Consider the following 56,439-nt stretch of genomic DNA (forward strand, 5'->3'; position numbering starts at 1 on the left):
CGATACTCAAAGCCCATTGTGGCATCCCGAGCCCGCGAAAAGAAGCTGCGCCGCGGGGGAGGCGACCCAAATGGCTTTCTCATATCGTCTTGGCCAGGATTGAGCTGATGTGGTTTCGCACGGTGCCTTCGCCCATATAGGCGGTGGCGGCAATCTCCTTGTTATCGAGGCCGCGGGCAATGAGCTCGGCGACCTCGAACTCGCGGTCGGTCAGGCTGACGAAGGCCGCGGGCCGGCGGGTCGTGCCCACCTCGACGCCCGCCCCATCAAAGTTGATATCCTCGATCGCCTTACCCTCGAGCACGCGTTTGCCGTCCATGACCTGGGCCAACGCCGGCGGAATGGCAGCGACATCGGTTTTGATCAGGTAGCCGCGGGCACCCAGTTTGAGCGCCGACACAATGTACTCGTCATCCGAGAATGTCGTCAGAAACACCACGCGCGCCGCAGGGTCGCGCTCAAGGATCTCGCGGGCCGCCGAAAGCCCGTCGCGCCCCGGCATCTGAATGTCGAGCAGCGCGATATCGGGTGCGTGTTCGGCATAAAGAGCCACTGCGTCGTTGCCGTCGGCGCCGGTACCCACCACCTCGATCTGCGGCTGGGCGCCCAGGATTATCTTGAGCGAATCGACCACCAAGCGGTCGTCGTCGACAACGATGAGCCTCATCGACCCTCATCTCCTTGCTGTTTGGGAACGGTGGCAAACACACGCCAGCCGCCGGCGCCGGCGCGCGGGCCGGCGGTGAAGGTGCCGCCAAGCGCCTCGACGCGCTCGCGCATGGAGCCGAGCCCCATGCCTCCTGTGACGTTGCGGCCGCTTGCTTGAGCCCCGCCTGCGCCATCGTCGGTAACGATGAGCTGGTAAAACGACGGATGCTCCATGCATCGTACGGTGACAGCATGGGCGCAAGCATGGCGTATGGCGTTGGAAAGCGCCTCGCGCAGGACCGCCGCAAAGCAGTTGGCGACATTTGCGGGCGCATGCTCGGCCAAAACCTCAAGTTCAATCTGCGGCCCGCCATCTGAGCGCGCGCCCTCCACGATGCGCTCGAGCTGTACGGAGAGATTCGCCGCGTTGTCGTTGAGCGCGTGGACGCTCGAGCGCACGAGCTGAAGCGCTTCGTCCACGGTGCGCTTGACGTCAGCGAAGTCGGCGGCGACGCCGGGCTCGTTGGCGTGGACCACGCGTAGGGCCTCGGTTTGCAGCGAGGCGCGCGTGAGCTGGTGCCCCACGTTATCGTGGATCTCGCGTGCGATGCGGGCGCGCTCGGCGAGCGTTGCGAGCTCGACCTCGTAGTCCTGGCGGTCGGCAAGGTCGCGGTTGCGCGCCTCGAGCGCGAGGGCTCGCTCCTGCAGCTCGTCGCGGGTGCGACGCATGCGCTCCTGCTCGCGCTCCAGCTGAGCGGTGCGCAGAGACAGCAAGGTGGCGGCGACTGAAAGGATGGCGGTCAACAGCAGCGCACGGGTGGGAAGCGCGCCGGCGTGGGCATATGCGACGAGTGCGCAGACAAAGATGGCGCCGGCGCCCAGCGCGACCCAAACGTGTTCACGGCGCACGCGTCGCGCGATGTCATAGAGGGCGAGGGGCGCAAACGGCACAAACGACGGCACAAAGACGGCCACCATAATGTAAGCGTAGCTCGCGGCCTCACCGGCGCGGCGGGCACGTTCGCCTTGTGCAATTTCCGTAAGCGAGGCGACTGCGACGCCAAGACAAAACGCCGCGACCAAGCAAGCGTCCACGGCAAGGCCCATTGCGGCCGCAATGCAGCACGCCAGCACGATCGATTTGTCGAATAGCCTGTTCATACGGGTATTGTACGCGATGGTGCGCGCGACGATTGCTCAGGCGCCGCAACCGTGACATTCCTCCCGCCCGCCCCCGCCGCACTCGTGACAAAGCTCACTGGTGCGCGCCGCCCGCACCTGCGATGATGCAATCGTACCGGGCCGCAATCAACGGAAGGGCCACCTCATGACAGACATCGTCCACGTCGAAAACCTCGTCAAGCGCTACGACGATCTTATCGCGCTCGACCACTTTAACCTGAGCATCGCCCCCGGCGAGATCTTTGGCCTGCTGGGCCCCAACGGCTCGGGCAAGACCACGTCCATCAACTGCATTCTGCAGCTGCTCGCCTACGATAAAGGCACCATCGAGTTGTTCGGCGAGCCCATGACGCCCACGCGTTACGACCTCAAGCGCCGCATCGGCGTGGTGCCGCAGCAGGTGGCGGTGTTCGACGAGCTTACCGTCCGCGAGAACATCGACTATTTCTGCAGCCTCTACGTCAACGACCGCAAGCGCCGTCGCGAGCTGGTCGACGAGGCCATCGACTTTGTCGGGCTGGGCGACTTTGCCAAGTTTCGCCCCGGCAAGCTCTCGGGCGGCCTGGCGCGTCGCCTCAACATCGCTTGCGGCATCGCGCACAAGCCCGAGCTCATCTTCTTCGACGAACCCACGGTGGCCGTCGACCCGCAGAGCCGCAATGCCATTCTGGAGGGCATCTGCCGCCTGCGCGACGAAGGCGCCACGGTGGTGTATACCAGCCATTACATGGAGGAAGTCGAACAGATCTGCAGCCGCATCATGATCATGGACGGCGGGCGCGTACTGGCGCAGGGCACCAACGACGAGCTCAAGCGCATGATTCAGATGGGCGAGCGCGTGACCGTCGAGGTCGGCGCCGTCGAGCTCGCCACGGTCGAGCGACTGCGCGCCCTCGAGCACGTGCTTTCGGTTGAGCTTTCCGGCGGCGAGCTCATCTGCACCTGCGAAGCGAGCCCGCACAACCTGGTTGACATCCTCGACACGCTGCGCACTGCCGATGTGGCGCTCGGCCGCGTGTGGAGCGAGCCGCCGACCCTCAACGACGTGTTCCTCGAGATCACCGGCCGCGAGCTGCGCGACTAGGGGGGCGGCCATGTTCAACACCATTATCATTACGGTCAAGACGCTGCTGCGTCGGCCGAGCACGTGGGTTTGGGGCGCGATCTTTCCCGTCGCGCTTTCCACGATGTTCATGTTTATGTTTGCGAATCTGAGCTCCGACGGCACGGTCGACCCGGTGCCGGTGGCCGTCGTGGCGGATGAGGCCTGGGGCGCCTCGACCTTTAAGGACGTGGCGACGTCGCTTGCCAAGGAAGGCGACGACCAACTGCTCGAGATCCACGAGTGCGACGATGCAGTCGATGCGAACCGTGCTCTTAAGGCCGGCGAGGTCGCGGGCATCTATGCGGTCGACGACGCGGGCACGCCCAAACTCACGTTGCTATCGAGTTACGACAGCTCGCGTGCGACGTCGGTGCTCACCGACCGCAGCATCCTGGAGACGGTGGCAAGCTCGTATACGCAAAATGCCGAGCTCATGCGCCAGATTGCCCAGGACAACCCGGCGGCGCTCGCCGACCCGGAGGCGGTTGCGCGCGCCCTGTCGCTCGAAGGCGGCACTCGCCGTGTGAGCCTGACGCGTGCCACGCCCGATGGCACGGTCATCTACTACTACGCGCTCTTTGGCCTGGTCGCGATGATGTCTGCCGAGTTTGCCGCCTTGAGCGTCGTCGACCTGCAGCCCAATCTGTCTGGCCTTGGTGCGCGTCGCTGCGTGGGTGGCCTTTCCAAGACGGCGTCGCTGGCCGGCATCTTTGTGGGCGCGTGGTTGGTTTCCTTTGTCTCGATGACGATCGCGATCGGCTACGTGCGCCTGGTCGTGGGGGTCGACTTTGGCGGGCGCGAGGGGCTCTGCCTGGTGGGCGGCGCCGTGTCCGCGCTTGCCGCCACGGGTCTGGGCCTTTTTGTGGGCACGCTTCCCGTTAAGGGCGGCAAGGCGTCCAAGTCGGGCATCCTCACAGGCTTTGCCACCACGTGTGCCCTGTTCGCCGGGCTTTATGGCGAGCCGGCGATGGCGCTTGCCGACGACGTCGCCCGCGCCTGCCCGGCCGAGAGTTGGCTCAATCCCGTCAAGCTCATCTGCGACATGTTCAACCGCTTGTATTTCTTTGAGGACCTGGGTCCCTTTGCCGTTCGCGCTGGCGCGCTGGCCCTTATGGCGTTGCTGTTCGTTGCCGCCGCCACGCTGATCTTTGGAAGGAGCCGCTATGAGCACCTTTAAGACCGCGCTTCGCATGGCACTGGCGCACCCGTTCTACCTGCTCATCTATACGGTGTTCATCTCGCTCATGGGCGTATTCATCGCGGCATCGGTGAGCTGGAACTCGTCGCAGCTCACCGAGTACGAGCCCTACGACACCAACGTGATCGTGGTCGACCGCGACGACAGCGACCTTTCGCGTGCGCTTACCAAGCACCTGGGCTCGCGCTTTGATCTGGTCACGGGTATCGGCGAGGACACCTACGACCTTGCGGACGCGCTCTCCAAGAGCAACAGCGCCAAGGGCAGCGCCGATTGCGTGTTCTTTATCCCGGAGGGGTTTGAGGGCGACCTCGTTGCAGCCGCCCGTGCGGGGGAGTCCCTGCCCAAGCTCGATGTGACCTACGGTGCCGGCACCATGGCGGCGGCGCTTTCGTCTGCCGAGGCCTCGCGCTGGATCTCGCTCGCGGGCGCTGCGGCCGCACTTGATCCTACTGCCTCCGACGGTGACGTCGCCAAGGCCGCCGAGCATGCCGCCGTCAAGCGCGCGGAGGTCGAGATTGAGCAGGTCAAGGTCGACTCGACAGCCGCCTCCACGCTTGAGTCGTACTTCAACTTTGGCACGTACGCGATTATCTCGTCGGTCATCGTATCGGTGGGGCTGGTGTTCTCGGGCATGAACGAGCCCGAGCGCGTGCGCCGCTCGGAGGCCAGTCCGGTCTCCGAGCGTCAGCGCTCGCTTGCCGTGTTTGCGGCCGCCGCCGTGCTCGCCGTCTGCATCTGGTTTGTGTCGAGCATGATGGGCGTCGTGGGCTTTGCCGGCGCGGTCGCCGAGGTCGGCGTGGGTCGTGTATGCCTGGCACTGGCGGCAACGTTTGCCCTGGCGTGCACGCCGCTGGCCGTTGGCTTTGCGTTGTCGAGCCTGGGCGCGCGCGAGGAGCTGCTCAACGGTGTGGGCAACCTGCTTGGCATGCTCATGACGTTTTTGGGCGGCGCCTGGATGCCGCTGTCGCTGATGGGCCCGGCCGTTCAGACGGTGGCGCACTTTGTGCCGACGTATTGGGTGAACGACGCAATCGGCAAGGCGCTCTCGTCGGACCTGACGTCCACCGTGCTGGGCGACATCGTCTGCGATCTGGGCGTCACGGTGCTCTTTGCCATGGCCATCGCCGCCGTAGGCCTAGCCCTCACTCACGCCAAATCCCACGCCTAGCCACCTAGTCATTGGGTGCTCATTGGGGACAGACTTAAACGACCAAGGGTGGTCATTGGGGACAGACTTAAACGACTAGTCATCGGGGACAGTCTTTGCCGATTCGCCGGCTCGCCGGCAGGGTTGGCAAGGGCTGTCCCCAGCTGCCGGCAGGAAAGGAACGTCCCTAGCCGCCAGGTGGCGAGGCACTCATTTAAGTCCGTCCCCAATGAGTGGTTTCAGTCATTTAAGTCTGTCCCCAATGAGTAGTCACTCATTTAAGTCTGTCCCCAATGACTAGGCGCCGTACTTGACTTTGACCCCGCTTTAACGGGTACCATCCTCTATGTCTGTAACGCCATATAGACCGAGGGGATATATATGACCGCAACTTCACCCACAGCACCCGCTAAGGTGTACTTCACCAACTTGCGTACGCATGCTCGCGAGAGCCAGCTCGACAAGCTCAAGCGCCTCATCCGCCGCGCCGGTATTGAGCAGATCGACTTTGAGAACAAGTTCGTCGCTATCAAGATTCACTTTGGCGAGCTGGGCAACCTGAGCTTTTTGCGCCCCAACTACGCCCGCGCCGTCGCGGATGTCGTGAAGGAGCTGGGAGGCAAGCCTTTCCTCACCGACTGCAACACGCTCTATGTCGGTAGCCGCAAAAACGCGCTCGAGCACATCGATACCGCTTATCAGAACGGCTTTACCCCGTATGCCACGGGCTGCCAGATCATCATCGCCGACGGCCTTAAGGGTACCGACGAGACGCTCGTCCCGGTCGAGGGCGGAGAGTACGTGCGCGAGGCCAAGATCGGCCAGGCGCTCATGGATGCCGATATCGTGATTAGCCTCACCCACTTTAAGGGCCATGAGCAGTCCGGTTTTGGCGGCGCCATGAAGAACCTGGGCATGGGGGGCGGTAGCCGTGCGGGCAAGATGGAGCAGCATGCCGCCGGCAAGCCGAACGTCGCGACCGAGCACTGCATTGGCTGCCGTGCCTGCGAAAAGATCTGCGCGCACAACGCTATCTCGTTCGACGACACCCGCGAGCGCGAGCTTGCCAGCGGCGCTACTCGCACGGTGCACGTGGCTGCCATCGACCACGATCGCTGCGTGGGCTGCGGACGCTGCATCGGCGTGTGCAACCAGGACGCCATCAAGCCCGTCTATGACGCCGCGGCCGACGTGCTCAACTGCAAGATCGCCGAGTACACCAAGGCCGTCGTCGACGGCCGCCCGAGCTTCCACATCTCGCTTGCCATGGATATCAGCCCCAACTGTGATTGCCATCCCGAAAACGATACGCCTATCGTCAACGATATCGGCATGTTCGCGAGCTTCGACCCGGTCGCCATCGACCAGGCCTGTGCCGATGCCGTCATGGCGTCCGAGCCGCTGCCCAACACCGAGCTCACCGATAGCGCGGCCAAGATGGAGCATAACCACGAGCATCTGGAGGGCGAGCAGGCGCGTGACCCCTTCTGCATCACGCATCCCGACACCGACTGGCGCGCGTGCATCGCGCACGCCGAGAAGATCGGCCTGGGCACGAGCAAGTACGAGCTTATCGAGGTCAAATAGCGCCTAGCTATTGGACAATATAAGCGCCTTTGTGGCGTAATTCGAGCAAAAGCCGCCCGCGAGCACAGCGCTCACGGGCGGCTTTCCGGAAGTATGCGGCAAATTTCGAGACCGCCGAGCACACGACATTTTTTGGCAACAAAACCCCTGATAAATTGTTGGTAAAACTGCGGTCTGGTCGGCAGTTCCAGATTTTGCCGCATACTTCCGAAGGCGGGAGCCAAAACGGTCCTCCAGCGCTGTAATCAACCATGATTGTTCGCCGTTGATGCGTCAACAAGAAAAGAATGGGTAAACAAGGGGTCACGTATGGTGCAAATTTCGCACGTACCCAGACGCTTTGATATAGTGTTGAGAACTCTTTACGTTGGAGGATGTAACCGGCATGTCCGATTCGAGCGACAGTTCTAAGCCGCGACCCAAGACCGCGGCCGTTCCACACTACACGGTGGGTGAGGAGATCATGAACTCCGTCACCCATGGTGTCGGTTGCCTGCTGGGCATCGCGGGCCTGGTGCTCCTGATCGTATTTGCCGCTCTTCGCGGCGGAGGCCCGGCTCACATGGCCGCGGCGATTGTCTATGGCGTCAGCATTATCCTCGAATACCTAGCCTCTACGCTCTACCACGCGATTCAGCCCGCACGCGCCAAGCGCGTGTTTCGCATCATCGACCACAGCTGCATCTACCTGCTCATAGCCGGCAGCTATACGCCGTTTTGCCTCATCACGCTCGCAAACGATGGCGGCCCTATGCTGTTCTTTGCCGTATGGGCCATCGCCATTATCGGCATCGCCCTCGAGTGCTTTATGCGCGAGCGTCAACCGCACTGGGTAAGCGGCCTGGTCTACCTGCTGATGGGCTGGCTCGTCGTCTTTAAGCTGCCCGAGCTCGTGTCGCTGCTCAACCCCGTGGCACTTGCCCTGCTCGCTGTCGGCGGCGTGTGCTACACCGTGGGCGTGCCGTTCTACATCGCTAAAAACGTGCGCTACCTGCACAGTGTGTTTCACTTGTGGGTGCTCGCCGGCAGTATCTTCCAGTTCATGGCGGTGATCCTCTTCGTAATCTAGCGATCACGTCTGTGCCTGCGGACCCATCCAAGCGGCCGCCGGACGCAACTGCCCTATCCGTTATCTACGCTTACTACCTAACGTCCCGAATCTTGGAGGTTCGAGAAACTCCCGATGGACATAACCATCTCCCTTATCACCACCCTCGTTTTGACCCTCATCAACGGCTACTTCTCTATGTCCGAGATGGCGCTCACCACGGCAAAGCGCGCCGTGCTGGAGCACGAGGCCGAGGAAGGCGACAAACGCGCCGAGCGCGCCGTTAAGCTGGCTGCCGACTCCGACCAGCTGCTCGCCACCATCCAGGTCGCCATCACGCTCGTGGGCTTTGCCTCGTCCGCCGTCGCCTCGACGAGCTTGTCCGACCCGCTCGCCACGTGGCTCATGAGCTTTGGCATCGCGCCGCTCTCTGCCATCGCGCGCGGACTGGCGCCGGTCATCATCACCGTTGCGGTCGCCTTCGTGTCCATCGTGATTGGCGAGCTTGTGCCCAAGCGCATTGGTCTGGCCAATGCCGAAGGCGTGTCCAAGCAGGTCGTGGGGCCGCTGTCGTTTTTCCAAAAGATCGCCCGTCCGCTCGTGTGGCTGACTGGTGCTTGCTCCGATGGTCTGGCCCGCATCCTGCGCATCAAGAGCGCCGACGATCGCCAAAACGTCTCGGAGGAAGAGATTAAGTACATGGTCTCGGAGCAGGACGACCTGCTCGACGAGGAAAAGCGTATGATCCACGAGATCTTCGACCTGGGCGATACCGTTGCCCGCGAGGTCATGGTGCCGCGCGTGGACACCACCATGTGCGAGGACGACGAGACGGTCGCCGACGTGCTGTCCACTATGCGCCAGACCGGCTTTAGCCGCATCCCCGTCTATCACGAAGATCCCGACAACGTGGCGGGCATCGCGCACATCAAGGACCTGATTCAGCCCTCGCTCGACGGCGAGGGCGACCAGCCCATCGCCGGTTATTTGCGCGACGCCACCTTTGTGCCCGACACCAAGGACATCCTGCCGCTGCTGTCCGAGATGCAGACTTCGCACGACCAGATCGTGGTGGTCGTGGACGAGTACGGCGGCACGGCTGGCATCATTACCATCGAGGACATCGTCGAGGAGATCGTGGGCGAGATCGAGGACGAATTCGACCCCGACAACAAGTACCTCACGCGTCTTTCGCGCCGTGAGTGGCTCGTCGATGGGCGTTTTTCGTGCGATGATGCGATTGAGCTTGGTTGGCCGCTCGAGGAAAGCGATGATTATGAGACCATCGCCGGCTGGATTTTGGAACTTTGCGACTCGGTGCCCGACATCGGAGAGGTGTTTGAGGTTGCAGGGTACAAGTTCAAGGTGCAGTCGATGCGTGGCCAGCGCATCTCGCTTATTCGCGTGATCGCTCCGGCCGAAACCGATAAGAAGGATTCCGAGTCCTCGGCAGATAATCCGGCGACGCCGGGCGCGGGCTCTGCGGGCCCGCACGACGGCGACGAGTAGGGCAAGGAAGAGTAGGGGAGAGTTATGGCAGGCCTGTTCAACATCCTTAAGGTCACCGTCAGCGAGGACAAGATCTGCGCGCATGTGCTGGTGAACCCCGGCATGCCGCTCATGACCTCGGAGGACATCGAGGCCACGGCGCGCGTGTATTACCTGGTGCCCGCGATTGCCAAGCACCTGTGCCTAGGCGATTCCGGTCGTGAATTCCAGGACTGCATGGGCCAGACCGAGCTTTGCCATCTGCTGGAGCACGTGACAGTGGAGCTCATGAACGAGACCGGTCTCGCCGGCAGCATTTCGTGCGGCCGTACCCGCGTAAGCGAGCACGATGAGCGTGTCTTTGAGGTTGAGCTTTCATGCCCCGATGACGCGCTGGCCATCGGCGCGCTGTCTTCGGCGACCTTTATGATGGACTGGGCTTATCTGCACGCCGACCAGCCTGCCCCTGACGTGGAGGGCACGGTCGCGGGCCTGCGCAACCTGGTGCTGGGTATGCGCGCCGAGGCCGAGGGCAAGGATCCGCACGAGGCCATCGCCGCCGCAAACGCCGAGGATGTGGCCGAAGGCGAGGCTCCTGCCGATTCCGAACCCGGCGTCGAGGCAGCTGCTGAGGAAGCTGTCGAGTCCGAGCCCGCGGAGCCCCAGGGTGTCCCGAGCTTTGACGATGAGCTGCAGGAGGCAATCGATACCGAGGGCGCGACCGCCGAGAGCCACGAGGCCCCCGCTGCCGTCTACGGTGGCGCGGCGACGGTTCCGACAGGCCCCGCACAGGAAGGTGCGCTTCCGCTCGTTGATGGCGCCGGCGAGGACCCGGCCGCCACGGTGGCCATGCCTGCCATACCGCAGGAGTAGGCTCACTCGCTTATCACCATCATGTACCTGCGCTTTTACCGTACGCAGATGAGCGCGACGGCAAGTGTTGCGCTGCGGGTATAATGGACAGCATTCAAACGGTGGGCATCGAGGTGCCCGCAGGAGAGGAATGATCATGGGAAAGACTTTCAGCTTTGTTTCCGGTGCGCTCTTTGGCGCTGCCGCCGGCGCTATCATCGGCGTTGCTCTGGCCCCGCGCTCGGGTGCCGAGACCCGTGCCATGGCCGCCGATATCGCCAACGATGCCTGGGACAACATGCGCGACACCTACGAGCACGGTGCCGAGGAGGCTCGTGCCGCGGTCAACGACTTTGGTCCGATGGTCGACGCCAAGACCGATGACCTGCGCGCCAAGGTCGACCTGGCCCGCGAGCGCATGGACCAGCTTCGCGAGCAGCTCAACGACGCCATCTCGGGCGGCAACGTGACGCCCGCTGCCGACGTCGTGGTCGAGAACGTCACTGAGGCCGACACCGAGGCCACGGAGCCCTCGACCGAGGCATAATGCGCGCAGGGGATTTTGTCGGCGTCAAGGTTTATCGTAAGCCTGCCGAAGACAAGCGCACCAAAAAGGACGGCACGCCGCGCAGCCCCAAAAAGCTCGGCAAGATTCACTTTCCGGTCTTTACCCCGGGCGGTACGCGCGTGGTGGGCTTTATGGTTCGCCAGTCCGATATCGCGGGCATGATCGAGCGCCCCGATCGATTTGTGGCGCTCGATGCCATCGGCGTCTATGAGGGTGCTGTCGCGGTCGACGATGTCAAGGGCACCTACGATGCCGCCGCGGCCAAGCGCCTCGATATCAACCTGGACGATTGCATCATCTGGGTTGGCATGGACGTGCGCACGGAATCGGGCGACGTCGTGGGCTACTGCTCGGACGTTGAGTTCAAGCCGCGTTCGGGTATCGTGCAGACGTTCTACGTGACCGCCGGCACTGCCTCGAGTGTGCTGGTGGGCGACACACAGATGCCGCCGACGATGCTGCTCGGCTACGAGAACGGCGCGATGATTGTCTCGGACGAGGTCAAGTCGCTCGGGTATTCGGGTGGCGCGGCCGCCAAGGCTGCCGAGGCCAGTGTCGTGGTGGGTGATAAGGTCAAGAAGGGCGCCAAGGTGCTCGATGACAAGGGATCGGCCGCCGTGGACAAGGGCAGTCGCGCACTGGGCAAGCAGCTCGGCAAGACGCGCGGTATGTTCAAGGCCTTTAAGGACGAATATCAAAAGGCGAGCGGGGGCTCGTCAAAAGCTAGCAAATAGCGACGTACCAAATGATGGGGGGCGAGCCGGAGACATGTTGCTCCGGCTCGCTGTGTTTATGGGGGAGGGCACATGCGCCAAAACGGATCTAACTTAAACGGGCGCTCGGGTGCGCGTCCGACGGCGCGACGCGACCTGGGGCAGCTGCCCAGCGGTCAGCGTCGACGTCGCCGTAAACCCGGCGCGATGTACCTCAACCATAGCCGTGGGTTTAGCGATCGCAGCGCGCGCATCGGCAACGGGCGCTCACCGCGCCGACCGTCCCGCCTGCCCTATGCGCTCATCGCTGTCGGCTGTGCGCTCGTGCTGTTTATCGCTGCCGTCGTGGGCTATGTCAATCGCAGCGTGGACATTGTGCTCAATGGGGAGCAGGCTTCGGTGCGCGTGGGCTCCACGTTGCAGAACCTTATCGATGATCAAGGCCTGACCGACACCTACGATGCCGGCGACTTGTTGGCTGTCGACGATAGCGTGCTTACCCGCCGTGGCGGCGAAAAGCTGTCGGTGAAGGTGGACGGCAAACGGGTGAAGCAGGGCAAGTGGAATAGCCGCGAGCTAACGGGCGGCGAGAAAGTGACGGTCAAAGACGGCCGCGACACGTACGAGAAGCACGAGGTCCAGGTCACGACCATTGAGCCCAAGTTGAAGGTCGAGGGCACGGGCGCTATCGAATACGTTAAAACCTGGGGCGTTCGGGGCCGCTCCGAGGTATGGGTCGGCGAGCAGTCGGGCAAGACGCAGGACCGCGGCGAGGTCGTGCCCGCCACCGACTGTGTAGTCGAGTGCGCGAGCGTAGCGCCCAAGGGCAACGAAAAGTACGTGGCCCTGACATTTGACGAGGGCCCGAGCGGCGCGACCAAGCAGGTCTTGCAGGTGCTCAAGGAAAAGGGCGTCACGGCGACGTTCTTCCTTTCGGGCGATGCTGCGGAAGCCTCGCCCGCTACTGCCAAAGCGATTGTCGATGCCGGATGCGAGATCGGCTCCAACAGCTACAGCGATGATTCGCTCAAGGGCAAGGATCGCGAGGCGGTGCGCAAGCAGATCACGAAGGGCACCGAGGCGATTAAGTCGGCGACCGGCGTCGAGACGATGTTGCTGCGTGCTCCCTACGCCGCGTTTGACGAGCAAAACTGGATCGATGCGATGGACCTGGTGTCTGCCGTGGTCTCGTGGAATATCGATTCGGGCGACTGGCTGCTCAACGGCGCCGACGAACAGGTTTCGACAGTGCTCGAATCGGTGACTCCGGGCAACATTGTTTTGTTCACCGATAGCGACGAGTGCTCCGAACAGACGCTCGAAGCGCTGCCGCAGATCATCGATGGCCTTGTCGCCAAGGGCTACAAGATCGTGACGCTGAGCGATTTGGTTAAGACGGATACGTCGCTGAGCAAAAAACTCACCTCGCTAACGAAGACTTCCATGCCCAAGAACGCCGTGTTTCCCCAGCTCGCCGAAGATAACGACACCACAGACTAGTCACGGGGGACGTTTTTAAACGACTATGTCACGGATGCGTCAGCGTTTGGTATGCCTGCGATGTTTGGAGCATAAATTTGGCGTCACGGCGCGATGCTGATGCTATAGTTACTGCGGATAACAAGGGTCAAGAGAAAGGTTGCAGGTGAAATCCAAACCTCGACCATACAGTCGATGACCCCTTGCAGGTGCTTCTTGCGCATGCACGGGGTGTGAGCGCCGAGCGGTGTGCCGCCCGCGCATGCGTATACATATCTAAAAGTCCACGGATGGCGTGCCGGCATGGCCACGGTCCGAAGGAATAATGATGGGGAGCACCAGTGAATTATCTGAGTGAGATGCTCAAGCTGCCGGTCTTGGACGTCGATGGCGAAAAGCTCGGCGTTGTGAACGATTTTGGCATTGCTACCGGCGAAGTTTTTCCGCACGTGACGTCGCTCGCGTTCCGCGGTCCCGGCAAGACGCCGTTTATGATCAGCTGGCGAAAATGGGTCGACCGTATCGACGAGACGGGCGTATACCTTAAGACGTCGGCTACCGAAATCCGTTTTTCGTACCTGCAGCCGACCGAACTTTTGCTCGCGCGCGACGTGCTCAACAAACAAATCGTCGACACGCAGGGCATGAAGGTTGTGCGCGTAAACGACATCAAGTTTTCCATGTCGGGCGAAAATCAGCTGCGCCTGCTGGGTGCCGAAGTCGGTGCCCGCGGTCTGCTGCGTGCAATCAGCCCCGCTCTTGAACATGTCGTCGAGGGCTTTATGAAGCACCTGGGCAAACCGCTCGGCGAGGACATCATCGCCTGGTCCTACATGGACCTGCTCGATCGCTCGACTAAGAACATCCAGCTGTCGGTGTCGCATAAGACGCTCGGCGAGCTGCATCCTGCCGACATTGCCGACATTATCGAGCAGCTCGATCCTCGCCTGCGCGCGCAGGTGTTCGCGCAGCTCGACACCGCCCAGGCCGCCGAGGCCATCTCGGAGTTCGATGACGACGAGCTCATGACCGAGATGCTCGAGGGCCTGTCCGACACGGATGCGTCGTCGATGCTGGCCATGATGGACCCGGACGACGCCGCCGACCTGATCGACGAGCTCGATTACGAGAAGGCCGAGAAGCTCCTGCGCCTGATGGGCGTTCAGGAGGAGAAGGCGATTCGTAACCTGCTGGGCTATGAGGAAAACACTGCCGGCCGCATTATGACCTCGGAGTTTGTCTCCCTGCCTGCCACGGCGACGGTCGGTGACGCCATCGAGGCGATCCGCAAGCTCGACGAGGATTTCGAAAGCGTCTACTACGTCTATACCGAGGATCCGAGCGGTATGCTGACCGGCGTGCTCTCGCTGCGCACGCTGATCGTGGCCGACCGCGACGCCACGCTGGGCCAGCTGGCCTACCGCGACCTGGTTTATGTGTCGCCCGACGAGGACCAGGAAGACGTAACGGACGAGATGACCAAGTACGACCTGGTCGCCATCCCCGTCTGCGATGAGAACCGCCACATCTTGGGCATTGTGACCTTCGACGACGCCATGGACGTTATCGCCGAGGAGCACCAGGAGGACCTGCAGATCGCAGGCGTCGGCTCGGGCGATAGCGCGTCCGACGACTCGACGAATGTGCTCAGCTGGTTTGTGCATCGCCAGTACTGGGTTGTCGTGTGGGGCATTGCCTCGTGCATCATGGCGGCAGTGCTGGGGACGGCGCTGGGCTCCGCGCATCTGGTGGTGTTCCCCATGTGCGCCATGCCGCTCGTGCTGCTGGCTGCCTCGCGTATGGTGTCGTTCGTCAAGAACTACTTCCTGGAGTACGACGGCCATGACGATGAACCCAAGCCGTATCTGGGATTCTTCTTCCAGAGCACGGGCATGGGCCTGATCCTGTCGCTCGTGACCTACCTGTGCGCTCAGCTGGTGCGCACCACGGCGTTCCCCGACGCGCCCATGCTTGAGGAGCAGCTCTTTACCGGCTGCTTTAACATCGCGGCCACCGTCTGCCTGATTGGCAACATGAGCGCTGTGATTTACCTGATGGTGCTGTTCTGGCGCGACGAGCACGACCTCAATACGTCGGGTACCGCCATGAACGTCATTGCCGTCATGATCTCGTGCGTGGCGTACTGTGCCGCTGCGGTGCTGCACACCATGTCGGTCATGGGTTAGGTGGTCGCGTGCAAAATAGCAAGCAAAAGCAGGGCACCAAGCAAAAGCTGACCATCGCGGCCATCTTTGGTGCCATGGGTCCTGGCCTTCTGGCGGCGCTTTCGGGCAATGACGCCGGCGGCATCGCCACGTATTCCAGCGCCGGTGCCAGCTATGGCTACAAGATGCTCTGGATGCTTCCCGTCATGACCGTGCTGCTCATCGTGACGCAGGAGACCGCGGCACGTTGCGGCTGCGTGACGGGCAAGGGCCTGGCCTCGCTCATTCGCGAGCGCTTTGGCGTGCGCAAGAGCGTGCTGGCCATGGCGGCGCTGCTGATTGCCAACACAGCCGTGACCATTTCGGAGTTTGCGGGTATCGCGAGCGGCCTTGCCCTCTTTGGCGTGCCGGCGAGCATCTCGGTGCCGCTTGTGGCGCTGATGGTTTGGATGCTTACCATGTCGGGTAGCTTCCAGCGCATCGAGAAGATTCTGTTGCTGGTGAGCTGCGTGTTTGTGACCTACATTGTCGCTGCAATTATGGCTGGTCCCAGTTGGGGCGAGGTGGCGGTCGATCTGGTTGTACCCAACATTCAAAATGACCCCAGCTACGTGTCGCTTGTGGTCGCGACGATCGGTACCACCATCGCGCCCTGGATGATTTTCCTGGCACAGAACAACGTGGTCGATAAGAATGCGGGCGAGGACGATATCGTGTTGCAGCGCATCGATACCGTGAGCGGCTCGATTGCCGCCGATGTCATTGCCGGTTTTATTATCATCACGACCGGTACGGTATTGTTCCCCGCGGGCATTCAGATTAGCGATGCTGCAGACGCTGCCCGCGCGCTGGAGCCCATTGCGGGCCAGTGGTCCACGGTGCTGTTTGCCTCGGGCCTGGTCGCGGCGAGCTTCTTGGCCGCCTGTGTGCTGCCGGGCGTTACGTCCAGCGCTATCTGCGAGGCGTTTGGCTGGGAACGCGGTGCCGATCGCAGCTGGGACGAGGCCCCGGTCTATCGCGGCATCATTACGGCAATCATTGGCATTTCTGCCGTGCTGGTGCTCATGCCCGGCGTCGACCTGTTCCAGATTATGATGACCTCGCAGGTCATCAACGGCGTGTTGCTGCCCGTGGTTCTGGTGTTCCAGGTGGTTATTGCCGCCGATCGACACATTATGGGCGCCAACCGCAACGGCCGTGTGTGGAATGTGCTCACTTGGGCGACTATCGGCGTTATTACGGTGCTGACGGTCGTCATGTTTGTTCTGCAAGCGATGGGTTACAGCGCGTAGCGCCTCTCTTGGACTCTAAACAGGCCGCCGCCATGGGCTGCGGCCTGTTTTTGTCTGCTATAGGGTGCTAGTTATATACCGATGTGCAGCTATAAAGCCGCCTCTGGGGTGAATTAACAGCCCAGAGGCGGCTTTGTAAGTCGCGGAAGTGGTCCCAAGTGCCGGATTGTAAGCAGATTTGGCGGTGCGTTACTTGTCGGTGCCTAGCTTGTGCGGTTTGTAGGCGAGGGCGTTGACGAGTGCCTCGGCAGCGGATTTGACAGCCGCCGGCTGCGGATCGTTAACGTGGTCCTCGGGGTGCACGGGTAGGTCCTTCTTGGCGGCATCGTGGATGAGCTTAAGGTACTCGGTCACACCGGCGGTCGAAAGATGCGTGCCATCGCCATCGAACAGGTCGTTGCGATTTGTGCTGTATCCGTACCAGTCGATAACACGCACGTTTTTATAGCGCTTGGCGGCGTTGGCAATGGCTTGGTTCGTGGACCCGACCCACGGCTGCGGGCTGCGCGTGTTTACAAACACGACAATACGCTGATCACCGGCGTCGGCCATGATCGCGTCGACCTGGGCGTCCGTTACCAAACCGTTGGTGCCCAGGGCAAAGACCACGATCTTGCCGGCAAGGTTCTGCTGGATATAGCCCTCAAATGTCGCGCGGCCCGCATCAAACTGGCGGCCCTTTTCGGCATCGATGTGGCTGTGCGGGAACACGCCGTCAAAGGCATCGACGGCGCGCAGGGACACGGAGTCGCCAATCATTAGCAGGTCGTAGGCTCCGTCGGGGAAGCCGTCGTCGTCTTTGTCGGAGTCGTCGGCCGCCTGTTGATCTTGAGGCTTTGCATTTTTGGCCTCCTTGTTTAGGATTTCGGCGCCCTCGCCGCTCAGCGCGGATGTGTCGGGCACAAAGACCAGGCCGCCCAGCGCCACAACAAGCACGACGGCGCAAACGGCGCAGGTGGGGACATGTGCGCGCATCCAGCCGGCGGGCGTGGTGGTGCCGTCGCGGAGCTCGGAAACGGTGCGCCCAAAAGCGCCCTTCCTAAACGGCGTTTCGATAAAGCGATAGGAGCACTCGGCCACGGCGACCACCAACAACACCTGCAAAATGTAGTGCCACCAGGGCGTATCGTTGATGTTGGCGACCGGGTTCATAAGCAGCAGCAGCGGATAATGCCACAGGTAGATGCTGTAGGAGCGCTTGCCGATCCATACGAGCGGCTCGGCGGCCAAGGCCCGTGCGACCATGCCCTGGGGCTGCACGCATGCCGCGATAACCATCAGTGTGAGGATGGAGCACAGCAGCGTGCCTCCGCGATACTGAAACGCGGTATAGCCGTTGGTGAGCGCGACCATGGCGGCGAGTCCGACCAGGCCAACGACGCCCATCAAATCGATGGATGCGGGGGAGGACCAAAAGCGTGCGAGCTCACTTGGCTTTGTCGTGGCGGCCTCGGCGGTGTCGCTCTTTGACTTGTCGTGCTTGGCGGCGCCGGCCAGTCGGTCGAGCCCCAGATGGCGGACAAGGCGCGCAGGCGCCAGGTCGCGGTCGGGGATAAAGGCCATCCAGGCGCCCAGCAGCAACGAGAACACGCGGGTGTCGGTGCCGTAGTACACGCGGCTGGGGTCGGTGGCGGGGTTGTAGAGCACCATCATGGCGACGGCGGAGACGGCGGCGAGGCCCAGGACCACGCGGCGCGTGTTGGGCTTGCTCACATGCATGGATACCATGGCGAGCAGCAGCGGCGGCCAAATAAGATAGAACTGTTCCTCGATGGCAAGCGACCAAAAGTGCGTGAGCGGCGAGGGGTCGCCCAGGGCGTTAAAGTACGAAACGTCCTGCATGATCTGCCACCAGTTATTAAAGAACAGCAGCGACGGCAGGATGTCGGGGCGCATCTTGGTGAGCATCACATGGTTAAAGACAGTGCACAGTGCGCAGGTCACCACCACGACGGTTACCACGGCGGGGAACAGGCGACGGATGCGGCGGATCCAGAAGCTCTTGAGATCGATACGACCGGTCTTTGCGATTTCGTTGAGGAGCAGGCGCGTGATCAAGTATCCCGAGAGCACAAAGAAGATCGTGACGCCGAGCAGGCCGCCCTGAGCCCACGTGAGGTTGAGGTGATAGAGCACCACCGCGACAACGGCGAGCGTGCGAAGGCCGTCGAGGGCGGGGATGTAGCGAGATTTGGGACGCGTAGGCGCCTGTTCTTTTGCGGCGCTGTCGGTGCGGGCGCCCTTGTTGGCGGGCGAGCGACGGGAGCCTGCAGCGCGGCGCGGCTCGGTGGTTTGGCGGTTAGTGCGCGAACGTTCGTGCGGCGCTTGTTGATCGCTCGCATGGCGTGAGCTGCGCGAGCTCGATCGCGGGAATTGTTCCATAAAACATCATCCAATGACGAGAATAATCAGCACGCTTTCATTGTAGCCGCCTACTCCTGTGAATGCTTGCTGCTGGCGTAAGCTCAAGCGCGCGTCCACATCAAAGTGAACTAAAGTTATAGAGGTGCGAGAGCGCACGATTGACGGCCGACAGCGGGTGCAGAGCCCGCGGACGAGGAGGTTTCCATGGCAGATTGCGGCATCGTTGCGGTGTTCGGCAGCATGAACATGGACCTTTCGGTGGCGTGCGAGCGCATGCCGCGTGCGGGCGAGACCGTCGGCGGCAGCGGGTTTATCACCAACGCCGGCGGCAAAGGCGCCAACCAGGCCGTAGCAGCTGCGCGCATGGGCGCGTGCACGCACATGATCGGCGCGGTCGGCCGCGACGCGTTTGGCTCGTCGCTTGTGGCGGGGCTCCAAGATGCTGGCGTGGACTGTGACTTTGTGGCGCGCCGCGACGACGTGGAGACGGGAACGGCGACCATCATTCGCTGTGAGGGCGATAACCGCATCGTGCTATCGCCGGGCGCCAACCATGCACTTGCGGGCGAGGACGTTGCCCGCGCGCTGAGGCGTCTGGTGACCGATGAGCTCGATGGCAACGCCAGCGAGATTGCCCCGGCTGCCGGAAGCGTCTTTATCGCCCAGGGCGAATGTGACCTTGCAGCGACGGCCGAGGCGCTTGCTTGCGCTCACGAGCTGGGGTTTTATACGGTCTTTAATCCAGCGCCAGCCTGCGAGTTGCCTGCGGAGGTCTGGCCTGCAGTCGACCTGGTCTGTCCCAACGAGACTGAGTGCCAGGTACTGACGGGCATCTTGCCTGCAGACGATGCGAGCTGCGTCGCGGCGCTCAATGCCCTGCTCGCCAAAGGTGCCGGAGCTGCGGTCATCACGCTGGGCGGCGCCGGCTCGGTTACGCTCGGCGACGACGGCGAGTTGCTGCGCATGCCGGCGCTTTCGAGCGCGGTGGTCGATACGACGGCCGCGGGCGATACGTTTATCGGTGCGCTTGCCGCGGCTCGTCTGGAGGGCCTGCCGCTCTTTGAGTGCATGGCCGCGGGTGCTCGCGCCTCGGCGGTGACGGTGTCGCGCCTGGGCGCGCAGCAGTCGATTCCCACGCGCACCGAAGTTGAGCGCGTGTTTGATTTAGACGGTTTAGTACAAGACGGAGAAGCGGAGTAGAACAATGGCAACCAAGAAGCTGATCCTTGATCTGGATATGGGTGTGGACGATGCGATGGCGCTTGCCTATGCCATCGCGAGCCCCGAGGTTGAGCTCGTGGGCATTACCACGTGTTTTGGCAACGTGCGCGTCGACCAGTCGGCGCGCAACTGCCTGGCGGTGCTCGACTTGTTGGGCCGTCCCGAGGTGCCGGTGTACCTGGGTGCCGACCGTCCTCTGCAGGCGACTGAGCCCTATACGCCGCCGGCGTCCACCGTACTCATCCACGGCAAGAACGGCATCGGCGGCGCGAGCGTGCCCGCGTCGCCCTATGAGCCGGTGGGGGCGACGTCGGTCGATGGCAACGCTGCAGTCGATTATCTAATCGATGCCGCGCGCACTTATGGTCCCGATCTGGTCTACGTAGCGACCGGCCCGCTCTCCAATCTGGCGCTTGCCCTGGAGCGCGATGCGACGGCGGTGATGTCTATCGGCCGCGTGGTGGTGATGGGCGGCGCCCTGACCGTGCCCGGCAACGTGAGCGCGGGCGCCGAGGCCAACATGGCAAGCGATCCCGAGGCGGCCGATGCCGTGCTGCGCTCGGGCCGCAAGCTCACCATGGTGGGTCTGGACGTGACGCATCGCGTGGTGCTCACGCGTCGCGACATTGCCGGATGGACGGGCTCGGGCACCATGGCGGGCTGTGCGTTTGCGAGCATGGTCGAGCACTACATTGGCTCGTACGAGATGAACGCACCCTACCTGGGTGGTTGTGCGCTGCACGATCCGCTGGCCGTCGCCGTGGCGATCGACCCCACGCTCGTGGGTGCGCTCGGCTGCAATCTGCGTGTTGATCTGCTGGGCGAGTATCGCGGCCGCACCATTTGCGACGAGCATCGCCTGTCCGATCCGGACAAGAGCGCGCTTGTGGCGCTGACCGTGGATGCCCCGCGCTTCCTGTCCGAGTTCAAGACGCGCATGGCCCGTGTTCTTGGCTAGATGATTTCCGTGCCCCGCCCCATGTAGTCAATTTGGGACGGGGCTTTTTTAGCTACCGAGTAAATGTGCCCGTTGGGGGAATAGTCGTGCCACTTCGCTTGACAACAGGCTAAACTAGCTCATAAACATTTACTACTCTGTTTAGATTGAATTTGCGGTCGTTTAGTTGTCGAGTCATCAAGTTGTGATGCTCCGCCACGGCCGTTGCTAGGGGGAACAATGGCCAAAGCAAGTGTTCGCGAGATCAGCCGCATCACCGGTTTTTCGCCTGCGACCGTGTCCAACGCGCTCAACCGCAAGCGCAGCGTGAGTGAAGAGACCGCCAAGGTCATCCTGGAGTGCGCGCAATCGCTTGGCTATCAGCAGTCGACGCAGCTCGAGAGCATTCAGTTTGTGCTCGCGCGCAAGACGGGCGCCATTCTGGACGAGAGCACCTTCCATCCCGCGGTCATCGAGGGCGTGGAGCGCCAGGCGCGTCGTCACGGCATGAGCACGAGCTTTGTCTCGCTCGACTTTAGCGACTTGGACGCCGTGCGTCCGCAGGTCGAGGGCCTGATCGCCGATCCGTCCGCCGCTATCGTGCTGATGGGTACCGAGCTGGGCGAGGAAGACTACGCCCTGTTTGCCAACGCTGCCGCCCACCTGATCGTGCTCGATGGCTGGAGCGATCGTCAGTACTTCGATGCCGTGGTCATTGCCAACACCGACTCGGTGCTGCGCGCCGTGGATCACCTCATCGAGAAAGGTCACAGGCAGATCGGCTATCTGGCAGGCGACCTTCGCATCCGCAACTTTAAGGATCGCGAGCGCGGCTATCGCCAAGCGCTTGAGGACGCAGACCTTGAGGCCAACCCGACATGGCGCGTTACGCTGGGCACCACGCTCGAGGGCGCCTATCGCGACATGGGCGCATGGCTCGACAGCGTCTCGCGCGACGACCTGCCGACGGCTTTCTTTGCCGAAAACGACGTGCTCGCCGTGGGTGCCATGCGCGCGCTCAACGAGCACGGTATTCGCGTGCCCGAGGATGTCTCGATCATCGGCTTTGACGACCTATCTCTGGGCGCCTTCTCCAACCCGCCGCTCACCACGGTGCACGTTCCCAAGCACGAGGTGGGCGAGATCGCGGTGCGCCGCCTGGTGGGCAACATCCGCAATCCCAAGAGCTATACCTGCAAGACAGCCGTATCGACCTATTTTGTCGAGCGTCAGAGCGTGCGTGAGATCTAGACAAAGGCAACGCCGGGCCGCAGGGCGGCAAAGCTCGCTAAGGCAGAAAAATAACGTCATCCAAAAGGGGTCCTTCGGGGCCCTCTTTTTGTTGCCCTTGTATGTTCAGTTTGTTTACATACCGTTTAGGCTGATTTCTCTACCGCCCACGGGTATTTCGCGTTAAACTTCTAAACACTGGAGTAAAAATTTAGTAAACAGAACAAAACGAAACATGCGTCTGTTTACTGAACATGTGATTAGGGGAGGACGTACATGGACAAGATCAAGCTCGGTTTTGTGCCCACGCGCCGCAGTATCTTTAGCGCGCCGGACGCAATCAAGTATCGCGGCCTGACGGCTGATCGCCTGCGCGAGATCGGCGTCGACATCGTGGATATCGACGACATCAATGACGAGGGCCTGCTGTTCGACGACAGCCACATTGAGCCTATCGTCAAGAAGTTCCGCGCCGAGGGCGTCGATGGCATTATGCTGTGCCACGCCAACTTTGGCACCGAGTACGTTTGCGCTCGCCTTGCCCGCGAGCTCGGCCTACCCGTGCTGCTGTGGGGCCCGCGCGACGAGCGCCCCGAGCCCGACGGCACCCGCCTGCGCGATAGCCAGTGCGGCCTGTTCGCCACCGGCAAAGTATTGCGCCGCTTCCAGGTTCCCTTCACCTACATGACCAACTGCCGCCTGACCGATCCCGAGTTCGAGCGCGGTGTTTGGGACTTCTTGGCCGTGTGCAACGTGGTCAAGACCTTCAAGCACACCCGCATCCTGCAGATGGCCACCCGTCCGTTCGACTTCTGGTCGACCATGTGCAACGAGGGCGAGCTGCTCGAGAAGTTCAACATCCAGCTTTCGCCCATTCCCATGACCGAGCTTGTCCAGGCCGTGCGCGACGCCCAGGCCGACGAGCAGGCCATGGCTGCCATGCTTGCCCACATCAACGACAGCTTTGAGATCTGCATCCCCGAGGATAAGGTTCCCGCGGTCGCCGGTCTTGCCATCGCCATGAAGCGCCTGGTCGAGAAGTACGGTTGCAACGCCGGCGCCATTCAGTGCTGGAACGCCCTCCAGGACGAGCTGGGCATTATGCCCTGCGCCGCCAACGCCATCCTCAACGAGATGGGCATTCCTATCGTATGCGAGACCGATATCCACGGCGCCATCACCGCGCTGATGGTCGAGGCCGCCGACCTGGGCCGTCACCGCGGCATGTTCGCCGACTGGACCGTGCGCCATCCCGATAACGAGAACGGCGAGCTGCTGCAGCACTGCGGCCCCTGGCCCTGCAGCTGCGCGGCCGTCAAGCCCAAGCTCACCTATCCGCTGGCTTTCGATCACCCCGGCGCGCTGACGGCCGAGGCCAAGCACGGCGACCTCACCCTTGCCCGCTTTGACGGCGACAACGGCGAGTACTCGCTGCTGCTGGGTAACGCCCGCGGCATCGACGGCCCGGCCGGCATGGGCACCTATCTGTGGGTCGAGGTCGACAACCTCAAGCGCCTCGAGGCCAAGATCGTCGAGGGTCCCTACATCCACCACTGCGTCGCTATTCACGCCAACGTGGTGCCGGTGCTCTACGAGGCGTGCAAGTATATCGGCATCCAACCCGACCTGTACGACCCCATCGAAGAAGACGTTAAAGCCTACCTGCGAGGAGAGTAGAAATGGCAACTATCGAAGAGCTTGAGTCCCTGCGTTGGGACCTTCGCCGCGATTGCGTCGATATCATCATGGCTGGCGCCGGCGGCCACATCGGCGGCGACATGTCGGTGATCGACGCCCTCATGACCCTCTACGCCAACCACCTCAACATTTCACCCGAGACCGTCGACGATCCCAACCGCGACCGCTTCGTGCTCTCCAAGGGCCACGCCATGGAAGCCTACTACGCGGTGCTCTGCCACGAGGGCTATCTTGACCTCGATGACGTCAAGGCCCGCTTCTCCAAGTTCGGCAGCCCCTACATCGGCCACCCCAACAACAAGCTCAAGGGCATCGAGATGAACTCGGGCTCGCTGGGTCACGGTCTGCCCGTGGCCGTGGGCATGGCGCTCGCCGGTAAGATGGACGGCCGCGACTACCGCGTCTACACCATCATGGGCGACGGGGAACTTGCCGAGGGATCGGTCTGGGAGGGCGCCATGAGCGGCGGCAACTACCAGCTCGATAACCTGTGCGCACTCGTGGACCGCAACCGCCTGCAGATCAGCGGCAGCACCGAGGATGTTATGAAGCAGGACTCGCAGGAGGAGCGCTGGGCCGCCTTCGGTTGGAACGTGCTCTCCATTCCGGGCAACGACGTCCGGGCCATCGACGCCGCGCTGACGCTTGCGGCCGAGACCTGCGGCAAGCCCACGGTCATCATCCTCAACACGGTGAAGGGCTATGGCTCGCCCGTCATGGAGGACAAGGCCGCCTGGCACCATCACCTGCCCAACGATGAGGAATATGCCCAGATCATCGCCGATTTCGCTGCCCATAAGGAGGCCGTCAATGGCTAACAAGATCGCCAATCGCAAGGTTATCTGCGACACGCTGCTCGAGGCCGCGAAGACCGATAAGGACATCGTCGTCCTATGCTCCGACTCCCGCGGCTCCGCATCGCTCACGCCGTTCTTTGATCAGTATCCCCAACAGTCCGTCGAGGTCGGCATTGCCGAGCAGGACCTGGTGAGCATCGCCGCCGGCATGGCTTCGTGCGGAAAGAAGGCCTGGGCCGCCTCGCCGGCGTCCTTTGTGACCACGCGCTCGTATGAGCAGTGCAAGGTCGACGTCTCGTACTCCAACACCAACGTCAAGCTCATCGGCATCTCGGGCGGCGTGTCCTACGGCGCCTTGGGCATGAGCCATCACTCCGCGCAGGATATCGCCGCCATGAGTGCGATTCCCAACATGCGCGTGTATCTGCCGAGCGACCGCTTCCAGACCGCCGAGCTCGTGCGGGCCCTGGTCGCCGACAACAAGCCGGCCTACATTCGCGTGGGCCGCAACCCGGTCGAGGACGTGTACACCGAGGACGAGTGCCCGTTCCAGATGGATCGCGCCACCTGGGTGCGTCGCGGCACCGATGTGACGCTCGTCGCCACCGGCGAGATGGTCCGCCATGCCGTGGACGCTGCCGACCTGCTGGCCGAGCAGGGCATCTCGGCAACGGTGCTCGACATGTATTGCGTCAAGCCGCTTGACGCCGAGGCAGTGATTGAGGCTGCCGGTGCCACGCGCGCCGTCGTGACGGTCGAGGAGCACAGCCCCTTCGGCGGCCTGGGCTCTATGGTCGCGCAGGTGGTGGGCGAGCATTGCCCGCGTCCGGTCAAGTGCCTCTCCCTGCCCGACGCACCGGTCATCACCGGCACGAGCCCCGAGGTCTTCGCACACTACGGCCTGACGGGTGCCGGAATCGCGCAGACCGTCGCCGAGTTCCTCGGCAACTAGTAGAAACAGACGCTGCGCGGCCGCCAAGCACCGCACCTTGCCGTTCAAACCGTCGCTTGCGTACGCAAAGTACGCGGCGCTCCTCTTTCACGGCAATCTGCGGCACTTGACGGCCGCTCGCTCCTTGTCCGCCAGTCGTCTTTGATTTGGCGGAAGGAATGGGAGAGTGCATGAGCAAATACATCATCGGAATCGATCAATCCACGCAGGGCACCAAGGCACTGCTGGTGGACGAGGGCGGCCATTTGATTCATCGTGCCGATCGCTCGCATCGCCAGATTGTCAACGAGGCCGGTTGGGTGAGCCATGATCCGGCCGAGATTGCCGCCAACGTGTTGGCCGTGGCGCGTGCCGTGGTGGAGGAGACCGGGGTCGACCCTGCCGACATCGCCGGCATCGGCATCTCCAACCAGCGCGAGACCACTGTTGCCTGGAACCGCGCGACGGGCGAGCCGCTGTGCGACGCCGTAGTGTGGCAGTGCGCCCGCGCCCGCGAGCTGTGCGACAAGCTGGACGCGCGCGAGGGTGTGGCCGAGCTGGTGCGCGACACGACGGGTCTGGTGCTCTCGCCCTACTACCCGGCGGGCAAGATGGCCTGGATCCTCGCGAACGTTCCCGCTGCTGCCGAGGCTGCGGCGGCAGGCGAGCTGTGCCTGGGCACCATCGATGCCTGGGTGGTCTGGACGCTCACGGGCGGCGCGGAGTTTCGCTGCGACTGGTCCAACGCCAGCCGCACGCAGCTCTTTGACCTGCGCCGTGGCTGCTGGAGCGAGCCGGTGTGCGAGGCCTTTGGCGTCGATGTGGCCTGCCTGCCGCAGGTGACCGATTCCGATGGCCTGTTCGGCATGACGGACCTGGGCGGCTTTTTGCCGGCACCCGTGCCCATTCACGGCGTGCTCGGCGACAGCCATGCCGCCTTGTTCGCGCAGGGCTGCCACAGCCGCGGCATGGCCAAAGCGACCTATGGCACCGGCAGCTCGGTCATGATGAACGTCGGCGACGAGTTCGTTGCCAGCTCGCACGGGCTTTCGAGCTCGCTCGCATGGCGTATGGACGGCGTGACCGAGTACGTGCTCGAGGGCAACGTGAGCTACGCCGGCGCCGTCAAGACGTGGCTGCGCGACGATCTGGAACTCATCAATAACCCCGAGGAAGTTACCGACCTGTGCTACGCCGCCAATCCGGCGAGCCGCGTCTACTTTGTGCCGGCGTTTACCGGTTTGGGCGCGCCGCACTGGGCGAGTGACGCCGAGGGCTGCGTCTTTGGCATGACGCGCACCACGGGTCGCGCGGAGTTCGTGAAGGCCGCCGACGAGTCGATCGCCTATCAGATCTTTGACGTGATCGATGCGATGGTTGAGGATTCGGGTGCAACGTTGGCCGAGCTTCGTGTTGACGGCGGTCCCACGCGCGACGCGTACCTGATGCAGTTTGAGAGCGACTTGGTTGGCTCGCCCATCCGCATCGCGAGCAACGACGAGATGAGCGGCCTGGGTGCGGCCTGGGCCTGCGGCATCGCGCTGGGCATGTACACGCGCGATGTCGTCGATGTCTACGGCGCCCGCGGCATCGTGGAGCCGTCGATGCCCGCTGACGAACGCGCCAAAAAGATCGCCGGCTGGCGCCACGCTGTCAAATCAACAATTGCATACACTGCCTAGAATGATTTTTTAGGACGGGATTAAAAATTCATTGATCCCCGTCCCGGGCAGCTCATTTGGGACGGGGCTTTTTTGACTGGTATGATTGGTGCGACCATTCGAACCAGCTAAAAGAGCCCCGTCCCAAATTGACTATCGAGAGGATCTGCCATGGAGCGCATCGCGAGCTTTTCCGTTGACCATTTGCAGCTTGAGCCCGGCGTGTACGTGAGCCGCATCGACCGCGATCCGGCGACCGCCGCTGTCGTTACCACCTTTGACCTGCGCCTGACCACGCCCAACAAGGAGCCGGTCATGAACACGGCAGAGTGCCACACCATCGAGCACCTAGGCGCGACATTCCTTCGCAACCATGCCGAGTGGTCGAGCCGCATTGTCTACTTTGGCCCCATGGGCTGCCGCACGGGCTTTTACCTGGTCGTTTTTGGTGAGGTGACGAGCGAGGAGATCCTGCCGCTCGTGCGTGAGTTGTTTGAGTTTGTCGCCGACTTTGAGGGCGATGTCCCCGGAGCCGCTCCCGAGGAGTGCGGCAACTACCTGGACCAGAACCTTCCCATGGCAAACTGGCTCGCGCGCCGCTACCTCGACCGCGACCTGGCCGATATCGACGAGAAGCACCTGCACTATCAGCAGGCGTAAGGGCTTATCGCCCAAAACGCGCACATTGGGCGCCTTCGCTTATGCGGGGGCGCCTTTTTGTTGAGTGGTCTGGACGAGCGTTCAAAATCGCTCATGTTTGTTCTAGAATGTTCGTATAGTCACATTTACGAACAGGAGCGAACATGCATATCTATTCTGTCAACGATCCCGAGTTCAAGTCCTATGGCCGCGTGTGGGACGACGTCCCGTCCAGCCTGACCGCCCCGCTCGTCGAGGCGTTCTCCGCAACGCCCATCCCCGAGGGCAGCAAGTACGTGGCCTCCGCGCCTGAGCTGGAGCAGGTCGAGGGCGCCGATGCGCTCGGCCTGCTCATGTATGGCGGCCGTCCGTTCCAGCTGGGCTGGTGCAACGGCCACAACACGAAGCTCAACTGCTTGGAGTATCACCGCGCGAGCGAGTTCAACCTGGGTGCTCGCGACTTTATTCTGCTGCTCGCCAAGCGTGAGCAGATTGTCGACGGCAAGCTCGACACCGCGCAGGTCAAGGCGTTCCGCGCGCCCGCCGGCACGCTCGTCGAGGTCTACGCCACCACGTTGCACTACACGCCGTGCATGGTCGACGACGGTGGCTTCCAGGTGATGGTTGCGCTGCCCGCCGGCACCAACGGTCCGCGCCCCGAGGCTGCGGCCGACATGCCCGCGGCCGGTGATAGCTACTGCTACTGGAAGGCCGACAAGTGGGTTCTCTGCCACGCAGATAGTCCCAAGGCTGCCGAGGGCGGCTACGTAGGTCTCGTCGGCAAGAACCTCGACATCACCGTGGACTAGGGTCTTCCGTCTCAATCTGTAACAGTTGGCGCGCTAAATCGTCTCTATCTGTTACAGATCAAGACGAACCACGGGGGCCGCCCGAACAATCTCAATCTGTAACGCCAAGCCCGGTTTTGACGGCCTAACTGTTACAGATCGAGACAAGCGGGCCCAACCCACCACAAAGGTGCCTGTCCCCATTGTGGTGGCTGTCTAGAGCTGGCTGCGCAGATAGTCAGCCATATATGGAACAGCGAAACGCACGTAACCGCGGCGCGCCTGTTCGATAACGCCGACGTCGATGAGGCGTCGGCGATACTTTTGGGCATAGTCGGGTGTGACTGACATGCGCTCGGCCACATTGGAGATGCGCGACACGCCGTCTTTGTCATCAGTCATTGCGTCGAGAAACGCGACGTCTTGGTCCGATAGCGCGGCGAGCGTCGTTTCACAAACATCGTTTTCGAAATCGGCCTTTGACGCTTCGATAGCTCCGTCGACTTGCTCTGGCGTTACGTATTCTCCTGCCTGGCAGCGATTGGCGATGTTGTAGCCGATGAGCTGCAGCATATAGGGCGATCCTTGGGTTGCACGAGCGGCACGGAGGCGAAGATCGCCTGGAATATCAAGGTCGAGCTCTTCGAAAGCCCGCTGATAATAGGCATCGACATCTCCGACTGAAAGCGGTTCGAGCGTGACTTTGCGTGCGCGGTTGAGAAATGTCAGTACGCGGTCGTTGAGTGTCGCGGAGACTGCTCCCGGGAGGCCCGCCATGACGAGCGCGACGTTGAGTCCCTCGCCGACCAGCTCTTGATAGGCGGTGACGAGCTGTCTGATCTCGGGTGAATTTGCCTGGAGCTCGTCGATGAGGATGAGGATGCCGTGTCCCTGCTCGGTTAACTTGCGTGCCAACTGCGTGAGTTTGAACTGGAAACTCTTAGTTTCCTGTACGTCGCGCGTAAACTCGAGGCCGGCTGAGAAACCGAAGACGCTCAAACTGCCACCTGTAAGTTTGGGGAGACGATGCTTGTTGGCGTAAGGCTCGCCCGCTTCCTGGATTTTCTCAACAATGCGCTCGAGCATATCCTCGGAGGCTACGGTGGGCGTGGCGACAACAAAGCCGAGCTTGCGGGCGCGATCGGCAAGTTCCCACAACAGAACCGTTTTGCCGCTGCCTCGCTGGCCGAGCATGAGCATGGCTCGGTCTCGATTGCCCGGCTCCTGCTCAAGGCCGGAGATGAATGTCGAAATCACGCTCCCGCGTCCCACCAGATAGGACGGGCGATTTCCAAATGAGGGGGAGAAGATGGTTTCAGTCATAAGTCTCCTTTCCTTTTTTTCCTATTTTTTCCTTTTTTTCCTATTCAGTCAAATGAGTTGCTGAGCGAAGGCGGCTAAGTAGGTCTCATCGGCAAAAACCTCGACATCGCCTGCGACTAGAATCTTCTGTCTCGATCTGTAACATCTAGCGGGCTAAATCGTCTCTACCTGTTACAGATTTAGACAAACTGCAAGGGACTGGCCGAACAATCTCAATCTGTAACACCTGGCCCGGTTTTGGCGGCCTACCTGTTACAGATCGAGACAAATCGCCCCAAACCGCCACAAAGGCGCCTGTCCCCTTGGTGGTGAATTGGGCAGGCGGGTATCAAAAAGTGTCAGGCGGGGTGGCTGCCGGGCGCCTGCACGCGAAAAGAAGTATCGGCCTGTGCCACCGCCGTTGAGCGACGCGTTGTTTGCAGGGATACTGAGCCTATGACAACAGCGTGCGAAAGGATTGATACATGGCTTTCCGTAATGACTTCCTGTGGGGCGGCGCAACGGCTGCCAACCAGTGCGAGGGTGCCTACGACGTGGACGGCCGCGGCCTGGCCAACGTGGACGTGGCTCCGCACGGCCCCGAGCGCTATGCGGTGGTCTCCGGCCAGCGTAAAATGCTCGACTTCGAGGACGGCTATTACTATCCCGCGCAGACCGGCATCGATTTCTATCACCACTACAAAGAGGACATCGCTCTCTTTGCCGAGATGGGCTTTAAGACCTTCCGTATGAGCCTGGCTTGGACCCGCATCTTCCCCAACGGCGACGAGACCGAGCCCAACGAGGCTGGCCTGGCCTTCTACGAGGAAGTATTCCGCGAGTGTCAGGCGCACGGCATCGAGCCGCTCGTGACCATCACGCACTTCGATTGCCCGATTCACCTCATCAAGGAGTACGGCGGCTGGCGAAACCGCAAGCTCATCGACTTCTACAAGAACCTCGCGACCACGATCTTTACCCGCTACAAGGGGCTGGTGAAGTACTGGCTCACCTTCAACGAGATCAATATGATCTTGCACCTGCCGTTTATGGGTGCTGGTCTGGTCTTTGAGGAGGGCGAGAACAAGGAGGCCGTCGAGTACCTGGCCGCCCACAACGAGCTCGTCGCCAGCGCTTGGGCAACCAAGATCGCCCACGAGATCGACCCCGAGATCAAGATCGGCTGCATGCTCGCCGCGGGTAGCTACTACCCCTACAGCTGCCGTCCGGGCGACGTGCGCCAGGCGCAGCTCGATAACCAGGACAACTACTTCTTCGTCGACGTCCAGAGCCGCGGCTACTACCCGGCATATGCCGTCAAGAAGCTCGAGCGTCTAGGCATCGATGTGGGCATGACGGACGAGGACCGCGAGATCCTGGCCGCTAACACCGTCGACTTCATCAGCTTTAGCTATTACAGCACCCGCTGCTCTGCCGGTGCCGATAACCCCGATGTCGAGCGCACCCAGGGTAACGCCTTCGCCGGCGCCAAGAACCCCTACCTGCAGGAGAGCCAGTGGGGCTGGGCCATCGATCCTCTGGGCTTCCGCATCACCCTCAACGACCTGTACGACCGTTATCAGAAGCCGCTGTTTGTGGTCGAGAACGGTCTGGGCGCCAAGGATGTTGTCGAGGAGGATGGCTCCATCAACGACGACTACCGTATCGACTACCTGCGCCAGCATATCGCCGCGATGCGCGATGCGGTGACCGAGGACGGCGTTGACCTGCTGGGCTACACCACCTGGGGCCCGATCGACCTGGTGTCTGCCGGCACGGGTGAGATGTCCAAGCGCTACGGCTTTATCTATGTGGACCGCGACGACGCCGGCAACGGTACCCTCAAGCGTTCCAAAAAGAAGAGCTTCGACTGGTACAAGAAGGTTATTGCTTCTAATGGTGAGGACCTGTCCTAAGGAAGCTGAGACACTCAACTTCATAGCCTTCTAACCAAGGCGCCCGGCGAGTAGTTATTGCTCGCCGGGCGCCTTGCCGTCTGCGGATTTTGGGACATGCGGCCCGCTTTTTGGGCCCGCCTGTCGGTACACTAAAGGGACTATGAGTACCCGCGAGCGACATATCGGCCACGCGGCCGCCCGGACCGCTCCGGTTGCGGATCCCAGGGGCGGCAGGCTCTTCGCCATGCCGCGATTCCTTGTTGGCATAACGCATCAGGTGTACCGTCACCGCGTCTTTGCTATCGCCGGCGCCATCACCGCGCTGTTCCTCATGCTTTTGGCGATCTTGCCGGTGCTGTTCGCCTTCGACCCCAAACTTTCTAACGCCGTGCCCGCCTATAGCGAGGTGTCCGAAGAGGTCGTGGATGGGCTCACCCATTCGAGCCCTCTCCCGCTGCTTGTCGCCGCAATTGTATTTTCGATTTGGGGCGTGTTGGTCTATCTGCGTTGTTTGGACTATGTGTTGCGCCGCCGCCTTGTTGCCATCGCCACCATCTGTGCCCTGTGGATGATCGAGGTCATTCTCAAGTACAAGTCGTACACGCCGTTCTATGCCACCTTGCTGTGGTACCTGTACTACGTGCCCATGACGCTCATTCCGCTGCTCTACCAGCTCTGCGGCCTGCGCCTTGCGGGCCTGGAGCAACGCCGCCTGGGTCGCCGCTACCGTGCTGCGCTGTGGATTGTGGCCATCCTGCTTATCGGATTTGTACTCACCAACGATTTTCACCAGCAGGTCTTCCGCTTTGACCGTACAAGCGACACCTGGAGCAACGATTACACGTACGGCCGGGGTTATTTCGCCTTCCTCGTGTGGACGGCCTCTAACTTCGTGGCCTTTTTTATCCTGGTTGGTCGGTCCTCGTCCTTTCGCATCCAACGTTTCTCGGGCACGGCGGCGCTCGTGCTGCTGGGCGGCGCATTCTTTGGCATCTCATATGCTCTGCGCGTGCCCTGGGCATGGAGGCTCAACTTTTCGCTCGTCTATTGCGTCCTGTGCGTGGTGGCGATGGAAATCTGTCTCGATTGCGGTGTCATTCCGTCGTACCACGATATCGCCGGCATCTTCGACACCTTGCCGCTTGACCTCAAAGTTCTAACGCGCGACCTGCAGGAGGTCTATGCCACGCCGGTGTCAAAGCCAATGCCGGTAGGCGTGCGCGAGGAGCTGCGGACCCAGGAGCACGGCCGCGCCCATGCCTTTACCGTGGCGTCCGATCCCGATGTGATGTATCGTGCTTTTCCGCTGCTGGGGGGATCGGCCCTGCTTGCCCAAGACGTATCGGAGCTCAACGAGCTCAATCGCGAACTGGCACATCGTCGCATGGAGCTGCAACGCCAAAACGAGCTGCTTGCCGCCGACTACGACCTTAAGACACATTTGGCAGATCAAGAGGCCGAGACCTTGCTAGTCCAAGACGTGGACCAGGCGCTTGCCCGCGCGCTCGAAGAGATGTACGACTTGTTGAGCTCGCTGCCGCCGTTGACTGACGAGGAATCTTCGCGCGAGCGTTACCGCATGCTGCAGCGCGCCAAGATGCTCGTTGCCTATTGCAAACGGAAGGGGTCGCTCACGTTGGCACAGCACGGGGAGAGCGGTTTTGACCGCGACCGCATTCAGCTCATTGCCAACGAGCTCGCAAGCGACCTGCGCACGATCGATGTCGATTGCGCCTCGATTATTGCCATACGGCGCCCGATGCACGCCAGTACGGTAAGCGCGCTGTACGACTGCGTGTATGACTTTGCGTTTTTTGCCTACGCCACCGATCATCCGGCACTTATGTATCACTTGGGCGACCATGACCGATGCAGCGTCGAGCTGCGCGCCACACTTTTTTCCAACGATGATGAAGATCTTTCGCAGACGCCCGCTGCGCAAGAGCTCGAAAGCGCTTTGCAAGGGCGCAACGTGGCATACCGCCTTGAGGGCGAGTCCGGTCAGCTGCGCATGATCGTCTTGATGCCGAGGGCGGGTGAGTGACGATGCAGATTTCGCTCATACTTCCCCAAATCGTTGCGCTCGATGTTGTCTTTGCCCTGGCTGCGTGTCTGCAGACGATCCACGTCCCGCTCATCGCATCGCGCCGCTCGTCCTATAACCGTAAGGTGATTTGCGCCTACGAGGCGAGTCTTGTGCTTCACCTGATGATTTCGGCGCTCATCTTGTTCACGTCGTCTGGCTCGTATCTGGTGGCGCCGCTTGACGTTTGCGCCAGGGCAATGGGCGGAGCGTTGTGGCTCAATGCCGCAATCTTTGCCTATGGCGTGGTACTTATGGTGCACTATCGTCGTCCCGTCATGCTGGTCGAGCTGCTGCTTGTTGTCGCCGTTACACCACCGGTGGTTTTTGCCATGGGCTCGGCGTGGACCGTTGTCCTTATCGCAGAGGGAGCGTTCTTCCTGTTCCGTTCCATCGCGGCGCTCTTGATGGACGTCCGTAACCGCCAAGAGGATATCACCTTGTTCTCGACGATCGAGACCATCAACGTGATTCCCGTGGGCATCCTGTATCTAGACCCGAGGGGCCGTCCGCTGCTCATGAACCGCTGCATGCGCAAAAACCTCGTAGAGCTCCATATGCCCACCGACCTGGGCGACATGAGCAGCACATGGAACGACCTGCGCAAACTTAGCATGCAAATGCCCGAAAGCAGCGCTAATCGCGCCCATATCGACCTTGATCGCTTTGGTAGGGATCGCGCCGTGGTCGAGATCTCTCCTTCCGAGATTCGTCTGTTCGTGCGTGACGCCGTTACGGTCTCGAGCCGTCCGTTCGAGCGCGTCGTCGGCCTGGACGTGACGGAATACGCACACGCCTACGACCGTCTGGCGCAAGCCAACCACCTGCTTGAGCGTGCTGGCCAAGAGCTCCAGGCCCAGATCGAAGAAGCCAAAAAGGTTGCCGACAATGCGGCCTACCTACGTATGCGTGCCCGCGTTCACGATGTGATCGGCCAGCGCCTGTCCATTCTTCATCGCTATTTGGAGGAGGGACGTCTGGATGATGAGTCGCTCGAGCAGATTGACCCGTTGCTGCGCTCAATCGCCGCCGATTTGCGCAGTGGCGGTGCCAGCGAGCCTGCAGAGCAGCTGAGCGATATCGTCCACGCCTTTGGCTTGGTGAGTGTGCAGATCGATGTTGAGGGTGCGCTGCCTGAGGACGCGCGTGTCGCTGCCGCATTTTTGCAGATTATCCGCGAGGCCTCGACCAATGCCACCAGGCATGCGCAGGCGCATCGGGTCCACGTGCGCCTGTGGCAGGAGGGGACGAATGCTGGCGCCGTCGCGCGCATGACGATTTCTAACGACGGGTCCCCGGCCCCCGTATCGTATCGCGAGGGAACGGGTATCCCAGGTATGAGGCATGTCGCGCAAGATTTGGGCGGCGGCCTGGAAGTCCACGCCGCCCAGCCCTTTACGCTTGCGGTGTCCATCCCGCTGAGCTCCAACGCCACGGTCCAAAGGAGAAGTTCATGATCCGCGTGTTAATTGTCGAAGATCAGGCCATTCTGCGCGAAAGCCTGGCGCGCTCCGTTGGCGACCAGCCCGATATGACCGTCGTCGCCGCGATCGCCGATGCCTCCGAGGCCTTGGGTGTCGCGCTCAAGGAGCGCCCGGACATGATATTGATGGACGTGTGCACCGAACACGATTCAAACGGCATCGTGGCGGCGGCGCGCATCAAGGAGCAGCTGCCCGAGTGCCGCGTCATCATCATGACAGGTATGCCCGAGATCACCTTTGTCGACCAGGCTCGCGAGGCGGGCGTCGATAGCTTTGTGTACAAGAACGTTGGTATCGACGAGCTGTTCGCCGTGATGCGCTCCACGCTGGCGGGCTATTGCACGTTTCCCAAGCCGCCCGAAAGCATTTTTTCGGGCACGGCGGCACTCGACGATGTCGAGCTGTCGATTTTGCGCCTTGCCTGCGAGGGCAAAAGCCGCCGCGAGATCGCGGCCGAGCTGTTTATGAGTGAGGGTACCATCAAGCGTCGCATCTCGGAGATTCTGAGCAAGACCGGCTACGACAACATCATGCGTCTTGCCGTGCGCGCGGTAACGGAGGGCAGCATCGTCCCCAACATGGAGCGCCCGTAATCGACGCGCTCGCCGTGTTCCGGCGCCGTAAAGATAGGCCGCCCGCCGTTTTGCATCAGAAAACGACGGTCGGCCTGCTTGTGCGGCTGTGCTGTCGGCATAAAAACGACGGGGCCGCAGGATCAACTCCTGCGGCCCCGCCTGGCAAGTGCGCGGATGCGTCCGCCAATCCGCGGCTGATGTTACGTGCCGCTACGCGATGGTTGCGGTGTAGGAGGCGACGTCCTCGTAGGAATCGGTCAGGTAGGCGTCGATGCCGATGGTCGTGTTGACCAGGTCGTCAAGGCTGTCAAGCTCGCCGCTCGAGAACGTGAATTCCTCGGTGGCGTTGGTGCCGGGCATCAGGTTAGCCGAGAACCAGGGTTCCTTCATGGTGCCGTTGACGTTGGTCTTGCCGGAGGGAGCGTAGAAGGTCAGGTCCTTGTCGCTCTTGTTGGTGATGTTGACGACAAAGCCGATGTCGCCCCATTCGTCCTTGAACTTCTCGGTGATGGTGATGGTGCACAGATCGTCATCGGCGACGGTGACGGCGGGGGAGATTTCGACGCTCTGGACGTCGTCGTCTTCGACGGCCTCATCGATCTCCTCTTCCTTCTCGGCCGCCTCGCGATCCTTTTTTACCGTACCGGACAGATCCTTGTCGGACTTCGTAAAGATAAGCTTGTCGCCTTCCACCTCGAGGACGAGCTTGCCGTCCTTGAGTTTCATGTCCTGCGAATCGCCGTCGGCGGTGATGGTTGCAGTGGTGGCGTCCTTGGCCTCCCATTTCAGGTCGGCGACCTCAAGGAACATGTCGAGGACGCCCGTGCCGTCTTCGTCGAGGATCAGGATACAGTTGAGGCCCCACTCCTTGAGCATATCCATGTACTCATCGGTGAGCTCTTCGCCCTCCAGGGTTCCACCCGAGAGTTCCCAGCTGCCGACGAAGTTGGCCTTGGGGTCCTTGCCGCCGCCGCTGCAGCCCGTCAGGGCAAAGGCGAGCGCCAGGACGCATGTCAGAAATGCGAGTACGGACTTTTTGAACGTTGTCTTCATGGTGTCCTCCTTTATCGAACGAAACCCATAGAAGCAAATGCGGGGGTGGCGGACCCCCCGCCAATTACCAGATAGAGGGGTTAGGGCCTAGGCGTTCCGCAGTTGCTGCAGAACTTGCCGCCGTTTTCGCTGCCGCAGTTGGGGCAGAACCACTTGGCCGGTGCCGGGGCGGGTGCGGGGCTGCCGCATTCGGGGCAGAACTTGCCGGTGTTGGTGGCACCGCAGCTGCAGGTCCACGTGCCGGCCGCGGGGGCAGCGGCAGGAGCCGGTGCGGGGGCGGGTGCCGGAGCCGGCTGTGGGGCGGCCTGCTGCTGTGCCTGGCCGGCGGCGAACAGCTGGCTGGCGTTCATGCCGCCCATGCCGCCCGCCATGCCCATGCCCATAAAGCCGGCCATCGCGCCGTTGGGGTTGGCGGCTGCCGCGCGCATCGCATCGCTCTGGGCGCTGGCGATGTTGGCGGCTGCCATGGTGGGATCGCGCATGACTGCGGCCTTCTGCAGGTCCTTGATCATTTGCTCGTCTTCTTGCGAGGCAACGATGGAGTTGACGCCAAAGCTCACGATCTCGACGCCGCGCAGGTCGCGCCAGTCGGCGGAGAGAACCTCGTTGAGCGCGCGGGCGAGCTCGGTGGTGTGGCCGGGGATAGCGCTGTAGCGGATGCCCATCTCCGAGATCTTGGCAAAGGCGGGTTGCAGAGCGGTGAGCAGCTCGGACTTAAGCTGGCTGTCGATCTTATCGCGCGTGTAGCTATCGGTCACGTTGCCGCACACGTTGGTGTAGAACAGCAGCGGGTTGGTGATGCGGTACGAATACTCGCCGTTGCAGCGAACGGAGATGTCGACATCCAGGCCAATGTTGTTATCGACCACGCGGAAGGGCACAGGCGAGGCGGTGCCGTACTTATTGCCGATGATCTCCTTGGTGTTGATGAAGTAGACACGCTGGTCCTTGCCCGCGTCGCCGCCAAAGGCAAAACGGCTGCCGATATTGGCGAACGTCTCCTTGATGGAGTCGCCCAGGTTGCCGCTAAAGACGCTCGGCTCGCTGCCGGTGTCAAAGACAAACTCGCCGGGCTCCAGCGCGACCTCGATGATCTTGCCGTTTTGCACCACGAGCATGCCCTGGCCGTCGTTGACGGCGATGACGGAGCCGTTGGAGATGACGTTGTCCTCGCCGCGCGTGTTGGAGCTGCGGCCGCCGGTGCGCTTGCTGCCCTTGCAGGCCAAGACGTCAGCGGGCATCGATTCGCAATAGATATATTCCTTCCACTGGTCGGCCATGACGCCGCCGGCAGCTCCCAATCCAGCTTTCAAGAGTCCCATGGTGATCTTCCTTTCTCGTCAAAGGCCGGGTGGTATTGGTCAGAATGGCTAATCGTCCTTGTTGTCCTTCATGACAACGGTGGTCTCGGTGTGGCTGAAGGTGTCGTGCTTCTCGGTCAAGTCGAGCTCGCCGCAGTAGCAATCGGCGTGGGTGGCCTCGTTGGCCGTCTTGAGCTGGCCTACCAGCAGCACGTCTCCGATGATTACGATAATCAGCGGTGCGACGATGTTGATGAGGATGCCCTCGATATCAAAGGTGAGGTAGTCCGGATCGAAGGCGTTCTCGCCCATAAAGAGAATCTGGGAGAGGACAAACCCGATTACAAAGAACAGCACCGAGGCGATGGCGAGCTTGGGCTTGGAGCAGGGCAGCTCGCCGACCATGCGGCCGGTTTGGCCGTTCATGGCAAACAGGTAGCTCTTGCCGTTCCACGAGGTGGAAAGCATCCACACGGGGAACAGAGCGTAGTTGCTGTCTTCCCAGGTGTAGTCGAGCTGCTTGCTTTCGACCTTGGCATCGTCATATTCGTCGACGACGGTCTCGCGCAGGGCCGAAATCGTACTTTCTTCCATACGACGCTCGGCGCGCGCCTTGCAGGTCTCGCAATCCTCATCGTAGCGGTTGGCGATGTAGCCGGGCATATACGCGACCGAGAACGGGCGCAGCGCGTCGTAGTCAAACGGCTCGATAGCATCCATATGGCCGTCGGGCATCTTGGACGATCCGTCGACGGGCACGCGCTCAAACGAGATTTTGCCCTTACGGTAGGCGTCGTAGTGGTTGGTGGTCGTGACGGTGCGGTCGGATTCCTCGGTCACGGTCTCGTTGGTCGCATCGAAGTACACTTCGCCATCCACGCGGGCGCCGTAGAGCCAAAACGGCACGTAAACGCCTTGGACCTCGTCGATGTGGTTGCCGGTGACAAAGCTCTTGGGCAGCAGGATTTTGCCCTTGTAATGCTTCTTGAGCGCGGCCATGACATCATCGCGCCCGAGCTTAAACGGAATCACCAGGTCGGGTGAGAAGTCGCCCGAGAGCTGGCCGGGCGCCACGGCGGAGTTGCCGCAGTATGGGCAGGTGGTAACGGCGACGGTGCCGTCCGAGACCAGCTCGGCGCCGCACGACGAGCAGATGTAGCCGGCGTTTTGGGCCAGATCCTGCACGGCATCGTCGACAGCAGGTTTGGGGGCCGCGGCTGCGGCATCGGCTTTGGCATCTGCCTTGTCCTGGCGCTCGCGATAGAGGGCCTCGACTTCTTCGACTTCAAAACGCGAATCGCAGTAGTCGCAGACAAGCTTTTGTTCGGCACTGGCAAAGTGAAGGGGGCCGCCACACGCGGGGCACTGATAGTTGACACTCTCGAAGGCCATGATCGGTCCTTTCCGTGCCGGAGGCTATGCGCCGATGGCGCCGCCGCAGTATTCGCAGCGCCCGCTGGTATCGGGAATGGTGGTTGCACCGCAGAAGGGGCAGGTGACCGCGGTCTTGGGGGCCTTGGCGGCCACGACGCTGTCGCGTGTCTCCTGACGCAGCTGTACCAGCGCATCGCGGACTTCGGTTGCCTGGCGCTTGGCCTCGCGATATTCGATGGAGCCACGCTGATCGATGGTGGAGTCGTTCACGCGCAGGTTGATCTCGGTAAAGTACGGCGTGTTGACGTGAATAGTCAGGTTAAAGTCGTAATCCAGGTCGTAGCGCGGCGGGTTGTAGCTCTCGCGCTCGCCGTCCTTGGTCTCGCGATAGATCTCGGTGCGATGCTCGTCGATATCCATATCGCAGCCGAGTACCTGTGAGAACTCGATGATGTCGGGATTGGCGTCGCGCCAGCGGCTCTGCGAAGTGATGATCAGCAGACCCGCGTCTTCGTCGAGCATGATGTTGGTGCGCCCGGCAGAGAGCGTGCGCGTTGGGTTGAACGAGGCCAGGCGCTCGGCGTTGGCCTCGCGGTAGGCGAGTTGCTCGCGGATATCGTCCGCGGTGCTGGAGCGCCAACCACTAAAGAAGGGGGACAGCTTGCCTGCGCACTCTTTGCACAGGTAGCCTTCGTTGATCTTGGTCTTTCCCAAAATCCCCAGTTCGGTACCGCAAATCGCGCACTCTTTCTTCTCGAACATCTTGTCAAAGAAGCCCATGGCTGCCTCCCATCAACAGGTAGCGTGTGTCACTTTTGATGATGGGTGAGCGCTCGATCTTTCACGATACCCAGACGGCTCAACGAGTCTCCACAACTGGGACACATGGCCCATTTTCGGCCACTCATTGGGGACGTACTTAAATGAGTGGCAGCTGGGGACAGTCCATGCCGAATGTGGCGGCTGCCGAATGTGGGCGCCGTCCCTGCTATGCCACGGTCACGGCAACCTGGGCGTAGCGGCTGCAGGGGCGCTCGGCGCGCGTCTGCACGGTAAGGGTGAGCACGAAGCGGTCGCCGGGCTGCGCGTCGGCGGGCACGATAAAAGCGGTGCTCACCGTGCATTCCTGCCACAGCGAAAGATCCTGCGTGCCTGCATAGCTCGACGGGTCCACGGCGACATCCCAATGTGCATCAAAGCCCTTGCCGTCGGGGTCGACGACGGTCGCTGCAAGGGTGACGTGCTCGCCGGCTGTAGCGCTGCGGTCGGCCGTGACCTCGACAACATGTGTCGGATGCGAACAAGCTGCCGGATCATGGGCGCACCATTGCGCGCGGGCGGCAAAGTCTTCCTGATAGGCGCGCAGGTAGGGATTGGGGTTGCCGTCTACGGGCGTGCCGATGGCGGCAAAACCGGCGGGTGCGTCCGTATCGGGATGTCCATCAAGAAACATGCGGCCGAGCAGTGTGTCGAAGCCGCGGTCGTCGATGCCGCGCAGGCCAAACGGCAGCAGCGGAATATAGGTCATGCTGTCGCCTTCGGCCATAAAGTCGCCGCGCTCAAACTGCATCGCGGGCATGCCTTCTAGACCCCAATCCAGACGGGCATGCTTGCCAAACTGAAAGCGCTCGGGCTCATTTTCGTAGACCTTGCCGTCGCCATAGAGCATGTAGCGTGCCATGAGGGGGCCGTTACCCTGCGTGAGATTCTGCTCAGGCCAAGGTGCCTTAAACAGCGGCAACGTATCGGGTTGAGCCATCTTAGCATCGACATAGCCGCCATACATATAGGGCACACACCAAAAGATGAGCTCGGGAAAGAGCTCGCGTCCATGGTCGAGCCATGAGTTGTCCTGCCCCACGCCATCGGCAACGCCCATCACGCGCACCTTCTGATAGACCCGCTGCTGCACGGCAGGCCATTCGGGCGTGGCGCGATAACGCTCGGCAATACTCATGAGGGCGCGAACGATGGTGTTCATGCCACCCCAGCTGAGCAGCCATAACGTACGCGGATCATCATCCAAGATTGCCTGCGCAATTACACGAGATCCCTCAGTTTCCTCAGTCACATCACCCTCAAAGGCAACATTTCCCACAAAGGTGCGCTCGATCATCTGGGCGGGCGTGGGAAACGGCGGCTCACCGGCAGCGCCCGCATTCGCCTGCAACTGCGGCCAAGCCTGGGCATATTCATTACTCCAGAGACTCTCAATCCAATGCTCGGGAAACGGACGATACTCACGAAGCTCGCCGGCCAGCGGATCGGGCTCATGAGGCACAACATCCCACTCATAAGAGCGACGCCCTTTGGTCCGCCAATGCGAATTCACCTCGCCCAGCGTATGAACCCCATCCCCAAGAAAGTGATACTGCGAAGCCGTGTACACCACAGCCTGAACATCAAGCACATTAAGATACAGAGCCAAATGAACGAGCGAGTTCATATCGTCGACTTCCATATCGGTAGTAACAATCACCCGAGTTAACTCTTGGGACATAGGAACAGCTCCAATCAAAATCAATTCAGCCAGTTACGCGCAAGGCAAGACGGGACCCGGTCCCCATCGCCGCCGACCCGGCGTGCTGCCGGAAGCGGCCGGCCAGGGCCAACGACAATGGCAACGCAGCGGGGGCCGGGTGTTAGTTTTGCAAACATTCCGCAGGGGGCATGGGAAGGCGCAGCGCGAAGCGCAAAGCGCCGCCCCATGCATGCCCGAGGACGTTTGCAAAACTAACATCCGGTCCCCGCGCCGGGACGGATTACCTATTGACCCTGGCCGACCACTCCCAGCAGCCCACCGGCTCGCCGTCGATGAGCACGCTGCCCCCGTCGAAGTCTTGATAACACAGGTCGTTGAATTGGTGGATCCACACGCCGTGGTTGAACGTCTTCTTGGGCGAGCCATCGGCCTCGCGATAGCGACCGGTCAGGTCCTCGACATGGCTAAAGTAGGTAAGGTGCACGTTGGCTCCGGCGTCACGCAGGCGTGCCGTGAGCGGCAGCACGGTCTGCTGCGGCGACACGAGCTCGTCGCCCTTGGAGTGCGTAAACCACAGCGGCGTCTTGGCGAGCGCGGCTACGTCCTCGTCCGTGGCGTTGTACCACGGGGCACAGCAGGGAAGGCCGGCGGCGAAGAAATCGGGGTAGTCGGCGCACAGACGCAGGGTCATAAAGCCGCCGTTGGAAAGGCCGGCGACCACGATGCGGTCGGTGTCGATGCGCTCGGCATGCTCGGCGACAAACTCGTCGATGAGCGCCTTGAGTACGGGGGAGTAGATGCTCTGGTTGGAGCGGCCGAGCTGCTCGACGCCGTTATCCATCCAAAACGTGGGAGACTGCGGCACGAGCACCCAGGCAAAGCCGCCAAAGTAGCGCTGGATTTGCGCCTGGCTAATGGCTGTCACACGGTTGCCGATATAGGCGCGCGTGGCGCCTTCGCCCTGCGTGGCACCCCTGCCTTCGCCAGCGCCGTGTAGGTACACCACGAGCGGGGCCTTTTGGGGCACGACCGTGGCCTCGGGCGCGAAGGGATTGAAGCAGGCCGAGTCCTCGGCTTTAAAGCTGGGCTCAAAGAAGCCGTACTCGAGCGCGATGCCATTGACGGCGGTCTTTTGCACGGCATTGCTCCAGCCCTTGAGCGCGGGGCAGATGTCGCCGCGACAGGTATCGAAGACCAGGCCGCAGGTGGGTTCGCCGTCGTCGCCGGGAAGAGCCGCGAGCTGCGTGACGTGAAGCTGGTTATCGAGCATGCGCGAGCCCATGACGCCGCCTTCGATCTTTTTGGTCAGGCGCTGCTCGGCGACCTCGAGTGCCACATGGGTGCCCACGGCGAGCTTGCGGCCGTTCTCGTCACTCGGATACGCGGCGAGAACGTCGATGTAACCCACGGAGGGCGTGGCATGGTCGGCGCCGTGCTCCTTGCGCATCAGGACCTCGCCCGTGCGCTCGTGACGCTCTACATATATATGGAAAGTGTTCGCATCGACATCGTTGGCGCGCACGGTGCAGGGTAGGTCGAGAACGACCTTGCTGATCCAGGGGCCAAAGTCGCCCAAGGTGCTGACGGTTGCGTAGGTGCACGATTTGAGTTCCATGAGCTGCCTCCCTTGTGCCGCGCGTGCTAAACAATCGCGGCAATACAATCTAAACATGTTTAGTGTAAAGCAGAATTTGAGAATAAGCGGATGAACTCGGTAAACGGTAGCATCAAACGTTCAATGAACTACTAAACACTCGTTTACTACTATCTAGCAGGGCTTTTGTTGATGAGTCAACAAGGCATTGAGATGCCAGATTATATAAAATCCCACGTAAAAGACCATTTATAAATAAATGGCACTATATGTAATGCCTCTGCATTCAATTACGTTCACCCCCGATTTCCTACCGTTCACCGGACTGCAAACGGCAAAACTGCCACAAATTCAATGCTGAGTGTAAACTAAGCGCTGTAAACGTTCAGTAAACAGATTGTTTACGACAGCGTATCCAAGGGTTCGGTAACCGTAAGGGGTTATAGTCACCGGGCCAAAGGCGTGCCTGCGCCCAAGCGATTAGGCACACGACGATATGGGGAGGGGTCCCATGGCAGTAGATAACAAGCAGATTGCCACCGATGTCCTCGAGCTCGTGGGCGGTGCGGAAAACGTCACCGTCGCCACCAACTGCATGACGCGCCTGCGTCTGACGCTCAAGGATAACAGCAAGGCCGACGTGGAGAAGATCAAGAAGGTCAAGGGTGTTCTGGGCTGCCAGTTCGCCGGCAGCCAGCTCCAGGTCATCATCGGCCAGAACGTGCCCAAGGTGCTCGCCGAGTTCGTCGCCATGTCCGGCGTCAAGCAGGGTGCCGCGGTCGACGAGAACCTCGACGCTCCTAAGGAGAAGTTCGAGCTCAAGAACCTGCCCAACATCATCCTCGACTACCTGTCGGGTTCCATGACCCAGCTGATTCCGCTGCTCATGGCCGGCGGTCTGTTCCGCACCATCGCTGCGGTTCTTGGTCCCACCATGCTCGGCGTTATCTCCGATACCGATCCGACCTACACGTTCCTCTACACCACCCTGTACGAGGCCACGTTTACCTTTATCCCCATCTACTTGGGCTATGCCGCTGCTAAGAAGCTCGGCGCCTCTCCGGTTCTGGGCATGCTCCTCGGCGGCGCTCTCATGGCCCCGTCCGTCGTGAGTGTCGCGACTCAGGAGGGTGGCGGAATCATCTCCGTCTATGGCATCCAGATCACCGCTGCCAACTACCAGCAGTCCGTCCTGCCGATTATCCTCTCGGTGCCGGTCCTCTACTTTGTTGAGAAGTTCTTTAAGAAGGTCATGCCCGACGTGCTGTCCACGGTCTTCACGCCGTTCTGCACCATGATCGTCACCATCCCCATCGCCTTCATCGTCCTTGCCCCGATCGGCAACGAGCTCGGTACGCTGATTGCCAACGCCCTCTTTGGTCTCGCCGACCTTGGCGGTATCGGCATCCTGATCGTCATGGCCGTCCTCGGCGCCTTCTGGCAGCTCTTCGTGGTCTGCGGCATGCACATGCCCGTCATCCTGCTCGCTCAGGTTCAGATCATCGCCGCCGGCTACGATCCCTTCGTCTTCGTTTCCACCAACTGCGCTATGGCCGCCGTCTGGGGCTGCGCTTTCGGTGCCTTCCTCAAGATGAAGAACCCCGACGAGAAGGGTCTTGCTCTGGGCTACGTCATCTCCGCCATCGCCGGCGGCGTCACCGAGCCCGCACTCTTCGGTATCCTCATGCGCTTCCGCCGCACCATGCTCGGTATGTTCATCGGCGGTGCCATCGGTGCCGTGTTCTCCGGCCTCATGGGTGTTACTTACTACCTGGCCGGCGGTGCCTCCAACTTCCTGGTCTTCACCAACTACCTGCAGGGTGGCCAGATGAACACCGTCTGGGCTATCGTCGGTATGGCAATCTCCTTTGCCATCGCCGCTGCCGTCGTCTTTGTCACTGGCTTCTCCAAGGAGGAGCTCGCCGAGATGGAGGCCTAAGGCCAAACCATTCGGTCACATACGACCTTACCTACACGACAGGGCCCCGTCAGGCGCAAGCCCGGCGGGGCCCTTTTTACAAGGTAGACTGATTGGGGGCGCGTGGCGCCTGCTCGCCGGGGCTTGCTAAGCGCCAGGGGCTTTCGCGCGGGGTTACCGCGAAAGAATCTGCCGGTTCGCAACTCCTTTATCAAACGAAAGGACATGCAGATGAGTTTGGGAAAGCTGGCCGTCAACGGTCGTCAGGACGGCTTTTTGTGCGAGGGCAAACCGTTCTTTTGGTTTGCCGATACGTGCTGGAGCGCGTTTACGAGCATTACCGAGGCCGATTGGGACTACTATCTGACCCGTCGCTCCGAGCAGGGCATGAACGTGCTGCAGATCAACACGCTGCCGCAGTGGGATCGCTGCTGCCCCGATCTGGGCATTTGGCCCTATGCCAGCGAGGATGGCGTGCATTTTGATTGGTCCCGCCCCAACCAAGCGTACTGGGATCGCGCCGCTGCCATGTGTCGCGCTGCCGTCGAGCACGGCATTCGTCCGGCACTCGTGCTTATGTGGTGCAACTACGTGCCCGGCACCTGGGGTGCCAAGATCGCTGGGCATTGCGGTGCCGAGGTTATGCCACGCGAGGAAGTCCGTGCCCACGTTGCCCGCGTCGTCGAGAACCTGGGCGAGTTCGACCCCGTCTACGTGGTGACGGGCGATACCGACTTTACCAGCGACGAGGCGATCGCCTACTACGAGGATGCTCTCGACGAAGTCGTCAAGCGCGCGCCCGAGGCGTTGCGCACCATGCATATCAACCGCGGCAACCGTACCATTCCGGCACAGTACCTGGACCGTCTGGACTTTTACATGTTCCAGCCCGGCCACAACTACGAGGGCCAGCCCGAGGCCTGGCGCCTGCCGCAGGACTTTACCGCCAACTACCCCAAAAAGCCGATGGTCAACTCCGAGCCCTGTTACGAGCAGATGGGCGCGTCACGCAACGTGTACTGGCGCTTCACCGCGCAGGACTGCCGCGCGAGCGTGTGGTCGTCGATCCTTGCCGGTGCGAGCGCTGGCGTGACCTATGGTGCGCACGGCGTTTGGAACTGGCAGACCAGCAGGAGCCAGGGCTCGGTGCTGGGCGAGGGCTTCGACATGCCGTTCCGCTGGCAGGAGTGCCTGCAGTTTACGGGCGTTTGGGACTTTGGCGCGATCGAGCATGTGCTTGCCGGCTTGGGCGCTACGGCTGGCGACGACGCGCTTGCCGTGGTTCCGGCACAGGAGCTGCTCGATGACGCGCGCGAGGCCATTCGTGTGGCGCGCGTTGGCGATCGCGTCGTCACGTACCTGCCGCGCACTACGGCGCTCAAGTTTAAGCTCGACGGCACGCGCGGCTGGACGGCGACGGTTCTCGACATGGAGGATAAGCGCATCGCCAAGCTGCCCGTTCGCGACAACGGTGACGGCACCGTGCGCGTGGCTCAGCATCCCTTTGAGCACGACGCACTGGTGATCCTGGCCCCCGGGCGCTAACGGCTCTTCTCCAACATTTACAATCCAGTCCCTTTCATGAGGCTGCGACGGAATGGTTCCTGCATGACAGCTTTAAGCTGCCAAGGGAGCCATTCCGTCGCACTCATTGGGGACGTACTTAAATGAGTGGTCATTCCGTCGCACTCATTGGGGACGTACTTAAATGAGTGGTCAGCGCACCCGGCGGTATCTACGAGGGGGACGTCACAGGAACGATCCATCGCGGCGGTGCGCTCACGTTTATGGACGGCTGCCCACTGGGAAAGCTCATTCGCGAGGCACTGGGGGTGCCGGTTGCCGTCAATAACGACGGTAAGTGCTGTGCACTCGGTGAGTATGCGGCTGGCGCTCTGCGCGGGATACGTTTTGGCGTGGTGCTCGCTATCGGCACGGGCATCGGCGGCGGTATCGTCATCGACGGCAAGGTCCTGCGCGGCGCGCACTGCTTTGCAGGCGAGTTCAGCTTCTTGCGCAACGATGTCACGACTGCCGCGAATATGGGAAACTCCTTTGCGGGTTCGGGCGGTTGGCGTGCGCTCCGTGATACCGTCGTTGCCGAGAAGGGCCTGCCTGCGGATTCTCCGGTGGACGGCCGCCGCGTCTTTGAGTGGATCGCGGATGGCGACATGGCGGCGCAGCGCGCGCTCGACCGCTACGCTCGCTCATTTGACGGACAGCTCATCAACCTGCAGGCCGTGCTCGACCCCGAGGTCTTTGTGATCGCAGGCGGCATCTCGTGCCATCCCGAGCTCATCGATGCCCTGCGTGCGCAGATGCCGCTGGCCCTCGCGAGTTACGAAGGGACCCTTGCCGGCATTCCTGTGCCGCAGATAAAGGCGGCCGAGCTCGGCAACGACGCCAACCTTTACGGTGCTGTCCAGGAAGCCATGCGCCTGGTGTAGCGCGCGCCAAACGAGGCTGTCGAAAAAGATAAAGGCCGGCGTGAAGCACCCGCATCGACGCTTCGCCTGCGCTAAACTGGAGGGCACGTACGCGATTACGAGAGGAGCCCGCATGGAGGCTTACAAGCAAGAGTTCATCAAGTTTATGGTTGAGTCCGACGTTCTTAAGTTCGGCAGCTTTACGCTCAAGAGCGGCCGTCAGTCCCCGTTTTTTATGAACGCCGGCGCTTACGTGACGGGCTATCAGCTCAAGAAGCTGGGCGAGTATTACGCCCAGGCCATCCACGATAACTTTGGCGACGACTTTGATGTGCTGTTTGGACCGGCCTACAAGGGTATTCCGCTGGCCGTCGTGACCGCAATTGCCTACCACGAGCTGTACGGCAAGGAGGTCAAGTACTGCTGCGACCGCAAGGAGGCCAAGGATCACGGTGCCGATAAGGGCAACCTGCTGGGTTATGAGCCCAAGGACGGCGATCGCGTGGTCATGGTCGAGGACGTTACCACCAGCGGCAAGTCCATCGACGAGACCTATCCCAAGGTTAAGGCTGCTGCCGACGTCGAAATCAAGGGCCTGATTGTGTCTCTCAACCGCATGGAGGTCGGCAAGGGTGGCGTGACCACCGCTCAGAAGGAGATCGAGGCAAAGTACGGTTTCCCCGTCGCGAGCATCGTCTCCATGGCCGAGGTCGTCGAGACCCTCTACAACCACGAGATCGATGGCAAGGTCGTCATCGATGACGAACTTAAGACCGCCATCGACGCCTACTACGAGCAGTACGGAGCTCGGGAGTAGTTACGGCGTTTTACCAAACGCCGTAACCGGCCGACGCTGCGCGCCGCCCAGGGCGACAATTTGTCATTCAAAAGGCGAGGCATGACCAGAAGGTCAATGCCTCGCCTTTTTCACGCCAACTTGTTCGCCCTGGACGTCGCTCGCTGTCCGTCCTCTACTTGCGGCGTTGTCTTGCTCCGAATGCGGCCCGCTTGCTGCCGTTGCCAGAGTAGTCATTGGGGACGTTCTTAAACGACTACTTAAGCCCGGGCAGGCGGGTATAGGGGAACGAACGCTCCAGGAATTCGGAGCAATGGGCGTAGTCTTTGGCGAAGTAGCTGCTGTAGAGCGAATCGAGTACGTATTGCACGGCGATGTGGCTGGCGAACTGCGTGATGCGATGCGTCATGCTCTCGTGGTCACTCACCGTAAGGTAGGCGGCAAAGCCGGGATGAATGCGAGCGCAATAAGGCGTGCCGATGACGATGACCGGGACATGCCGACTGCTGAGGATCGGCAAGATGTCCTTGAGGTTGGGGGCAAGGCCGCTGTAGGAGATGACGATTGCCGCATGGTCGGGATCCGAGGCGAGCGCCGTTCGCACCTGGGCCTCGATACCGTTGTGGCACGTCGCGCTTTTACCGGCGGAGAGCAGGCGGTCGCGGAACATTCCCGCTGGATAGAGGTTGTGCGAGCCCGTGTAGATGTCGACCTGTCGGGCGTTCGCGATGAGCTTGGCGGCATGGTCGAGCTGCGTGGGGTCGAGCAGCTCCTGCGTTTCGGCCAGCGTGGTCTGGTAGAGCCCCTCCATGCGCTCCATAACCTGCGCGGGGGTGGAGGTGGCATCAAAGGGAAAGTTGATGTCCACGTCGCGGCGGTTTCCCGCCTCGGTTGCCAAGCGAATAAGCTCGACCTTGAGATCCTTAAAGCCCTCGAGGCCGAGCTTTTTGCAAAAACGATGCACGCTCGCGACCGAAACGTTGGTGCGCGCGGCAAATTCCTTAATAGAAAGCCCGCGGATGTCCTGACCGATAGCAAGGGCTGCAATGCCGAGCTGTTGCTCGGTGGGGGTGAGGCCCTGCGCCTCGGTGATCTTGCGTTTGATATCCATGCGAACTCCCACACTCGCCAAACCTGCCAAAAAGGGACAGGTTTATTTTGGCAGGTTTTGCCCGCAAAGGGTAACGGGGCCGAGGATGCCGCTGGGGGCGACGGGCTCGGTGAGGGCGAAAATGTCGGGGATCGCATGGTCGAGCGTGTTGATGACGTCGATCATGAGCTCATGCGCACCGGCGGAAAGTGCGCCGGCGGCAAAACGATAGGGCGGGCAGATGCGTGTGCCGAGCGGGCGTCCATCGAGCGTGAGCGTCGCGGTTTCGTAGACGTCTCCCAGGTCGATTGTGGCGTCGGCGCAATCGTTGGCCAGCTCAAACGACGCATGATATCGGTAGGTACCGCAGGTGCCGGTGAACAGATCGGCTGTAAGGTCGCACAGGTGCTTGAGCTTTTGTGATTCACCAAAGGCGCCATTGCTGCCGGCAGGAGAGAGGGCGACGGTCCATGGGCCTTCGATGCGCAGGCGGAGCGACGTATCAGCGCCGATTGCGCCGTCTCCAGGCGCATTCTCGCTGCTCGTTTCCAAAACAACGATGCAGCTCTCGAAGGGTGCGAGCTCCAACGCACCGTCAAACGCAACGGGCCCGGCGCCGTTTAGCAGGTCGAGCCGCGTGCCGCAAAGGCGCTCGCCTGTCGCAAGTGCAACCGTGCAGTCGACGCGCTCGCGTGGGTGTTCGTTGACGAGCATAACGTAGGTCTCGCCCACCCGCTCGTAGCGAAGTGCGCGTAGCCAAGGCTGCGGTGTGTCAGGCACAACGGTCTGCAGTCCCGCGCTTGCAAGCGCGCGGGCGACATCGGCCAGCGGCGTTGCGACGAGCCCTCCCAGCTCGACCGCGCCATCGGTATCGTAGAATGTGCCGGGCGCCTCGTCGACGGCAAGCACCATAACGCCTGCATCCGCCATGCGTCTCACTGCCTCCGCCGTCGTAGCGCCAATAAATGAAGCTCCTGGCATAACAAACGCCTGGTAACGACAATCGTTTACGGTAAGTAATCCGTCGGCAATCGAAACCTCGTAACGGTCCTCATCCTCAAAAGCCTCGGCGGGCACAAAATCAAAGTCGATCTGCGCGCGCGTGAGCTCTGCCGCCACGCGCTCGATAGGCATGGCGTTGCCGGCCCATTCGGCATCGGCATGGTACAGGATGGCAACGGGGTGCATGGCATAGCCTCCTGAAAGCAGCGTTGCCGTACGGTTCATATAGCTCATGAGCTGGCCAAAGTGCGGCCATTGCGGATTGTTGCCGTGTGCGTAAAAGTGCGGCGGGCAGTCCCAATCGGGGAAGGGCGCCATGCTAAACGCGTGCGGCGTAAACCAGTTAATACCGCGGACGAGCATGTGGTCGGCGATCCATTTCATCTCGCGCAAGCCCTCGTGCCAGCCGAAGGCGCCAAAGACCTCGGCCATGCAGCGCCCCTGCTTTTTGGGGTCGAGGCGTGCGGCCGAAGAGCCCAACTTGGCGAGCGCGTAGGTAAAGAACTCCATGTTCCACGCGCCGTGGAAGTAGCTGTAACGTCCGTGGTCGACGCTGGGGGCAAGCTGGTTGATGACAACGTCGATGCCCGCCATATCCTGCCCGGCGACCGCGCGGAAGTAGTGTCCGGCGCCCTGGCCCAGGCGCGTGTGGCAACTCTTGTCCTCAATCACATGTCCGATGTGCATGACGCCGCGCTTGCGGCACCAGTCACCAATCTGCTCGTCAAAGCACGCGCGGTAGAGTTGCGTGGCGATGTCCATGTAAGTGTGGCGGACCCGAGCGCCGGCGGGGTCGCGCGTCCAAAGGCCGCGGAGCTCGGCAAGCCAGCTCGCGCTCAACTCCTCGTGCAAGCGGCGGGCAAGCTCATCCGACCAGGGCAGTGCCATATCGCCGCGTCCAATAAAGCTGCTGGTGGAAGCGTCTTCGAGGGTCGCACCCTTCTCGTTCATAAAGCCCGGTTCATCGGTAAAGAAGCCCAGAATGGTCTTGCCGAACTCGTCGCCCAGATGTTCAAACGTGGGTTCGTAGACGGCGTTGATGAGCATACGGCACGAATCGGCGTCGACCATGTTGATGTACTCATCGCGAAAGCCGGTCTTTTGGCTGGTGACGTAGAGCTCGAGGGTGGTGATGCCGGCAGGAGCGTCAAAGCGCAGGCGGACGGGAGTGCCGTCCTCGGTCTGTTCAACGGCGAGCTCAAGGTCGAGCGGTGCACCGGCTGCGTCGAAAGTCGCCGTGCCCACAAAGTGCTCCGTGGGATCCATAAGATTGCCGAGCTTAATGGTCGTGGACGGCTGGGGACCGACGACCGTTACCGTGTGATGCTTAAGCACGGTCTTTTTGAGCGCGGGGTCTACATCCTCGCCTGCAAGCGCGCCGTTGGCGTAGCCCGTGGGAAAGTGGGCATCATCGAGCAGCCAGATCTTCAAGTCCAGGCGCTTGCACTCGCCAATGATAAAACGCAGGTCGGACCACCAGCCGTCGCGACAAAACTCGGGATGCGTGCGCGATTCGAGGCAGACCTCGTGGATGTCCGCCCCGGCAATCTGCTCTAAGTATTCGGTAATCGTCTCGCGCGCCTCGCCCTTGAGCCACAAGAACGGAAGCACATGGTTGTCGTATGCCGCCATATCCACTCCTCTAAAACAAACCTTTTAAATCGATTGAAGTCAGAGTACGTCGCGCGCACACTCCTGCTAATATCAAAACCACGGCAGAATATGACCAAATCAATGATGGTGGCGATATGGATATCGCGCGTTTGGACAATCTTTTGCTCAAGCTGACCGACAGCGAGCGCGCTTACTGCGCAGGCACCCGCTATGACTGGAACGATGCGTTCAGCTCGGGTCATCAGCAGAATATCGGTGAAAAACATATCCATAAAATCGGTGACCCGACGCGAGCCCTGCACCAAGAAGGCATGCCTGAGGGCCTGTCAATCGTGCGCAACTCGCGCTTTAACCCCGTGCCGGAGCATGTGCACAATTATGTCGAAATCAGCTATGTCTATCGAGGGCATGCGCCGCAGGTCGTCAACGGCGCACGGCTCACGCTTGCCCAAAACGAGGTGCTCTTGCTCGACGCGGCCTGTCCGCATGCCGTAGGCGAGCTCGGCGAGCATGACATTATGCTGAGCATCGTCATCTCGCGGGTGATGTTGCACCGCAGCCTAGAGCAGAGCCTGTCGCCGTCAAGCGCCGTCTCGCAGTTCCTCATTAATGCCCTCAATGACGAAACCGACCACCGCGGTCATGTGCATTTTCGCACGGGCAACAGCCGCCGCGTGCGCCGATATATGCAGGAGATGCTGTGCGAACTTCTGGAGCCGACGGCGGCGAGTCCCCAGATCGTGTCGAGGCTGTTTGAGTTGCTGCTGGTCGAACTTATGCAAAGCTATGAGACATCGCTGCTGCAGGCGGACATGCCCACGCTGCCTTCGGCGCAGGTCGCGGCCGCCGTGAGCTACATCGAGCGCCATGCCTGCGATTGTACGCTCGAGGACGTAGCTCGCCACCTGCATCTGAGTCCCAACTATGCAAGCGCGCTGCTCAAACGGCAGACGGGCCGCACGTTTATGCAGCTCGTGCAGGAGAGCCGCCTGGAACGCGCGGCAACATTGCTCGACGCCGGCGCCACTGCCGAAACCGCGGCGCGCGAGGCCGGCTACGCCAACATGAGCTTCTTCTACAAAAAGTTTGCCGAGCGCTATGGCTGCACGCCGGCCGTCTACCGCCGGCGTTTGCCCAGATAAAACCTGCCAAAATAAACCTGTCCCTTTTTGGCAGGTATCAGGAAGTGTCAGGGGCGGGGCGGTGACGGGGCGCAAGGGCGAAAAGAAGTGTCGGGTTTGGTGCGCCCGCTTCTGCCCGTCCCGCGCGTGGGCGATACTCGGCTTATCGACCCACGATGCAAAGGAGATGCTCATGGCAAACATCAAGTTCCCCGAGGGATTCTATTGGGGCGGCGCCACCGCTGCCAACCAGTTTGAGGGCGCTTGGAACGTGGACGGCCGCGGTCCTTCCGTCGACGACCATTTCTTGGGCGGCAGCTACAAGGAGCCGCGTCAGATTACGATCGATATCGACCCCAACCGCTTCTACCCCAATCATGACGGTATCGATTTCTACCACCACTACGAGGAGGATATCGCGCTGTTCGCCGAGATGGGCTTCAATATGTTCCGCATGTCCATCTCTTGGAGCCGTATCTTTCCCAACGGCGACGACGCTGAGCCCAACGAGGCCGGCCTCGCCTTCTACGACCGCGTCTTCGACTGCCTGCGCGCCCACAATATCGAGCCGCTCGTGACCCTCTCGCACTACGAGATGCCCTATCACCTGGTCGAGAAATACAACGGCTGGGCGAGCCGCGAGCTCATCGGCTTCTTTGAGAAGTACTGCCAGACCGTCTTCGACCGCTATCAGGACAAGGTCAAGTTCTGGCTCACCTTCAACGAGATCAACTGCGGTACTCAGGACATGGGCAACCTCTTTGAGACCAGCATGATTCAGGGCTTTGAGGGTCCGGCGTCGGCGGTCCACACCACGCCGCAGGCTCGTATGCAGGCGTTGCATCACCAGTTTGTCGCCAGCGGCCGCGTCGTGCGCTATGCCCATGAGCATTACCCGCAGTTTAAGATGGGCAACATGGACTGCTTCATCCTTTCCTACGCCGCCACGTGCGATCCGGCCGACGTGTTCGCCACGCAGCAGGAGATGAATACCATGAACTGGTACTGCTCCGACGTGCAGGTGCGCGGCAAGTACCCGTTCTATGCCAAGCGCTTCTGGGCCGAGAACGATGTCGAGCTCGTGATGGAGGACGGCGACCTGCAGGATATCGCCGACGGCAAGGTTGATTTCTACACCTTTAGCTACTACATGTCCGGCACCGTGGGCACCCACAAGGATCACGAGATGACCGAGGGCAACATGACCTTTGGCGGCAAGAATCCCTATCTGGAGTCCACCGACTGGGGCTGGCAGATCGATCCGCTGGGCCTGCGCATCGCCCTCAACGAGATTTACGCCCGCTACGAGATTCCGCTGATGGTGGTCGAGAACGGCATGGGCGCCTACGACGAGGTCGAGGAGGACGGCTCCATCCATGACCCGTATCGCATCGCCTACCTGCAGAGCCACATCAAGGCCATGGGCGAGGCCATTGCCGATGGCGTTGACCTGATAGCCTACACCTGGTGGGGTCCCATCGACCTGGTTTCCGCCGGCACTGGCGAGATGCGCAAGCGCTACGGCTTCATTCACGTCGATAAGTACGACGACGGCACCGGTACCTACGAGCGCCGCCGCAAGGACAGCTTCTTCGCATACCAGAAGATCATCAAGTCCAACGGCACCGAGGGCTTGGAATAATTGAGCCCCGGCGTTCCGCCGAACGCCGGACCGGCCGCCGACTACGTGACCACCGACGTCGATGACGACGGCATCTGGAACGCTTTTGTTCACCCGGGGCTTATCGAGGCTTAATCGACAATATGAGTGCCACTGGGGAAAAGGTTTTGGAAGGGCTTGGAAGGGCTTGTGATTCGGGCCCTTGCCTTAGCATTTTGGCCATTTGGCACTATAATCACCATAGGTATGCGCATAACGTTGCGCTTAATCAAGAGGAGAAAACGTATGGGTCTGTTTGATATGTTCAAGAAGAAGGCTGAGCCCGTGGCTGCCGCTGCTCCGGCCTCCATTTCTGCTTCTGCCGGCGCCGACGTGCTGTGTTCGCCCGTCAAGGGCAAGGTCATCAAGATGGCCGACGTGCCCGATCCCGTCTTTGCTGGCGAGGTTTTGGGCAAGGGCTGCGCCGTGTGGCCCGAGGACGACCTGGTCTACGCTCCCTCCGACGGCAAGGTGACCGTCACCATGGGTCACGCCGTGGGCCTGCAGTCCGATAGCGGCATCGAGGTTCTGGTGCACGTTGGCGTCGATACCGTCAACATGAATGGCGACGGCTTCGAGGGCTTCGTCAAGGCCGACGACGTCGTGAAGGCCGGCCAGCCCTTGCTCAAGATCGACCGCGCCAAGATCGCTGCCGCCGGTTACAAGGACTGCGTCGTCGTGGCCGTGTCCAACACCGCCGAGTTTGCCGATGTCGAGCTCGCCGTCGAGGCCGAGTCTGCCGTCGCCGCCGGTGACGCCATCGTTAAGGTCGTCCGCAAGTAGTCTGCGGCATCCAGAAGATGCACAAGGGTGGTCGGGTTATCCGGCCACCCTTTTTAATATGAGAAAGCCATTGTCAATAGGCGTGTTTGTTCGAGCCCGGTTTTAAACCGGGCTTTTTCGTTTCCCGTCGGGAGGGCCCGCG

General features: G+C 61.4%; 44 protein-coding genes. 32 read left to right on the top strand and 12 right to left on the bottom strand.

Features of this window, described 5'->3' with window-relative positions; genetic code table 11:
• Positions 1-79: 79 nt before the first annotated feature.
• Together ACTNDJ_RS06285 and ACTNDJ_RS06290 are read right to left on the bottom strand one after the other, a co-directional pair.
• Complete coding sequence (locus ACTNDJ_RS06285; RefSeq protein WP_441063937.1) at positions 80-667, bottom strand: response regulator; 588 nt, start codon at positions 665-667, stop codon at positions 80-82.
• The gene (locus ACTNDJ_RS06290; RefSeq protein WP_441063936.1) at positions 664-1,809 is read right to left on the bottom strand and encodes a sensor histidine kinase; all 1,146 of its coding nucleotides are present in this window, start codon (positions 1,807-1,809) and stop codon (positions 664-666) included. The genes ACTNDJ_RS06285 and ACTNDJ_RS06290 overlap by 4 nt, the downstream gene beginning before the upstream one ends.
• Positions 1,810-1,975: 166 nt before the next feature.
• Between ACTNDJ_RS06290 and ACTNDJ_RS06295 the strand changes: the two genes are divergently transcribed.
• From ACTNDJ_RS06295 to ACTNDJ_RS06350, 12 genes are all read left to right on the top strand, one after another.
• Positions 1,976-2,914 (top strand): ATP-binding cassette domain-containing protein, encoded by a 939-nt coding sequence (locus ACTNDJ_RS06295; protein ID WP_441063934.1) that lies wholly within the window; start codon positions 1,976-1,978, stop codon positions 2,912-2,914.
• Between the two features lie 10 nt (positions 2,915-2,924).
• Positions 2,925-4,112 (top strand): ABC transporter permease, encoded by a 1,188-nt coding sequence (locus tag ACTNDJ_RS06300; RefSeq protein WP_441063933.1) that lies wholly within the window; start codon positions 2,925-2,927, stop codon positions 4,110-4,112.
• Positions 4,099-5,304 carry an ABC transporter permease gene (locus ACTNDJ_RS06305; protein WP_441063932.1) on the top strand — a complete coding sequence of 402 codons (1,206 nt, stop codon included), beginning with the start codon at positions 4,099-4,101 and terminating at the stop codon, positions 5,302-5,304. Before ACTNDJ_RS06300 ends, ACTNDJ_RS06305 begins: the two co-directional genes overlap by 14 nt.
• A gap of 360 nt (positions 5,305-5,664) precedes the next feature.
• Positions 5,665-6,870 carry a DUF362 domain-containing protein gene (locus ACTNDJ_RS06310; RefSeq protein ID WP_441063931.1) on the top strand — a complete coding sequence of 402 codons (1,206 nt, stop codon included), beginning with the start codon at positions 5,665-5,667 and terminating at the stop codon, positions 6,868-6,870.
• Between the two features lie 385 nt (positions 6,871-7,255).
• Positions 7,256-7,939, top strand: coding sequence for a PAQR family membrane homeostasis protein TrhA (trhA, locus tag ACTNDJ_RS06315; RefSeq protein ID WP_427747617.1), 684 nt, complete (start codon positions 7,256-7,258; stop codon positions 7,937-7,939).
• 114 nt (positions 7,940-8,053) lie between these two features.
• Entirely contained in the window at positions 8,054-9,427 is a 1,374-nt protein-coding gene (locus tag ACTNDJ_RS06320) for a hemolysin family protein (protein ID WP_441063929.1), read from the top strand.
• A gap of 24 nt (positions 9,428-9,451) precedes the next feature.
• The gene (locus tag ACTNDJ_RS06325) at positions 9,452-10,279 is read left to right on the top strand and encodes a cyanophycin synthetase family protein (RefSeq protein WP_441063928.1); all 828 of its coding nucleotides are present in this window, start codon (positions 9,452-9,454) and stop codon (positions 10,277-10,279) included.
• 136 nt (positions 10,280-10,415) lie between these two features.
• Positions 10,416-10,805, top strand: coding sequence for a YtxH domain-containing protein (locus ACTNDJ_RS06330; protein WP_154516595.1), 390 nt, complete (start codon positions 10,416-10,418; stop codon positions 10,803-10,805).
• Positions 10,805-11,560 carry a PRC-barrel domain containing protein gene (locus tag ACTNDJ_RS06335; protein WP_441048966.1) on the top strand — a complete coding sequence of 252 codons (756 nt, stop codon included), beginning with the start codon at positions 10,805-10,807 and terminating at the stop codon, positions 11,558-11,560. The genes ACTNDJ_RS06330 and ACTNDJ_RS06335 overlap by 1 nt, the downstream gene beginning before the upstream one ends.
• 72 nt (positions 11,561-11,632) lie before the next feature.
• Positions 11,633-13,039, top strand: coding sequence for a polysaccharide deacetylase family protein (locus ACTNDJ_RS06340; protein WP_441041526.1), 1,407 nt, complete (start codon positions 11,633-11,635; stop codon positions 13,037-13,039).
• Between the two features lie 320 nt (positions 13,040-13,359).
• Complete coding sequence (locus ACTNDJ_RS06345; protein ID WP_441063927.1) at positions 13,360-15,204, top strand: magnesium transporter; 1,845 nt, start codon at positions 13,360-13,362, stop codon at positions 15,202-15,204.
• A 74-nt stretch (positions 15,205-15,278) separates the two neighbouring features.
• The gene (locus ACTNDJ_RS06350; protein ID WP_427747655.1) at positions 15,279-16,475 is read left to right on the top strand and encodes an Nramp family divalent metal transporter; all 1,197 of its coding nucleotides are present in this window, start codon (positions 15,279-15,281) and stop codon (positions 16,473-16,475) included.
• Between the two features lie 189 nt (positions 16,476-16,664).
• On the opposite strand, the gene ACTNDJ_RS06355 is transcribed toward ACTNDJ_RS06350, so the two are convergent.
• Positions 16,665-18,857 carry an acyltransferase family protein gene (locus ACTNDJ_RS06355; protein ID WP_441063926.1) on the bottom strand — a complete coding sequence of 731 codons (2,193 nt, stop codon included), beginning with the start codon at positions 18,855-18,857 and terminating at the stop codon, positions 16,665-16,667.
• Positions 18,858-19,043: 186 nt separating this feature from the next.
• Between ACTNDJ_RS06355 and ACTNDJ_RS06360 the strand changes: the two genes are divergently transcribed.
• The 9 genes from ACTNDJ_RS06360 (at position 19,044) to ACTNDJ_RS06400 (ending at position 28,762) form a co-directional block, all read left to right on the top strand.
• Positions 19,044-20,039: a ribokinase gene (locus ACTNDJ_RS06360; RefSeq protein WP_441063925.1), complete on the top strand. Its 996-nt coding sequence runs from the start codon at positions 19,044-19,046 to the stop codon at positions 20,037-20,039.
• Between the two features lie 4 nt (positions 20,040-20,043).
• Positions 20,044-21,018 carry a nucleoside hydrolase gene (locus ACTNDJ_RS06365; protein WP_441015326.1) on the top strand — a complete coding sequence of 325 codons (975 nt, stop codon included), beginning with the start codon at positions 20,044-20,046 and terminating at the stop codon, positions 21,016-21,018.
• A gap of 219 nt (positions 21,019-21,237) precedes the next feature.
• Positions 21,238-22,248 (top strand): LacI family DNA-binding transcriptional regulator, encoded by a 1,011-nt coding sequence (locus ACTNDJ_RS06370; protein ID WP_427793677.1) that lies wholly within the window; start codon positions 21,238-21,240, stop codon positions 22,246-22,248.
• A 255-nt stretch (positions 22,249-22,503) separates the two neighbouring features.
• Complete coding sequence (locus tag ACTNDJ_RS06375; RefSeq protein ID WP_441063924.1) at positions 22,504-23,904, top strand: L-fucose/L-arabinose isomerase family protein; 1,401 nt, start codon at positions 22,504-22,506, stop codon at positions 23,902-23,904.
• Between the two features lie 2 nt (positions 23,905-23,906).
• Complete coding sequence (locus tag ACTNDJ_RS06380) at positions 23,907-24,743, top strand: transketolase (protein WP_427718096.1); 837 nt, start codon at positions 23,907-23,909, stop codon at positions 24,741-24,743.
• On the top strand, positions 24,736-25,674 hold the full coding sequence (locus tag ACTNDJ_RS06385; RefSeq protein ID WP_427718099.1) for a transketolase family protein: 939 nt from the start codon (positions 24,736-24,738) through the stop codon (positions 25,672-25,674). Before ACTNDJ_RS06380 ends, ACTNDJ_RS06385 begins: the two co-directional genes overlap by 8 nt.
• 170 nt (positions 25,675-25,844) lie before the next feature.
• Positions 25,845-27,335 carry an FGGY family carbohydrate kinase gene (locus ACTNDJ_RS06390; RefSeq protein ID WP_441063923.1) on the top strand — a complete coding sequence of 497 codons (1,491 nt, stop codon included), beginning with the start codon at positions 25,845-25,847 and terminating at the stop codon, positions 27,333-27,335.
• A gap of 150 nt (positions 27,336-27,485) precedes the next feature.
• Complete coding sequence (locus ACTNDJ_RS06395; RefSeq protein WP_427727273.1) at positions 27,486-27,974, top strand: S-ribosylhomocysteine lyase; 489 nt, start codon at positions 27,486-27,488, stop codon at positions 27,972-27,974.
• Between the two features lie 143 nt (positions 27,975-28,117).
• A complete protein-coding gene (locus tag ACTNDJ_RS06400) occupies positions 28,118-28,762 on the top strand; it encodes a DUF4867 family protein (protein ID WP_441063922.1) in 645 nt (214 codons plus the stop codon).
• A 195-nt stretch (positions 28,763-28,957) separates the two neighbouring features.
• Here ACTNDJ_RS06400 and ACTNDJ_RS06405 read toward each other — a convergent pair whose 3' ends face one another.
• Positions 28,958-30,064: an ATP-binding protein gene (locus ACTNDJ_RS06405; protein WP_441048959.1), complete on the bottom strand. Its 1,107-nt coding sequence runs from the start codon at positions 30,062-30,064 to the stop codon at positions 28,958-28,960.
• Positions 30,065-30,528: 464 nt separating this feature from the next.
• Between ACTNDJ_RS06405 and ACTNDJ_RS06410 the strand changes: the two genes are divergently transcribed.
• The 4 genes from ACTNDJ_RS06410 (at position 30,529) to ACTNDJ_RS06425 (ending at position 36,101) form a co-directional block, all read left to right on the top strand.
• Positions 30,529-31,959 carry a 6-phospho-beta-glucosidase gene (locus tag ACTNDJ_RS06410; protein ID WP_441048958.1) on the top strand — a complete coding sequence of 477 codons (1,431 nt, stop codon included), beginning with the start codon at positions 30,529-30,531 and terminating at the stop codon, positions 31,957-31,959.
• A 226-nt stretch (positions 31,960-32,185) separates the two neighbouring features.
• Positions 32,186-33,985: a histidine kinase N-terminal 7TM domain-containing protein gene (locus tag ACTNDJ_RS06415; RefSeq protein ID WP_441083454.1), complete on the top strand. Its 1,800-nt coding sequence runs from the start codon at positions 32,186-32,188 to the stop codon at positions 33,983-33,985.
• Entirely contained in the window at positions 33,982-35,481 is a 1,500-nt protein-coding gene (locus tag ACTNDJ_RS06420; RefSeq protein WP_441063920.1) for a sensor histidine kinase, read from the top strand. Before ACTNDJ_RS06415 ends, ACTNDJ_RS06420 begins: the two co-directional genes overlap by 4 nt.
• Entirely contained in the window at positions 35,478-36,101 is a 624-nt protein-coding gene (locus ACTNDJ_RS06425; protein ID WP_418825693.1) for a response regulator transcription factor, read from the top strand. Before ACTNDJ_RS06420 ends, ACTNDJ_RS06425 begins: the two co-directional genes overlap by 4 nt.
• A 192-nt stretch (positions 36,102-36,293) precedes the next feature.
• Here ACTNDJ_RS06425 and ACTNDJ_RS06430 read toward each other — a convergent pair whose 3' ends face one another.
• The 6 genes from ACTNDJ_RS06430 to ACTNDJ_RS06455 all read right to left on the bottom strand — a co-directional run bounded on the left by ACTNDJ_RS06430 (position 36,294) and on the right by ACTNDJ_RS06455 (position 43,908).
• Positions 36,294-37,136: a hypothetical protein gene (locus ACTNDJ_RS06430; protein WP_441015338.1), complete on the bottom strand. Its 843-nt coding sequence runs from the start codon at positions 37,134-37,136 to the stop codon at positions 36,294-36,296.
• Between the two features lie 80 nt (positions 37,137-37,216).
• Complete coding sequence (locus tag ACTNDJ_RS06435) at positions 37,217-38,458, bottom strand: SPFH domain-containing protein (protein WP_441063919.1); 1,242 nt, start codon at positions 38,456-38,458, stop codon at positions 37,217-37,219.
• Positions 38,459-38,506: 48 nt separating this feature from the next.
• Positions 38,507-39,829, bottom strand: a complete 1,323-nt coding sequence (locus ACTNDJ_RS06440) for a hypothetical protein (protein WP_441063918.1) — start codon at positions 39,827-39,829, stop codon at positions 38,507-38,509.
• A 24-nt stretch (positions 39,830-39,853) separates the two neighbouring features.
• Complete coding sequence (locus ACTNDJ_RS06445) at positions 39,854-40,591, bottom strand: DUF4428 domain-containing protein (RefSeq protein ID WP_441063916.1); 738 nt, start codon at positions 40,589-40,591, stop codon at positions 39,854-39,856.
• Positions 40,592-40,799: 208 nt separating this feature from the next.
• Complete coding sequence (locus ACTNDJ_RS06450) at positions 40,800-42,311, bottom strand: nucleoside hydrolase-like domain-containing protein (protein WP_441048952.1); 1,512 nt, start codon at positions 42,309-42,311, stop codon at positions 40,800-40,802.
• A gap of 262 nt (positions 42,312-42,573) precedes the next feature.
• Positions 42,574-43,908: a prolyl oligopeptidase family serine peptidase gene (locus tag ACTNDJ_RS06455; protein ID WP_441048951.1), complete on the bottom strand. Its 1,335-nt coding sequence runs from the start codon at positions 43,906-43,908 to the stop codon at positions 42,574-42,576.
• 490 nt (positions 43,909-44,398) lie between these two features.
• Here ACTNDJ_RS06455 and ACTNDJ_RS06460 point away from each other — a divergent pair, with 490 nt between their 5' ends.
• The 4 genes from ACTNDJ_RS06460 to pyrE all read left to right on the top strand — a co-directional run bounded on the left by ACTNDJ_RS06460 (position 44,399) and on the right by pyrE (position 49,048).
• Positions 44,399-45,826, top strand: a complete 1,428-nt coding sequence (locus tag ACTNDJ_RS06460; protein ID WP_441048950.1) for a PTS transporter subunit EIIC — start codon at positions 44,399-44,401, stop codon at positions 45,824-45,826.
• Between the two features lie 210 nt (positions 45,827-46,036).
• A complete protein-coding gene (locus tag ACTNDJ_RS06465; RefSeq protein ID WP_441063915.1) occupies positions 46,037-47,350 on the top strand; it encodes an apiosidase-like domain-containing protein in 1,314 nt (437 codons plus the stop codon).
• A gap of 167 nt (positions 47,351-47,517) precedes the next feature.
• Entirely contained in the window at positions 47,518-48,252 is a 735-nt protein-coding gene (locus ACTNDJ_RS06470) for an ROK family protein (protein ID WP_441063914.1), read from the top strand.
• Between the two features lie 112 nt (positions 48,253-48,364).
• Positions 48,365-49,048 carry an orotate phosphoribosyltransferase gene (gene pyrE, locus ACTNDJ_RS06475; protein WP_117848347.1) on the top strand — a complete coding sequence of 228 codons (684 nt, stop codon included), beginning with the start codon at positions 48,365-48,367 and terminating at the stop codon, positions 49,046-49,048.
• Positions 49,049-49,283: 235 nt separating this feature from the next.
• Here pyrE and ACTNDJ_RS06480 read toward each other — a convergent pair whose 3' ends face one another.
• Positions 49,284-50,138, bottom strand: a complete 855-nt coding sequence (locus ACTNDJ_RS06480) for a MurR/RpiR family transcriptional regulator (protein ID WP_441063913.1) — start codon at positions 50,136-50,138, stop codon at positions 49,284-49,286.
• Between the two features lie 42 nt (positions 50,139-50,180).
• Positions 50,181-52,751, bottom strand: a complete 2,571-nt coding sequence (locus ACTNDJ_RS06485) for a glycosyl hydrolase (RefSeq protein ID WP_441063911.1) — start codon at positions 52,749-52,751, stop codon at positions 50,181-50,183.
• A gap of 116 nt (positions 52,752-52,867) precedes the next feature.
• Between ACTNDJ_RS06485 and ACTNDJ_RS06490 the strand changes: the two genes are divergently transcribed.
• The 3 genes from ACTNDJ_RS06490 to ACTNDJ_RS06500 all read left to right on the top strand — a co-directional run bounded on the left by ACTNDJ_RS06490 (position 52,868) and on the right by ACTNDJ_RS06500 (position 56,297).
• Positions 52,868-53,875, top strand: coding sequence for an AraC family transcriptional regulator (locus tag ACTNDJ_RS06490; RefSeq protein ID WP_441063910.1), 1,008 nt, complete (start codon positions 52,868-52,870; stop codon positions 53,873-53,875).
• Positions 53,876-54,047: 172 nt separating this feature from the next.
• Positions 54,048-55,496 carry a glycoside hydrolase family 1 protein gene (locus ACTNDJ_RS06495; protein ID WP_441048944.1) on the top strand — a complete coding sequence of 483 codons (1,449 nt, stop codon included), beginning with the start codon at positions 54,048-54,050 and terminating at the stop codon, positions 55,494-55,496.
• A gap of 264 nt (positions 55,497-55,760) precedes the next feature.
• A complete protein-coding gene (locus ACTNDJ_RS06500) occupies positions 55,761-56,297 on the top strand; it encodes a PTS sugar transporter subunit IIA (protein WP_441015348.1) in 537 nt (178 codons plus the stop codon).
• Positions 56,298-56,439 lie beyond the last annotated feature (142 nt).

This window comes from Collinsella sp. HCP3S3_D1, assembly GCF_052064015.1.
Taxonomy (GTDB): domain Bacteria; phylum Actinomycetota; class Coriobacteriia; order Coriobacteriales; family Coriobacteriaceae; genus Collinsella.

Excerpts from the sequence above, each read along its gene's own strand:
- ACTNDJ_RS06305 (WP_441063932.1), top strand. The coding sequence starts at position 4,099 with ATGAGCACCTTTAAGACCGCGCTTCGCATGGCACTGGCGCACCCGTTC.
- ACTNDJ_RS06335 (WP_441048966.1), top strand. The coding sequence starts at position 10,805 with ATGCGCGCAGGGGATTTTGTCGGCGTCAAGGTTTATCGTAAGCCTGCC.
- ACTNDJ_RS06380 (WP_427718096.1), top strand. The coding sequence starts at position 23,907 with ATGGCAACTATCGAAGAGCTTGAGTCCCTGCGTTGGGACCTTCGCCGC.
- ACTNDJ_RS06400 (WP_441063922.1), top strand. The coding sequence starts at position 28,118 with ATGCATATCTATTCTGTCAACGATCCCGAGTTCAAGTCCTATGGCCGC.
- ACTNDJ_RS06445 (WP_441063916.1), bottom strand. The coding sequence starts at position 40,591 with ATGGGCTTCTTTGACAAGATGTTCGAGAAGAAAGAGTGCGCGATTTGC.
- ACTNDJ_RS06370 (WP_427793677.1), top strand. The coding sequence starts at position 21,238 with ATGGCCAAAGCAAGTGTTCGCGAGATCAGCCGCATCACCGGTTTTTCG.
- ACTNDJ_RS06465 (WP_441063915.1), top strand. The coding sequence starts at position 46,037 with ATGAGTTTGGGAAAGCTGGCCGTCAACGGTCGTCAGGACGGCTTTTTG.
- ACTNDJ_RS06440 (WP_441063918.1), bottom strand. The coding sequence starts at position 39,829 with ATGGCCTTCGAGAGTGTCAACTATCAGTGCCCCGCGTGTGGCGGCCCC.
- ACTNDJ_RS06385 (WP_427718099.1), top strand. The coding sequence starts at position 24,736 with ATGGCTAACAAGATCGCCAATCGCAAGGTTATCTGCGACACGCTGCTC.
- ACTNDJ_RS06450 (WP_441048952.1), bottom strand. The coding sequence starts at position 42,311 with ATGTCCCAAGAGTTAACTCGGGTGATTGTTACTACCGATATGGAAGTC.
- ACTNDJ_RS06350 (WP_427747655.1), top strand. The coding sequence starts at position 15,279 with ATGGGTCCTGGCCTTCTGGCGGCGCTTTCGGGCAATGACGCCGGCGGC.
- ACTNDJ_RS06390 (WP_441063923.1), top strand. The coding sequence starts at position 25,845 with ATGAGCAAATACATCATCGGAATCGATCAATCCACGCAGGGCACCAAG.
- trhA (WP_427747617.1), top strand. The coding sequence starts at position 7,256 with ATGTCCGATTCGAGCGACAGTTCTAAGCCGCGACCCAAGACCGCGGCC.
- ACTNDJ_RS06500 (WP_441015348.1), top strand. The coding sequence starts at position 55,761 with ATGGGTCTGTTTGATATGTTCAAGAAGAAGGCTGAGCCCGTGGCTGCC.
- ACTNDJ_RS06375 (WP_441063924.1), top strand. The coding sequence starts at position 22,504 with ATGGACAAGATCAAGCTCGGTTTTGTGCCCACGCGCCGCAGTATCTTT.
- ACTNDJ_RS06285 (WP_441063937.1), bottom strand. The coding sequence starts at position 667 with ATGAGGCTCATCGTTGTCGACGACGACCGCTTGGTGGTCGATTCGCTC.
- ACTNDJ_RS06435 (WP_441063919.1), bottom strand. The coding sequence starts at position 38,458 with ATGGGACTCTTGAAAGCTGGATTGGGAGCTGCCGGCGGCGTCATGGCC.
- ACTNDJ_RS06355 (WP_441063926.1), bottom strand. The coding sequence starts at position 18,857 with ATGGAACAATTCCCGCGATCGAGCTCGCGCAGCTCACGCCATGCGAGC.
- ACTNDJ_RS06395 (WP_427727273.1), top strand. The coding sequence starts at position 27,486 with ATGGAGCGCATCGCGAGCTTTTCCGTTGACCATTTGCAGCTTGAGCCC.
- ACTNDJ_RS06495 (WP_441048944.1), top strand. The coding sequence starts at position 54,048 with ATGGCAAACATCAAGTTCCCCGAGGGATTCTATTGGGGCGGCGCCACC.
- ACTNDJ_RS06360 (WP_441063925.1), top strand. The coding sequence starts at position 19,044 with ATGGCAGATTGCGGCATCGTTGCGGTGTTCGGCAGCATGAACATGGAC.
- ACTNDJ_RS06430 (WP_441015338.1), bottom strand. The coding sequence starts at position 37,136 with ATGAAGACAACGTTCAAAAAGTCCGTACTCGCATTTCTGACATGCGTC.
- ACTNDJ_RS06405 (WP_441048959.1), bottom strand. The coding sequence starts at position 30,064 with ATGACTGAAACCATCTTCTCCCCCTCATTTGGAAATCGCCCGTCCTAT.
- ACTNDJ_RS06410 (WP_441048958.1), top strand. The coding sequence starts at position 30,529 with ATGGCTTTCCGTAATGACTTCCTGTGGGGCGGCGCAACGGCTGCCAAC.
- ACTNDJ_RS06415 (WP_441083454.1), top strand. The coding sequence starts at position 32,186 with ATGCCGCGATTCCTTGTTGGCATAACGCATCAGGTGTACCGTCACCGC.
- ACTNDJ_RS06295 (WP_441063934.1), top strand. The coding sequence starts at position 1,976 with ATGACAGACATCGTCCACGTCGAAAACCTCGTCAAGCGCTACGACGAT.
- ACTNDJ_RS06460 (WP_441048950.1), top strand. The coding sequence starts at position 44,399 with ATGGCAGTAGATAACAAGCAGATTGCCACCGATGTCCTCGAGCTCGTG.
- ACTNDJ_RS06310 (WP_441063931.1), top strand. The coding sequence starts at position 5,665 with ATGACCGCAACTTCACCCACAGCACCCGCTAAGGTGTACTTCACCAAC.
- ACTNDJ_RS06320 (WP_441063929.1), top strand. The coding sequence starts at position 8,054 with ATGGACATAACCATCTCCCTTATCACCACCCTCGTTTTGACCCTCATC.
- ACTNDJ_RS06325 (WP_441063928.1), top strand. The coding sequence starts at position 9,452 with ATGGCAGGCCTGTTCAACATCCTTAAGGTCACCGTCAGCGAGGACAAG.
- ACTNDJ_RS06455 (WP_441048951.1), bottom strand. The coding sequence starts at position 43,908 with ATGGAACTCAAATCGTGCACCTACGCAACCGTCAGCACCTTGGGCGAC.
- ACTNDJ_RS06340 (WP_441041526.1), top strand. The coding sequence starts at position 11,633 with ATGCGCCAAAACGGATCTAACTTAAACGGGCGCTCGGGTGCGCGTCCG.
- ACTNDJ_RS06330 (WP_154516595.1), top strand. The coding sequence starts at position 10,416 with ATGGGAAAGACTTTCAGCTTTGTTTCCGGTGCGCTCTTTGGCGCTGCC.
- ACTNDJ_RS06290 (WP_441063936.1), bottom strand. The coding sequence starts at position 1,809 with ATGAACAGGCTATTCGACAAATCGATCGTGCTGGCGTGCTGCATTGCG.
- ACTNDJ_RS06485 (WP_441063911.1), bottom strand. The coding sequence starts at position 52,751 with ATGGCGGCATACGACAACCATGTGCTTCCGTTCTTGTGGCTCAAGGGC.
- ACTNDJ_RS06480 (WP_441063913.1), bottom strand. The coding sequence starts at position 50,138 with ATGGATATCAAACGCAAGATCACCGAGGCGCAGGGCCTCACCCCCACC.
- ACTNDJ_RS06365 (WP_441015326.1), top strand. The coding sequence starts at position 20,044 with ATGGCAACCAAGAAGCTGATCCTTGATCTGGATATGGGTGTGGACGAT.
- ACTNDJ_RS06425 (WP_418825693.1), top strand. The coding sequence starts at position 35,478 with ATGATCCGCGTGTTAATTGTCGAAGATCAGGCCATTCTGCGCGAAAGC.
- pyrE (WP_117848347.1), top strand. The coding sequence starts at position 48,365 with ATGGAGGCTTACAAGCAAGAGTTCATCAAGTTTATGGTTGAGTCCGAC.
- ACTNDJ_RS06490 (WP_441063910.1), top strand. The coding sequence starts at position 52,868 with ATGGATATCGCGCGTTTGGACAATCTTTTGCTCAAGCTGACCGACAGC.
- ACTNDJ_RS06300 (WP_441063933.1), top strand. The coding sequence starts at position 2,925 with ATGTTCAACACCATTATCATTACGGTCAAGACGCTGCTGCGTCGGCCG.